Raw genomic sequence first — 56,489 nt, 5'->3', positions numbered from 1 at the left:
GGCGCGCGCGTCGGGGTCGGCCCGAGGAGGCGGGAGCGCCCGCGGCGGGCCGACGGCGACGGACGGGGCCGGGGACGGCGCGCGCGTCGGGTCCGAGGGCGGTGCGCACCCGGCGGGGCCGGCCCCTCCCGGTCAACGGGCGGGCCCGCGGGAACCGGGCGGGGCCAGGAGGTGGGCGAGCAGGCCCGCGGCGGGGGTGGCGGCGAGGCGTTCGAGGGTGACCGGGTCGCCGGCGCCGTCCGCGACCGGCAGGCGCCAGTTCGGGTACTGGTCCCAGGTGCCGGGCAGGTTCTGCGGACGCGGGTCGCCGACCAGGTCGGGCAGCCAGACGCCGACCAGCTCGGCCGGGGTCGCCCGCAGGAAGCGGTACAGCACGGACGCCGTCAGCGGCTCGCCCGGCCGGAGCAGGCCCAGCCCGGCCAGCTCGGCCCGCCAGTCGGCCAGCTCCGTCGCCGCCTCCTCCTGCTCCTCCCCCAGCGGCCTGGCCAGCAGGCCCAGCCGGTGCCGCAGCTCGACGTGCTCGCCGGAGAGCCTGGCCGCGGTGCTGGGCAGGTCGTGGGTGGTGAGGGTGGCCAGGCAGCCGGGCCGCCAGCGGTCCGGGGCGAGGATCGCGCCGTCGCCCTGCCAGTCCCGCTCGAACCAGAGGACGGAGGTGCCGAGCACCCCGCGGGCCGCCAGTTCCTCCCGCACGCCCGGCTCGACCGTGCCCAGGTCCTCGCCGATCACCGGCGTCCCGGCCCAGTGCGCCTCCAGCGCCAGGACCCCGAGCATCGCCTCGGCGTCGTAGCGCACGTACGCGCCCTCGGTCGGCTGGTGGCCCGCCGGCACCCACCAGAGCCGGAACAGGCCCATCACGTGGTCGATCCGCACCGCCCCGGCGTGCCGGGCGGTGGCCCGCAGCAGCTCCGCGTACGGGGCGTAGCCGGCCTCGGCGAGCGCGTCCGGGCGCCAGGGCGGCAGGCCCCAGTCCTGGCCGTGGGCGTTGAAGGCGTCCGGCGGGGCGCCGACCGAGATGCCGTCGGCCAGCACGTCCTGGAGGGCCCAGGCGTCGGCGCCGTCCGGGTGGACGCCGACGGCCAGGTCGTGGATCAGGCCGACCGCCATCCCGGCCTCGCGGGCCGCCCGCTGGGCGTGGGCGAGCTGCTGGTCGACCTGCCAGGCGAGCCAGCGGTGGAACTCGACCCGGTCCCCGAGGGCCTTCTCCGCCTGCTCGACCTGTGGGCCGTCCGGGTGACGCAGGCCCTTCGGCCAGTGGTGCCGGTCCGGGCCGTGCTCCTCGGCGAGGGCGTTCCACAGGGCGTACCGGCGCAGCCACTCGCCCTCCCGGCGCCGGTACGCCTCGTACGCGGCCTGCCGGCCGGGGCCGCGCGGCACCTCGTGCAGCAGTTCCAGGGCCTCGCGCTTGAGCTGCCAGACGGCGTCCCGGTCGATCAGGGCGTCGTGGCCGAGGACCTCCTCGCGCAGCCGGGCGGCGCGGCGGGTCAGCTCCTCGGCCCGGTCGCGCTGCCCGCCGGCGAGGTACCCGTACTCGGGGACGTCCTCGATCCGCAGGTGCACCGGGTCGGCGAAGCGGCGCGAGGACGGGCGGTACGGGGAGGGGTCCGAGGGGCTCGTGGGCACCCCCGCGTGCAGCGGGTTGATCTGCACGAAGCCCGCGCCGAGGCCGGTGCCCGCCCACCGGGCCAGCTCGCCCAGGTCGCCGAGGTCGCCCATGCCCCAGGAGCGCTCGGACAGCACCGAGTACAGCTGGGCCAGGAACCCCCAGCTGCGGCCCGGAAGCCGCGGCAGCCGCTCGGGGGCGACGATCAGCGCGGCCCGGGCCCCGCGCCCCTCGCTCTCCGCCGTGAGCACGTGCCGCCCCAGCGGCAGGTCCCCCGGCAGCCAGTGCGAGTGCCCCCTCGGCAGCTCCCAGCCGCCCCCGTCCTCCAGTTCGACCCGCAGCCGGGCGTCGGCCGGCACGTCCAGCGCGGTGCGCCGCCCCTGACGGACCACCACGCAGGGCGGCAGCAGCCGGGACCGCTGCCCGGCCCGGTGGCGCTCCAGCGCCTCCCGTGCCTCCTGCCGGGTCCCGGCCGCGACCCCCATCGCCGCCAGTACCGCGACCAGCGTCCGCGCCCCCACCGCCTGCCCGCCCGGCCCCGGGTGCCGGGTGTCCACCCCGTACGCCCGCGCCAGCGCCACCAGTTCGGCGGGCGGCGGCGGGGCATCCTGCGCCGGTACCTGCTCGGCTCCGTCACTGTCGTGGTAAGCGGCCACTCGCGGCTCCTGCGATGTCTCGGCAACGCCTGGTCGGGACGACCACAGTCCTACCCGGGTGACACCTCGATCACCCAGAGCGACACGACGGTGCCCGGTCGATCGGCCGCGGGCCGGCGCTCGGGCGGGCAGGGCCCGGGCGCGTCGGTGCGGAGCGCGCGGGCCTTCGGCTTCTGCCGGACCGGCGCGGCACAAGCGCGGGCCGTCGGCCCGGAGGGCGCCGCGGTGGACCGGTTCCGACCGGCGCCGACACCCCGTCCGGCCCCCTCCGGACGGTGGCGCCCGCCATGGCAGGGGCCGGCCTGACATGCGATCCAATCCGGCAAAACGGCCGTAGCGGTCGGTCACGTTGACACCGGGTTGGCCAGCTGGTGGGGTTGCGGAGATGTGGTCGTGGCCTGGCGAGGAGGCTCCTGTGCAAGCCCGTGTGTCCGTTGTGGCCGGGCGGCGGCTTCGGTCGCAGTTGGAGCAGAGTCCGGCGTTGCGGGAGGTGCTGCTGCACCCCGCGGCGATGGCGGCGCGGCGGGCCACCGCGCGGACGTGCCGTCAGCTGGCGCCGCGGACGGCGGACCGGCTGATCGCCGATCTCAAGGGGACGGAGCCGCTGATGGCGTCGGTGCGGGAGGAGCGCGCGGGGCGTGCCGCGGGGCGGCCGGGGCGGCGGACGCTGCAGATCGCGGCCGGGGTCGCGGCCGCGGCGGTGGTCGGCGGGCTGCTGGCCGGGGTGGTGCCCTCGGTGGCGTACGCGGCCGGCTCGGCGCCGGGTGTGGTGAGCACCGCGCCGCAGACGCCGCTGGGCAGCGTGACCGACCCGAAGGTGTTCCCGAGGCCGCAGGAGCAGACGGTGGCGGGCAAGCCCGTCACGGTGCCGTCCGCGGTGACGCTGGTGACCGCGGAGAAGGCGGACCTCGGCGCCGTGCGGGCCGTCCACGAGGTGCTGGAGGTCGCCGGCGCCGGCGAGGTGACGCCGCGGCCGGACGGCGGGACGCCGGCCGCAGGCGCGCTGGTGGTGTACGTCGGCGGGCCCGGCGAGGGCGCCGACGGCGAGACCGGCCGGGTGCTGCGCCGACTGGCGGTCGCGGCCGGCGGCACGGCGGAGGCCGCGCCCACCACCGCGGGCATGCCGGCCGGCGGGTACCTGCTGTCGATCGGTCAGCTGCCCGCCCAGGGCGGCGGGACGTACGGCGCCGTGGTGCTGGCCGGCGTGGACGCCACCGGCACCTTCTACGCCGCGCAGAGCCTGCGCCAGCTGCTCGCCGCCGTGCCGGCCGGGCAGGGGCAGGCGCCGGGCGCGGCCGGGCTCGGCCTGCCCGGAGTCACGCTGCGGGACTGGCCGTCCGGTGCGCCGGTGCGCGGCACCGCGGAGGCCTTCTACGGCACCCCGTGGACCGCGCAGCAGCGGCTGGAGCAGGTCGACTTCCTCGGCCGTTCCAAGCAGAACTTCTACCTCTACGCCCCCGGTGACGACCCGTACCGGCTCTCCCGCTGGCGCACCGCCTACCCGGCCGCCCAGGCGGAGGAGCTGCGCGAGCTGGGCTTCCGGGCGCGCGCCAACCACGTCACGCTCGGCTACGCGATCGACCCCGGGCAGTCCTTCTGCTTCAGCTCGGGCAAGGATGTCGACGCGCTGGTGAAGAAGCTGGACGGGCTGCGCGGGCTCGGCTTCACCGCCTTCCAGTTGCAGTTCCTGGACGTCAGCTACGACGAGTGGCACTGCGGCGACGACCGCGACGAGTACGGCACCGGGCCGGTCGCGGCCGCCAAGGCGCAGGCCGCGCTGGTGAGGAAGGTGCAGGACCGGCTGATCGCGAGGAACCCGGGCCTGGCGCCGCTGTCCGTCCTCCCCACCGAGTCCCACCAGCAGGGCGCCACCCCGTACCGCAAGGCGCTGGCGGCGGCGCTGCCGGAGGGCGTCCAGGTGGCCTGGAGCGGGGTCGGGGCGATCCCGGAGAGGATCACCGGCGCCCAGGCCTCGGACACCGCCGGGCTGTACGGGCGCCCGCTGCTCACCATGGACAACTACCCGGTCAACGACGCCAGCCCGGACCGGCTCTTCCTCGGCGCCTACACCGGGCGCGACCCCGAGGTGGCGACCCGCTCGGCGGCCCTGCTGACCGGCGCGATGCAGCAGCCGGTGGCCTCCCGGATCGCCCTCGCCACCGCCGGGGACTTCGCCTGGAACCCGGCCGGGTACAAGCCGGACGACTCCTGGCAGGCCGCCGTGCGCTCGCTGGCCGGGCCGACCGGCGCCGGCGCGACGCCCGCGGGGTCGGCCCTGTCCGCCGTCACCGCGCTGGCCGGGAACAGCACCTCCTCGCCGCTGTCCAAGCAGGAGTCGGGCTATCTGACGCCGCTGCTCGACCGGTTCTGGGCGGCCGCCGAGCCCACCTCGGGCGCCACCCCCGACCTCGCCAGGCTGATCGAGGCCGCCGCCCCGCTGCGGGGCGCCTTCGACGCGATGGCCACCGCCCGGCAGACCCTGGCCGGCACCCCGGCCACCGCCCAGCTGGCCGGCGAGGCCGCGCCCTGGCTGGGCCCGCTGCGCGACTACGGGCTGGCCGGCCGGGCCGCCCTCGACATGCTGCTGGCCCAGCACGGCGGCGACGGCACGGCGGCGTGGAAGGCCAGGGTCGAGCTCAACGGGCTGCGCGAGCAGCTGGCCCAGGCCCCGGCCACGGTCGGCGCCGGGGTGCTCGGCCCGTTCCTGGAGCGGGCCGTGCGCGCCGCCGACAACTGGTCGGGCGTGGCCGCCGGAGGGGTCACCCCGACCACCACCATGGGCACCGCGCAGGACCACCTGCCCGCGCTGATGGGCGACGGCGTGGCCGACACCTTCTACTGGAGCTCCGCTCCCCCGCAGCCCGGCGACGCGGTCGGCCTGGACCTCGGCGCGGGCCGCCCGGTCAGCGGCGTGACCGTGCTGATGGGCGGCTGGGGCGACGGCCCCGACGCCAGGACCGCCGTGGACGACTACATCCGCGACGGCGTGCTGGAGTACACCACCGGCGAGGGCGGCTGGAAGCAGCTCGCGACCGTGAAGAACCAGAAGACGGTCAGTGCCCAGCTCCCGCCGGGCACGGTGGTACGGGCGGTGCGGCTGCGGGCCACCGCCGCGCAGAAGACCGCCGTCGCGGTGCGCGAGTTCACCGTCACCGCGCCGGACGAGTCCCCGGCCAGCGTCAGCGGCGGTCCCGACGCGGCGCCCGGCTCCTCCTCCGCCGCCGTGCTGGACGGCAACCCGGACACCGCGTACCGGGCCGCCAAGGCGCCCACCGCGCTGGACGAGCCGCTCACCGTCGAACTCGGCGCGCCCCGTCCGCTGGACCGGCTCACCGTGCTGACCGACCCGAACGTGCGCGCCGGCGCCACCGTCGCGGTGCGCCGGGCCGACGGCACCTGGGCGGACATCGGCACCGTGCAGCCCGGCTACAACGAGCTGCCGGCCGGCGGACTGCCCGCCGACGCGTTCCGGCTGACCTGGAAGCCCGGCGGCGACCCACCGGTGGTCAACCAGGTGATCCCCTGGTACGCGGACGTTCCGGCGGCCAGGCTCAGCCTCTCCGACCCGGCCCTGGACGTGGTCACCGGCGCCACCGCGCCGGTGACGACCCAGGCCACCGTGGAGGCCGGCCGGCCCGAGGGCACCGCCGGCGAGCTGCGCACCGAGGTGCCGGCCACCGCCAAGGGCCTGACCGTGGCCCCGGCGGGACAGGTGAGCGTGCCGCGCGGCGGCCGGGTGGGTGTGCCGCTGCTGGTGAGCGCCACCGCGGAGACGCCGTCCGGGACGTACCAGGTGCCGGTGCAGTTCGTGGCCGGTACCACCACCGTCCGGCAGGTGCTCCAGGTGCACGTGGTGCCGCCCACCGGCGGTCCCGACCTGGCGGTCGGCGCGAAGGCCACCTCCTCGGGCGACGAGACGGCGGACTTCCCCGCCTCGGCGGTCGCCGACGGCGATCCGAAGACCCGCTGGTCCTCGCCGGCCAAGGACGACGCCTGGGTGCGGCTGGAGCTGCCGCAGGCGACCAGGCTGGGCGCGGCGGTGCTGCACTGGCAGGCCGCGCACGCCGCCTCGTACCGGATCCAGGTCTCGGCGGACGGGAACTCCTGGACGGACGCGGCGACCGTGGACAGCGGCAAGGGCGGCGACGAGACGGTGCGCTTCGACGCGCCCGGGGTCCGGTTCGTCCGGGTGCAGGGCGTGGCGCGGGCGACCAAGTACGGCTACTCGCTGTGGGGCGTCGAGCTGTACGCCGTGACCCCGCCGGTCCAGCCACCGGTCCAGCCGCAGCCGCCGGACGGCCGGCCCGCTCAGCCGGGCGGGGCGCCGGGCGCCCCCGCGGTGCCCCCGGCGACGGGCGGGGCCGCGGCCAAGCCGTAGCGGCCTCGGGCGGCCCGGGGAGGGACTGGCGCGTGGAACGCGGCGGGCCGCCGGCTCCCCGGTGCGGGGGGCGCGGCGGCCCATGAGGCGCGTACCGACGGTGTGACGGGCGGGCCCTTGTGGAGCGGTGGTCAGGCGGAGAGCGGTTCGGGCTGCTCGCCGCGGCGGACGGGGGCGGGGTGGGCGGCGTGCGCCCGGCCGAGCGGGACCGGGTGGACCGGCTGCTCGGTGCGGTCGTGGTGCTCGTACTCGCCCCACTGCGGGGCGCGCAGCTGGTCGCCGCCGCCGTAGGGTTCCAGGTAGGGCCGCCAGCGCGGGTCCTTGATCCCGGTGCCGATGATGCGCCAGGCCAGGCCGCTTGGCGGCGCGGGTGGTCGTTTCATCCGCCAGCCGAGTTCGGTGAGGTGGCGGTCGGCCTTGGTGTGGTTGCAGCGGCGACAGGCCGCGACCACGTTGTCCCACCGGTGCTGGCCGCCACGGCTGCGCGGGATGACGTGGTCGACGCTGGTGGCGGCGGCCCCGCAGTAGACGCAGCGGCCGTGGTCGCGGGCGAACAGCGCCCGGCGGGTGAGCGGGACGGGCCCGCAGAACGGGACCCGTACGAAGCGGGTCAGACGGACGACGGACGGCGCCGGAAGGGCGCTGGTGGCGCTGTGCAGAGTGACTTCCGAGTCCTCCAGGCTGACCGCCTTGTGGTTGAGGACCAGGATGAGTGCGCGGCGCATCGATACGACGCCGAGTGGCTCGTAGGACGCGTTGAGGACCAGGACATGCGGCACGGATGCCTCCTTGGACGCCTGCGGCGCGTGGCTCGCGCCGGGACGAGCGGTTGTATCGCGCCACTCGTGCGCGATCTCCCCAGTGTCGCCTTAGGCCTTTGTACGGCGCCACCACTCCTGTGTAACGGACCTGACGTGAACTCCGGGTGTGGTCTCTGTCATAACCGGTATGCCCGGGGAAGGTCGGGTTGCACCCGGGTGGCGGTGCGGGCCGCCCCGGTGGCCCTCCCGGGGGACCGATCGGCCGTCCGGAGCAGTGCCCCGACCGGCGGGGACGGCCCGGGAGGCCGGGAGCGGGGGGAGCGTACGGGGGCGTTGACGGGGCGTTCGGGACGCACTGTGCGCCCTCGGGCACGCTCAGGGGAGGTTCCGGCGCGTCGGGGCGGGCAGACGGCAGCGGATAGGCTGAGGCGCACGGTCCGCGGGCCGCTTGCCGGCGGTGCGGGCCCGACACACACCCTGCCAGGAAGGTCCGCACGTGTTCAGCTCCGGTGCCACCGGTCCGTCCGACGCGTCCTCGACGCTCGCCAACCCGACCCCGGCCCCAAGCCCCACCGCGCAGCTGCCCGACCTCGACCTGCGGATACCGACCAGCGCGCAGGAGGTCTCGGACACCACCCGGCAGGCCGCCAGCTGGTTCGACACCCACTGGCAGGGCTGGCTGGCCTCCGGGCTGCGGATCGTCTTCATCATCGTGCTGGCGCTGGTGCTGCGGGCCGTGGTGCGCAAGCTCATCACCCAGCTGATAGGGCGGATGGCGCGCACCTCCGAGCACCAGGAGGAGAGCCGGCTGGGCGGGCTGCTGGCCAACACCGGGGTGGTGAACACGGAGCGGCGCCAGCAGCGCTCGGAGGCGATCGGCTCGGTGCTGCGCAGCGTGGCCTCCTTCACCATCCTGGGCACGGCGGCGCTGATGGTGCTGTCCGCGCTGGGGGTGAACCTGGCGCCGCTGCTGGCGAGCGCCGGTGTGGCCGGTGTGGCGATCGGTTTCGGCGCCCGCAACCTGGTCACCGACTTCCTCTCCGGGGTCTTCATGATCATGGAGGACCAGTACGGCGTCGGCGACGAGATCGACACCGGGGTGGCCTCCGGCACGGTGCTGGAGGTCGGTCTGCGGGTGACCAAGCTGCGCGGCGCGAACGGCGAGATCTGGTACATCCGCAACGGTGAGGTGAAGCGGATCGCCAACATGAGCCAGGGCTGGGCGACCGCCTCGGTAGACGTGCAGGTCGGGTACAAGGAGGACCTGCTCCGGGTCGAGGAGCTGATCCTGGCGACGGCCGAGCTGATGGCCAAGGAGGCCCCGTACGACGAGCTGGTCTGGGCGCCGGTGTCGATCCTGGGCGTGGAGTCGGTCGCCCCCGACTCGGTGGTGCTGCGGGTCGAGGCCAGGACGGCCCCGGGCAAGGCGGCCTCCGTCTCCCGGGGGCTGCGCCAGCGGCTGAAGGCGGCCTTCGACCGGGCCGGGATCAAGGTCAAGGAGGAGGTCCCCGCGGTGGCGGCCGGGGCGACCGGGGTGGTGATCGCGCCCTCTCCGGTGCCGGCCGCCGAGCAGCTCGCCCCGGCCGCGTCGGCCGACCGGGTGGCCGAGCCGGTCCCGGCGCGGGCGTCGGAGGACTCGGCGAAGCCGTAGCCCCGCGCGGCACCTCCCACCGAGGAGCCCCTTCCGCGGACGAGAGCCCCGTTCCCACCACCGTGCGGATAACCGGTGGGGGCGGGGCTCCGTGCTGTCCGGTAACGCTTCGGCATCCTCCGCTCCACCGGCCATTGACACCCCGCTGACACGGCCCTTACGGTCCTTCCCAAGCGACTGGAAAGTTTCCTAACAGTTCATCACGGTTCGCCCGAGGGCCGCCCGCTCCCCGCACGGGGGCCACCTGCGGACTTTCCCGACCAGCCGAAAGAGGAGGATTCCGGGCATGACCAAGAGCACCGCCAAGGCCCCCCTCGCCGGCACCCCCAGCCTGCTGCGCGCCATCAACGACCGCGCCGCCCTCGAACTGCTGCTGGAGAACGGTCCGCTCTCGCGCACCCAGATCGGCACCCTCACCGGGCTGTCCAAGCCCACCGCCTCCCAGCTGCTGGCCCGGCTGGAGGCCGCCGGGCTGGTCGTGCCGGTCGGCACCACGGCCGGCGGACCCGGCCCCAACGCCCGGCTGTACCAGGTGAATCCGGCCGCCGGGTACGTCGCCGGGCTGGACGTCACCAACAGCGAGATCCGGGTCGCCGTCGCCGACATCACCGGCAGCACCCTGGCCGAGCACAGCGTGCCCACCAAGGGCCTGCCCGCCGCCGGGACGGTCCCCGCCGTCGCCGCCGCGGTGGCCGCCGCGGTCCGGGCCGCCGGAATCCCCGAAGGCTCCCTGCGCACCGCCGCGATCGGGCTCGGCGGCGCCCCCGACCCGGTCACCGGCAGGCTCCGTTACGCCTCCCACCTGCCCGGCTGGCACTCGCCGCGACTGGTCGAGGAGCTGACCGCGGCGATCGGCGCGCCGGTGTCGATCGAGAACGACGTGAACCTGGCCGCCGTCGCCGAGCGCTCCTCGGGCGCCGCGGCCGGCTTCGAGGACTTCGTCCTGCTCTGGGCCGGGGCGGGGGTCGGCGCGGCGATCGTGATCGCCGGGCGGCTGCACCGCGGCTTCACCGGCGGCGCCGGGGAGGTCGGCTACATGCCGCTGCCCGACTCGCCGGTCGAGTGGGACGCCCGCCGCCGCAAGTTCGGCGGGTTCCAGGCCCTGGTCGGCACCCCCGCCGTCCGGGCCCTGGCCAGGGAGCACGGGCTCGGCGCGGCCACCGCGCAGGAGTCCATCGCCAAGGCGCTGACCACCCCGGGCGCCGGCGACTCCTTCCTCACCGAGCTGGCCGGGCGGCTCGCCGTCGGGCTGGCCGTGATCGTCGCCGTCGTCGACCCCCAGCTGGTGGTCCTCTCCGGCGTGGTGCCGAGCGCCGGCGGCGAACGCCTGCGCGCGCTCGTCGAGGACGAACTGGCCCGGGTCTCCATCGCCAGACCGGAGGTCCGCAGCAGCGCCCTGCCGGGCTCACCGGTCCTGCTCGGCGCCCTGCAACGTGCCCTGTCCGACGCCCGCGAGGCGGTCTTCTCCACCCACTGACGCTCCCCCTGTCACCTCGTTCACCTGCACCCACCTCTCCCCAACCCCCGAACGCGGGATCCGAGGCAATGAGGCCTGCCCGCGCACCCCCAGGAGGATCCAGAAGTGCACGCCACCACCTCCCGCAGAGGCCGCCGCACCATCGCCGCCCTCGCCGGCAGCGCCGTCCTGGCCCTGCTCGCCTCCGCCTGCACCGGTTCCAGCGACTCGGGCGGCACCGACGACTCGGCCGGCGGCAAGGACGTCACCATCACCTTCTGGCACGGCTGGAGCCAGGAGAACGAGATCAAGGCGATCAACGCCAACATCGCCGCCTTCGAGAAGGCCCACCCCAACATCCACGTCAAGGCCGTGGACAGCCTCGCCGACGACAAGGTCAACCAGGCGCTGCGGGCCGGCGGCGACAACGCGCCGGACGTGGTCTCCTCCTTCACCACCAACAACGTCGGCATGTTCTGCTCGACCAAGGCCTTCGTCGACCTCAAGCCGATGCTCCAGAAGAGCGGCATCGACCCGGCCAAGACCTTCCCGGCCACGATGCTCGACTACACGCAGTTCCAGGGCAACCAGTGCTCGCTGCCGCTGCTCGGCGACGCCTACGGCCTGTACTACAACAAGAAGGCCTTCGCCGACGCCGGCATAGCCCACCCCCCGAAGACCTTCAGCGAGTTCGCCGAGGCCGCCGCCAAGCTCACCGTCGCCGACGGCGACTCGTACAAGCAGCTGGGCTTCATGCCGCTCTACCACGGCTACGAGTCCACCACCGAGCACTACCTCGGCCAGTACGGCCCCGGCTACTTCGGCTCCGACGGCAAGTCGGCCATCGCCACCGACCCGAAGGTCGCCGCGATGTTCAAGTGGCAGAAGGGCCTGGTCGACCAGCTCGGCGGCTTCGACAAGCTGGAGAAGTACCGCGCCACCTTCGGCGAGGAGTTCAGCGCCAAGAACCCCTTCCACACCGGCCAGCTCGCGATGATCCTCGACGGCGAGTGGCGCACCGCCTCCCTCGCCGACAACAAGCCCGACTTCGAGTGGGGCACCGCCGCCTTCCCCGTCCCGGACGACCAGGCCGACACCTACGGCCGCGGCTACCAGACCGGCACCATCGTCGGCATCGCCAGCAGCAGCAAGAAGCAGGCCGCCGCCTGGGAGTTCGTCAAGTACCTGACCACGGACACCGACGCGGTGGTCGGCTTCGCCAACGCGATCCACAACGTGCCGAGCACCCTCGCCGCGCTCGACTCGCCGAAGCTGGTCGCCGACGAGAACTTCAAGACCTTCCTGAACGTCGCCAAGAACGCGCACTCCGGCACCACCCCGCCGGCGGTCAACGGCGGCAGCTACATCACCACCCTGCAGAACCTCGGCTACGACTACGAGTCCGGCAAGCAGGCCGACCTCCAGGCGGGCCTGGCCGCCACGGCCAAGCAGATCGACACCGACATCGCCCAGGCCAAGTAGGCCGGGAACGGTCCACGGAGCTCCCATGTCACTCGCGTTCGGCACCCGCAAGGGAAAAGGCGACAAGGCCGACGCGGGACCGACCGGCCCGGCGGCGCCCGCCGCGCAGCAGTTGCTGCGCCGCAAGCGCCGCCGGGAGGCGGCCCGCACCCTCGCCTTCCTCTCCCCCTGGCTGGTCGGGTTCAGCGTCTTCTTCGTCTACCCGCTGGTCTCCACCGCCTACTTCTCCTTCACCACGTACAACGGCTTCGGCACGCCGACCTTCAGCGGCCTGAAGAACTGGGACTACGTCTTCAACCACCTGCCGACCTTCTGGCAGGGCCTGCGCAACACCCTGTGGCTGGTCATCGTCATGGTGAGCCTGCGGGTCGCCTTCGGCCTGGGCATCGGGATGCTCATCACCAAGGTCAAGACCGGGGCCGGCTTCTTCCGCACCGCCTTCTACCTGCCGTACCTGGCCCCGCCGGTGGCCGCCACCGTGGCCTTCGCCTTCCTGTTCAACCCCGGCACCGGCCCGGTCAACCACCTGCTCGGCGAGCTCGGCCTGCCGGAGCCCGGCTGGTTCGCCTCCGAGGACTGGTCCAAGCCCGCGCTCACCCTGCTCGCGATGTGGGGCATCGGCGACCTGATGGTCATCTTCATGGCCTCGCTGCTGGACGTCCCCAGGGAGCAGTACGAGGCGGCCCAGCTGGACGGGGCCGGCCCGTTCCAGCGGTTCCGGTACGTCACGCTGCCGAACATCTCGCCGATCATCATGTTCGCGGTGGTCACCGGGGTGATCCAGACCATGCAGTACTACACCCAGGCGATCGTCGCCGGGAAGGTCGCCAGCGGCATCGCGGGCGGCTCCGGGCAGCCGTTCGAGCCCGGCTACCCGGGCGGCTCCACCTGGACCCTGCCGCAGATGGTCTACAAGCTCGGCTTCCAGAGTTACAACTACGGCGCGGCCTGCGTCGTCGCCCTGGTGCTGTTCGTCATCTCGATGGCCGTCACCTCGATCCTGCTCCGCCGCCGCTCCGGCTTCATGGCGAGCGACGACTAGCGGCCCGGGAGGACCCGATCATGACCCTTGGCACCACGCTCACCAAGGGGCCGGCCACCGCCGTCCCCTCCCGGTCCGGCGGCCCCGCCGCCCGGGCCGCCCGGCGCCGCGCGTTCCTCCAGTGGGTGGCCGTGCACACGGTGGCCATCGCCGCCGCGCTGTTCTTCCTGCTGCCCTTCGTCTTCGTCTTCCTCACCTCGGTGATGTCGGACGGGCAGGCGCTCACCACCGACTACTGGCCGACCGACTGGAACTGGAGCAACTACGGCAAGGTCTGGGACACCCCCGGCTTCCTGACCTGGTGGCGCAACACCCTGCTGTACGCCCTGGCCGGCACCGCGCTGACCGTGGTCTCCAGCCTCCCGGTGGCCTACGCGCTCGCCAAGTTCCGCTTCCGCGGCCGCAACCTGGCGCTGATGGGGGTCATCGCGATGATGATGCTGCCCCCGCAGGTCACCGTCATCCCGATGTTCCTGTTCTGGTCCAAGCAGATGGGCATGGACGGCTCGCTCTGGCCGCTGATCATCCCGATGGCCTTCGGCGACGCGTTCTCCATCTTCCTGCTGCGCCAGTTCCTGATGACCATCCCCAAGGAGTACATCGAGGCCGCCAGGATCGACGGCTGCGGCGACCTGCGCACCCTGCTGCGGGTGGTCCTGCCGATGGCCAAGCCGGCCATCGCGGCGGTCGCGCTGTTCCAGTTCTTCTACTGCTGGAACGACTACTTCGGCCCGCAGATCTACGCCAGCAACAACCACGAGGCCTGGACCCTCAGTTACGGGCTGGAGTCCTTCAAGGCCGCCCACCACACCAACTGGAACCTCACCATGGCCGCCACCCTGCTGGTGATGGCGCCGGTGATCGTCCTCTTCTTCTTCGCTCAGAAGGCCTTCATCGAAGGCGTGACACTGACAGGGGTCAAGGGCTGATGTCCGCACTGAAGTTGGCAATCGTCGGCGGTGGCTCGACGTACACCCCGGAGCTGATCGACGGCTTCGCCCGGCTGCGGGACAGCCTGCCGATCGGCGAACTGGTGCTGATCGACCCGGCCGCCGAGCGCCTGGAGCTGATCGGCGGCCTCGCCCGGCGGATCTTCGCCAAGCAGGGCCACTCCGCCGTCGTCACGGTGACCACGGACCTGGTGGCGGGCGTCGCGGACGCCGACGCCGTGCTGCTCCAGCTGCGCGTCGGCGGGCAGGCGGCCCGCAACCAGGACGAGACCTGGCCGCTGGAGTGCGGCTGCGTCGGGCAGGAGACCACCGGAGCCGGCGGGCTCGCCAAGGCGCTGCGCACCGTCCCCGTGGTGCTGGACATCGCCGAACAGGTGCGCCGGACCAACCCGGACGCCTGGATCGTGGACTTCACCAACCCGGTCGGCATCGTCACCCGGGCCCTGCAGGACGCCGGCCACAAGGCCGTCGGACTGTGCAACGTCGCGATCGGCTTCCAGCGCAAGTTCGCCGCTCACCTGGACGTCGCCCCGGAGCTGGTCCGGCTCGACCACGTCGGGCTCAACCACCTGACCTGGGAGCGCGGGGTCACCCTGCTGGACGCCCCGGGGGCCACGACCGGGCGCGAGGTGCTCCCGGAGCTGCTGTCCTCGCACGGCAAGGAGATCGCCGACGACCTGCACCTGCCGCAGGCCGTCGTCCGGCGCCTCGGCGTGGTGCCCTCCTACTACCTGCGGTACTTCTACCAGCACGACGCGGTGGTGGCCGAGCTGAGGGAGCAGGGCTCCCGGGCCGCGCAGGTGGCCGAGATCGAGCGGCAGCTGCTGGAGCTGTACGCCGACCCGGCCCTGGACACCAAGCCCGAGCTGCTCGGCAAGCGCGGCGGCGCCTTCTACTCGGAGGCGGCCGTCCAGCTGATCGCGGCGCTGCTCGGGACCGGTGGCGGCACCTCCGTCCAGGTGGTGAACACCCGCAACGACGGCGTGCTGCCCTTCCTGCCGGACGACGCCGTCATCGAGGTCCCGGCGGAGGTGGACGCCCGGGGCGTGCGCCCGCTGCCGCAGCGGCCCGTCGAGCCGCTGTACTCGGGGCTGATCGCCGCCGTCACCTCGTACGAGCACCTCGCCCTCGACGCCGCCCTGCACGGCGGCCGCGACCGGGTCTTCGACGCCCTGCTCGCCCACCCGCTGGTCGGCCAGATAGAACTCGCCGACCAGCTCACGGACCGGCTGCTCGCCCACAACCGCGAGCACCTCGCCTGGGCCTGACCCGGCCCGTGGTGCCCGCCCGCCCGGTTCCTCCGGCCGCCGGGCGGGCACCGCGAGGAGACCGTCCACCCCCGGCCGGAGACCGTTCGGCCGGGCTCCCCGGCCGCGACCCCGGCCGGGCACCCGGCCGACGACCACGGCCCGGGCCACGTACGAGCCGCGGGGACCTGATGACCCACCAGCCCGAACCCCTCCTGCCAGGCGTCCTCGCCATCGACGCGGGAAACTCCAAGACCGACGTCGCCCTGATCGGCGCCGACGGCACCGTCCTCGGCACCGCCCGCGGCGGCGGCTTCGAACCCCAGAAGATCGGCGGCGCGGCGGCCGTGGCCGGCCTCGCCCCGCTGGTCGAGCAGGCCGCCGCCGAGGCCGGCCACCCGTCCTGGAACGGCGTGCTCACCAGCCACGTCAGCGCCTGCCTGGCCAATGCCGACCTGCCGGTCGAGGAGCTGGCGCTGCGCGAGGCGCTGGAGTCCCACCCGTGGGGGGTCAGCAACACCGTCGCCAACGACACCTTCGGCCTGCTGCGGGCCGGCACCGACGGCCCGCTCGGGGTCGCGGTGGTCTGCGGCGCCGGGATCAACTGCGTCGGCCTGCTGCCGGACGGCCGCACAGCCCGCTTCCCCGCCCTCGGCGAGCTCACCGGCGACTGGGGCGGCGGCTCGGGCCTCGCCGTCACCAGCATGTGGCACGCCGTCCGCGCGGAGGACGGGCGCGGCGGGCCGACCGGGCTCGCCCGGGCCATCGCCGAGCACTTCGGGCTGCCGAGCGCCGGCGCCGTCGCCGAGGCCGTCCACCTCGGGCACCTGCCGAGCGTGCGGCTGCACGAGATCGTCCGGGTGCTGTTCGCGGTCGCCGTCGAGGGCGACGAGGTGGCCCTGGAGCTGATCGACCGCCAGGCCGACGAGATCGTCCGGCTCGCGGTGGTGGCGCTCGGCCGCCTGGAGCTGCTGGACGCCCCGGCCCCGGTGGTGCTGGGCGGCGGCGTGCTCGCCTCCCGGCAGCCGCTGCTGCTGGACAACGTGACGGCCCGGCTCGCCGAGGCCGCGCCGCTGGCCGAGCCGCGCGTCGTCGTCGCGCCGCCGGTGCTCGGCGCGGCGCTGCTCGGGCTCGACCACCTCGCGGTGGGCACCCAGGCGCAGGACCGGCTGCGCGAGGCGTACGAGACGGACCGGCCGGTGGCCGCCTGACGCAGGCTCACCCCATGCTCTCCCCCGCCGGATCCGCACGTCCGGCGGGGAGGGAAGCGCGGTCGCGCACGCCTCCGGCGGGAACCGCACCACCGGCCCCGGTCGTGTCAAGCGGGTACCGACATCCGCCCCCGTCCGGGGAGACTTGTGCCATGGCCCCGTCCCGTGTCCTCCTCGCCGCCGCCCTGCTGGCCTGCGGCAGCGCAGCCGTCCTCGCAGGCTGTACGCCCGCCGACTCCGCTCCCACGGTGGCCGCCGCCTCCGCCGCCGCCCTGGCCGACGAGGGCGCGGACGACCTGCTGGACGAGGACGACGGCCTGTTCTACGAGGAGGAAGAGGAGGCCGGGCCCTACTCCCCCGGGGCCGGCCCGTCGGCCGTCACCCCGGCCGCCTCCGGGCCGTCCGCGGACCCTTCCGCCGATCCGTCTCCCGACCCGTCCGCGGACCAGCCGGCCGAGCCCTCTGCCCGGCCCTTCGCCGGGCCCGAGTGCGCCACCCCCACCGGGCTCCCCGGCCACGAGGTGCTCCTCGTCCTCTCCGCCGCCCCGGACGGACTCACCGCCCGGCCCGCCCGCTTCGGCTGCGGCCCGGCCGGCTACGAGCCCACCGGCGCCCCCGCCCGCTACGGCTTCGCGACGGCGGGCGTGGCGGCGACCCTGATCGACGAGCCGCACGGCGACCCGGTCAGGCCCGTCCCGCTCCACGAGCTGATCGCCCACCTCGACGACTGCCTGGCCGACCGCGAGCCGGCCGCCGCCCCGGACGGCTGCCACGGCAACGCCTACGACGTGGTGCTGGACTCCCACGGCCGGATCATGCGCATCGGCGAGGTCGCGGGGTCCTGACCGGGCCCGGCGCGGCGGCGGCGCACGCCCACCGGGCCTACGGCGCGACCAGCCCGAACTCGTAGGCCTGGATGACCAGGTGGACCCGGTCGCGGGCGTCGAGCTTGGTGAACAGCCGGGCGACGTGGGCCTTGGCGGTGGCCACGCTGATGGTCAGCTCCGCGGCGATCTCGGCGTTGGACAGACCCCGGCCGACCAGGGTGAGCACCTCGCGCTCGCGCCCGGTGACGGCCTCGGCGACGGGCCTGCGGGGCCGGGCCGTTCCCTGCGGCCGGGCGGCGAACTCGCCGATCAGCCGGCGGGTGACGCCGGGGGCCAGCAGGGCGTCCCCGGCGGCGACCACCCGGATGCCGTCCAGGATGGTCTCCAGGGCGAGGTCCTTGACCAGGAAGCCGCTCGCCCCGGCGCGCAGCGCGCCGTACACGTAGTCGTCGTCGTCGAAGGTGGTGAGGACGAGGACGTGGGTGGGCAGGCCGGGGTCGGCGGTGATCCGGCGGGTGGCCTCGATGCCGTCCGTGCCCGGCATCCGGATGTCCATCACGGCGACGTCGGGGCGCAGCCGGGTGACCAGGTCGACGGCCTCGGCGCCGTCGCCGGCCTCGCCGACCACCTCCAGGTCGGGGGCGTCGGCGATCAGCACGCGCAGGCCGGTGCGGATGAGCGGCTGGTCGTCGACCAGGACGACACGGGTCACGGTCCCACCTCCACGGGGGTCTGGACGGAGGCCCGGACAGGGGCCTGAACGGGGGCGTCCTCGGGAGCGCCGTCGGGCAGCGGCAGCCGGGCGGCGACGAGGAAGCCGCCTCCGGGGCGCGGCCCCGCACCGAACTCGCCGTGCAGCAGGGCGACCCGCTCGCGCATGCCGGCCAGGCCGTAGCCGGTGCCTGGGGTACCGGTGGTGCCGGTGGTGCCGGCCGCCGCCCCGGTGCCCCGGTCGGCCACGGTGAGGTCGAGCTCCCGCGGGCCGTAGACGACGGTGACGTGGCAGTCCCGGGTGCCGGAGTGCTTGACCACGTTGGTGACCGCCTCCTGGACGATCCGGTAGGCGGCCAGGTCCACCTCGGGCGGCAGCGGCCGGACCGCGCCGCGCCGGGTGAGCGCCACGTCGACCCCGGCGCCCGCCGCCCTCCGCACCAACCGGTCCAACTCGCCGAGCCCGGGCACCGCTTCGAGCGGCGCGGGCTCCCCCTCGCCCTGCCGCAGCGCGCCGAGCATCCGGCGCAGCCCGGCCAGGGTCTCCCTGCTGGTGGCCTCGATGGCCTCCAGGGCGCCCCTGGTCTCGGCGGGCTGGGTGTCCATGACCCGGCTGCCCATGCCGGCCTGGATCGCGATGATGCCGATGTTGTGGGCCACCATGTCGTGCAGCTCGCGGGCGATCCGCAGCCGTTCGGCGGTGACGGCCTGTTCGGCGGCCCGGCCGCGCAGCGCCTCGGTGTGGGCGCGGCTCTGGTGCACGGTGTTGCCGACCAGCCAGGCGATCAGCACGGTCGCGGCGAGGCCCGTGTAGGCGAGCGGGTTGACGGGGTAGCCGTTGACGACGCCGTGGAGGAACAGCCCGACGAGGGTGGCGAGCGGCAGCGCCAGGGCGCTCAGCGAGACGCGGCGGGAGCGGGTGGCCGCGCAGTAGCCGACCACCCCGTCGGCGATCAGGAACTGGAGCGGCGCGGTCTCCGGGACCCGCACCGTCCCGAGCGCGAAGACGCCGCCCGCGAGCGCCACCGCGACGGCGGCCAGCGGCAGCCGGACCAGCAGCGCCGCGACCAGGGTGGTGACCACCGCGGTGACCGTCAGCGGCATGTCCTCCAGGTTGCCCTGGTAGGAGAGCAGGTGGCGCAGCTCGTCCTCGCGGGTGAGGAAGCGGAAGGCGACCAGCGCCGTCCAGAGCGCCCCCACCCACACGCCCGCGGGCAGGCGCCTGAGCAGCGGCGGGCGGGGTTCGGTGATCATGGCGCGATGGTAGCGGCGGGCCTCCGGGCGGCACATCGGCCCGGGGGCGTAATCCCGGGGGCCAGTGCGGCGGCCCGTGGTTGTGGCCCGCCGCCCGATGCCGGGGACCGGCTCCGGCCGGCACCGTTGGCCCCGTGATCGAGATCGAGCGACTGACCAAGCGGTACGGCGCCACCACGGCCGTCGACCGGCTGACCTTCACCGTCCGGCCCGGCGCCGTGACCGGCTTCCTGGGCCCCAACGGCGCCGGGAAGTCCACCACGCTGCGGATGATCCTGGGCCTGGACACCCCCACCGGGGGCACCGTCACGGTGGCCGGGGTGCCCTTCGCGAGCCGGCCGCGCGGTCTGCGGCACGTCGGCGCCCTGCTGGACGCGGGCGACGTGCACGGCGGGCGCACCGGCCGGGCGCACCTGGCGGCGCTGGCCCGCGGCAACCGCATCCCGCTCGGGCGGGTGGACGAGGTGCTGGCGGAGGTCGGCCTCGGTGGGGCCGCCGGACGCCGGATCGGCGGCTACTCGCTGGGCATGCGGCAGCGGCTGGGCATCGCGGGCGCGCTGCTCGGCGACCCGCCGGTGCTGCTGTTCGACGAGCCGCTGAACGGGCTGGACCCGGAGGGCGTGCGCTGGCTGCGCGGGCTGTTCCGGCGGCTCGCCGACGAGGGGCGCACGGTGTTCGTCTCCAGCCACATGATGGCCGAGATGGAGCACACCGCCGACCACCTGGTGGTGATCGGGCGCGGCCGGCTGATCGCCGACGAGAGCCTGACCGAGTTCTCGGCCCGCAACGCGGTCTCCTCGGTGGCCGTACGGGCTCCCGAACTCCCCGCACTGGCCGAGGTCCTGCGCGCCGAGGGGGCCGACGTGCGGCCTGCCGGGCCGCGGTCCGGAATCGTCACCGGGCTCGCGGCCGAGCGGGTCGGCGAACTCGCGCTGCGGCACGGCCTGGTGCTGCACGAGCTGACCACCCGGACGTCGTCGCTGGAGTCGGCGTTCATGTCCCTGACCGCCGGCAGTGTCGAGTACCAGGCTGGAGAGGCCCGTTGAGCACCACGACCCCCGGATCCGCCGAGCCCGCGCCCCGGTTCCTCGACCTGCTCGCCGCCGAGTGGATCAAACTGCGCTCGCTGCGCTCCACCTACTGGGTGCTGGCGCTGGCCTCGCTGGTGGCGATCGCCGTCAACGTGAACGCCGTCCACACCGACCTGACGTACATCGACCACCCGCCGGCCCGGATGCCCGGCCAACCCCCGTACACGTACGACCCGTTGTTCCACGGGCTCGGCAGCATCGCGGGCGACCTGATGGCGGTCGCGGCCGGCAGCCTCGGGGCGATCACCGTGTTCGGCGAGTACACCACCGGCCTGATCCGCACCACCTTCGCCGCCGTGCCGGACCGGCGGGGCGTGATCGCGGCCAAGGTGGTGCTGATCGGCGGGATCACCGCGCTCGCCGGGCTGGTGGTCTCGGCGGGCTCCTTCCTCGCCGTCAACGCGATGCTGGCCTCCCGGCACGTCGGGCTCTCCCTCGCCGACGAGGGCTGCCTGCGGGCCGTGCTCGGCTACGCGGCGATCGTGCCGGTCTGCGCGCTGGTCGGAATGGCGCTGGGCGCGCTGCTGCGCCACGCCACCGCCTCGATCGTGTCGCTGGTGCTGCTGCTGTTCGTCCTGCCGATGATGTTCGGCGGGGACCGCTACCGCTGGCTCAAGGAGATCGGCACCCACCTGCCGACGGCCACCGTGCAGCGGCTCACCATCAACCCCGCCTCCACGACCACCATGGGGAAGTACGCGCCGAGCGTGCTGGACTCGTGGATCACCATGGGGGTGTGGGGCGTGGCCGCGGTGGTGGTGACGGTGGCCGTGGTGCGGCGGCGGGACGTCTGATCCACCGCCTCGGCCTCCGTCTCCTCGGGTCGGTCTCCTCGGCTCCGCCGCCCCCCTCAGCCCAGGCCGAGGCGCCGCGCGGTCGCGGCGGGCGGCAGGTACGGGCGCTCGGGCGGCAGCAGCCGCTGGGCCTTCGCCGCCTGCCCGCCGCGGACCAGCGCGGCGATCCGGTGCACCCGCGGGGTGAGGTCGGTGAGCCCGGTGACCCACTCCTCGGCGTAGCCGCGGATCAGCGACCGGCCGATGCCCACCTGGATGCTGTAGTGGTTCAGCGCCGCCCCGCGCAGCGACCGCTCCGGGTCCCACTGCACGTGGACCTCGGCGCTGGCCGGCTCGTCCGGGTGCGCGGTGGTCAGGACGGCGCGGGCGAGCGCCTCCTCCCAGCCCTCGCGGGTGATCCGGACCGCCAGGACCCTGGTCTGGCCGGGCTTGCTCGCCCAGTTGCTGCGGTGCATCAGCCAGCGGAACGAGGGCTTGATCCAGGTCATCCGGTGGAAGCCGAACGGCGCCGTGAACCGGCCCGCCGCCAGGGCCGCGTCGGCGACGGCCGGCGGGTAGGCCTGGTAGAGCACGATCGTCCGGTCGTCGTGGTCGGCGCGGATCTCGCGCAGTGCGGTCATCTCGCGGCACCCCCCTTCGACCGGGCACGCTGCCAGGGCGGGGCCGCAGGGTGCAACGGGATAAACCGGTACGGCGGTTTCCAGGCGCCGGGCCCCGGGGCAGGAGCCGGGCGCCGGTCAGGCCACGGCCGCCTTGGCGCGGAAGGCACCGAGGGTGGCCACCGGGACGCCGCAGCCGGGGAGGAAGGAGGCCGCGCCGCCGTGGTGGGTGCGGACCCGGTCCAGGAAGACCGACATGGCCTCGGCCGGGGCCTCCAGGAGGGGCGCGGGGATGGTGAGGCTGCGCCCCCGGGAGTCGGTGACGCGGGAGGTGGTGTGGTCGTTGAGCGCGGTGCGGTGGCGCTCGGCGAGGCCGGCGAAGATCTGCGGGAGGGCGTCGGTGGTGCGGGCGTAGTCCGCCACGATGCGGTCGGCGGGGGCGCCGAGGAGGTCGAGCAGCAGGGCGGTCAGCAGGCCGGTGCGGTCCTTGCCGGCGGCGCAGTGCAGCAGGACGGCGCCGGGGCGGACGGTGGCCTCGACGGCGGCGGCCAGCGCCTCGGGCGCGGACTCGGCCAGCAGCACGTAGAAGTCGCCGAGGTCGGCGGCGGTGGCCATGGTGCTCATCCGCGCGGTGAGGGCGTCGGTGGCGGGGTTCACCGGGGCCGCGACGACGGCTATCCCGGCGGCCTCGGCGGCGGCCCAGTCGTCGGGGTCGGTCTCGCGCGGGTCGCGCAGGTCCACGATGGTGCGGATGTCGCAGCCGCGCAGCTGGCGGACGGTGGCCTCGTCGGCGGCCGGGAACGGCTGGGCGGAGCGGTACAGCACCCCGGGGCGGACCCGGCGGCCCTCGGGGTCGCCGAGGGCGGCGGCGTCGCGGAAGTTGACCAGGGACATGCGGAGGCCTTTCGGTGGAGCCGCACCCGGGACGGGGCAGGGACGTCCGGAGGGGCGGAGACATCTAGATGTCCAGATGTCTAACCCGTCGCGGGGCCGCCGGGCAAGCCTCGGCCGGTGCATCCCTCCATCCCACCCCCGTCGGCGGGCCACGGCGACTCGGACGGTGCGGGCGGGACGGGCGGCACGTGACCGGGACGGGCGGCACGTGACCGGGACGGGCGGCACGTGACCGGGACGGGCGGCACGTGACCCGGGCGGACCGGCCGGGCTTCGTAGGATCGGGCCCGTGGCGACCAATTCCGCGAACCCCCCGAGCACTCCGGTGTACCGCCGCCTGGCCCGCCGACTCCAGGAGCGCGTCGACGACGGCACCTACCCCGCCGGCGCCCGGCTGCCGAGCGAGCCCGAGCTGAGCGCCGAGTTCGGCGTGAACCGGCTGACCGTACGGCAGGCGGTGGCGGAGCTGGAGCGGGCGGCCGTGGTGGAGATCCGCCGCGGCGTGGGCACCTTCGTCCGCCCGCCCGCCGTCCGGGTGTCGATCGCCGTGGACCCGCGCAGCCAGCGCATCGACCTCGGCAGCGTGTACGGCGCGCTGCCGAACGAGGAGCGCACCGACGGCGAGTACGTGGTCGCCGCCCCGCCCGTCACCGGCTCGGCACAGGACGCGGAGGCGGCCCGCCGGCTGGGCCGCACGCCGGCGGAGCTGTCCCGGGTGGACTCGGTGATCCGGCTGGGCGGGCGGGCCCGGGCGGTGTGCAGCTACTGGGTGCCGTTCGGCCCGCTGCCGGCGGAGCTGGTCCGGCCCGGCCGCCCCGGCAACCTGGTGCCGGACCTGGCGCGGGCCGCCGGGGTGGAGCTGGAGTACGACTGGCGGGCCTTCGGCGCCGTCGGCGCGGACCTCGCGGACGCCGAGCTGCTGGGCGTCCCGCCGGGCACCGCGCTGCTGGTGCGCGAGGGGGTCAGCTGCACCCCGGACGGCGCGCCCGCGCTGTACGTGCGGCGGCGGATCGACGGCAGCAGCGCGCGCTTCGTCCTGCACTTCCGCGACCGGTAGCCACAGCGGTCACAGCGGCCCCGGCCGGACCGGCCCTGATAGGTTCGGCGCCGGATCAGCAGGCCGCACGGGGGTTGGCAGGACACGGTGACCGAGGAGATCGACGACATACCCACCGAGCTGGCCGAGGCCTACCTCGCCCTGCTCGCCGACGTCTCCCGCACCGGACGGCTGCTGCGCCGCGAGGAGCTGGAGCGCCTGCGCAGGCTCGGCGAACTCTGCGCGGAGGCCGGGTACGGGCTGCGCGAGGTGGTGTCGCACTGCCTGGCCGCGGCCCGGCGGGCCTGGCAGACCCTGCCGGGGACGACCGCCGCGACCAGCGTCACCGAGCTGCGCCGGACGGGCGACGCGGTGCTGGCCGCCACCGACGCCGCCCTGGCCGCGCTGGGCGAGGGTCACGAGCGGGCACAGCGTCTGGCGGTCCGTCAGGAGGAGGCGGCCAGGCGGGAGTTCATCGACGACCTGCTGTTCGGCCGCGGCGACCTCGGGAAGCTCGTCGAGCGCGCCGACCGGTTCGGGCTCCGGCTGGCGGGCGCGTACACGGTGGCGGTCGCGGTGGGCGACGAGCCGTTCGCGGACGTGCATCCGCTGGTGCACCGGGTGGAGCGGGAGCTGGCCGGGCGGTTCGGCGAGCGGGACGTGCTGCTGGCCAGCAAGGACGGCCGGCTGGTGTGCATCGCGCCGGACTCCGAGCGGGCCGTGCTGGAGGCCTTCGCCGAGCTGACGCTGCGCCCCGGCCCCGGCTACCTCCCGGTGCGCCGGGTGGCCACCGGCCGTCGGCACTCGGGGCCGAGCGGGGTGCCGCGCAGCTACGAGGAGGCGCTGGACGCGCTGGACTACGCGCACCGGCTGAACCTGTCGGCCCAGCAGCTGAAGGCCGAGGAACTGCTGGTCTTCCCGGTGCTGATGCGCGACCGGGCGGCCATGGCCGACCTGGTGCGCACCGTGCTCGGCCCGCTGACCGAGGCGCGCGGCGGCGCCCGTCCGCTGCTGGACACCATCGCGGTGCAGGCGGAGGCCGCGTACGTGAACGCGGAGGCGGCGCGCCGGCTGGGGCTGAGCGTGCGCACCCTGAGCTACCGGCTGGAGCGGATCAAGGCGCTCACCGGGTACGACCCTGCGGACGCGCTCCAGCGCTTCACCCTGGAGACGGCGGCCATGGGGGCCCGGCTGCTGAACTGGCCGGAACAGCCGCTCTAGCTCCGGCTGCGGCCCGGCGGAGCCGGCGGTGGCCGGAACGCCCCTCTGGCGCGGCCGCCCGGAACCCGCTACGGCACCCGGCCGTGACCGGCCGCCGGCCGAACCGTCCGTCCACGACCGGCCGTTGCCGGATCCTGTACGGCCCGGCCGCCGGCCGAAACCTCCGGGACCGTCCGGCGACCCGCCTGTTGCCCGGTTGTTGCAGTGTCACCCGGGCCGCACGTAGCAGGGTGTCAAAGGGGCGTAAAGATTGCCGGATCCTGGCAATGTGCGAGGCGCGCCCCGGCTGCCATGATCTTCCCGACGCCGAAGTGCGGCGCCGGAGGAGGGGCGGGGGGAAACGTGGCCGGAACGGGGGGTTTCTTCACGGCCGCGCTGGCCTTTCCGACGGCGCTGTTCAGCTTCGCGCTGGTGGTGGTGGTCGGCTACTGGCTGCTGATGCTGCTCGGGGGCCTGGTGCCCGGCGCCGTGCACGGGGGGCACGACGGCGGGCACCACCTGGACGCCGGGCACGCGGGGCACCACCCGGGTGCCGGACATGGGGGACACGTCGGACTCCCGGGAGACGCCGGACACGCGGGGCACGGTGCCGGGGGGCACGGTGCCGACGCGGGGTCGGACCGGCACGGAGCCGGCCACCACACGAACGTGCTGGACGCGCTGGGGCTGGGCGGGGTGCCCGTGACGGTGGCGGTGTCGCTGCTGGTCGCGATCGCCTGGTTCGTCAGCCTGGCCGGCACCGTCCTCACCTCGGGGGCACCGGCGCGCGGCGGCGTGTTCGCCGTCGCGCTGGTCGCCTCCTGGGCGGGCACCCGGGTGCTCGTCCGGCCGCTGTCGCGGCTGTTCCCGCAGGCCCGGCCGGCCACCCGGGGGGACTTCGTCGGCCGGGTCTGCGTGATCCGCACCGGCCGGGTGACGGCCGGCTTCGGACAGGCCGAGGTCACCGCGGAGGACGGGTCCACCGCGATCGTCCAGGTCCGCACGGCGGAGCCCGAACCGGGCCTGACGGCCGGACGGACCGCCCTGATCTTCGACTACGACCCCGAGGGCGAGCACTTCCTGGTGGCGCCCTTCGACCCGCCGTCCGGTCTCACCTGATCCCGGCCCGTCGCCGATCCACCTCACCTCACCTCACCTTCACCGCAATTCCCTTCGCACTGTCTCGCCATCTCGTCAAAGGACTCCGTGATGGACACCATCGCCGTGGGTTTCGGCGTGCTCGTCGCCGTCGTGCTGCTCATCGTGCTCGCCCTGCTCCTGTTCGTGGGCCGCCTGTTCCAGAAGGTCGAGCAGGGCAAGGCACTGATCGTCTCCCGGACGAAGAAGGTGGACGTGACCTTCACCGGCGCGATCGTCCTCCCCGTCCTCCACAAGGCCGAGTTGATGGACATCACCGCGAAGACGGTGGAGATCCACCGGGCCGGCCGGGACGGTCTGATCTGCCGGGACAACATCCGCGCGGACATCCGGATCTCGTTCTTCGTCCGGGTCAACAAGACCGTCGAGGACGTCATCAAGGTCGCGCAGTCGATCGGCACCGCCAGGGCCAGCGACCCGCAGGCGATCCAGGAGTTCTTCGCCGTCAAGTTCGCCGAGGCGCTCAAGACCGTCGGCAAGCAGCTGGACTTCACCGACCTGTACACCCACCGGCACGAGTTCCGGGACCAGATCATCGCGGTCATCGGCACCGACCTCAACGGCTACACCCTTGAGGACGCGGCCATCGACCACCTGGAACAGACCCCGATGAGCCAGCTGGACTCCGACAACATCCTGGACGCCCAGGGCATCCGCAAGATCACCGAGCTGACCGCGATCGAGCACGTGCGCACCAACGAGTACCAGCGCACCGAGGAGAAGGAGATCACCCGGCAGAACGTGGACGCCCGGGAGGCCGTCCTGGAGCTGGAGCGCCGGCAGGCCGACGCGGAGATCCGCCAGCGCCGCGAGATCGAGACCCTGCGGGCCAAGGAGGACGCGGTGATCGCCCGGGTGCAGGAGGAGGAGCGGCTCAACGCCCAGACCGCCTTCCTGCGCACCGAGGAACTGCTCGGGGTGCAGCGGGAGAACCAGGCCCGCGAGGTCGCGGTGGCGCAGAAGAACCGCGAGCGGGTGATCGCGGTGGAGAACGAGCGGATCGAGAAGGACCGCCTGCTGGAGGTCGTCGGCCGCGAGCGGGAGACCGAACTCGCCACCATCGCCAAGGCGAAGGAGGTCGAGTCCGCCAAGCGCGAGGTCGCCGACGTGGTCCGCGAGCGGGTCGCGGTGGACCGCACCGTCGCCGAGCAGGAGGAGGCCGTCAAGACCCTGCGCGCCGTCGAGGAGGCCGAGCGCGTCCGCAAGGCCGTCGTCATCCAGGCCGAGGCCGAGGCGCAGGAGCGGCTCGTCAAGGACATCAAGGCCGCCGAGGCCGCCGAGCAGGCCGCCGCGTTCCGGGCCCGCGAGGCGCTGGTGCTGGCCGAGGCCAGGCAGCAGGCCGCCGAGCTGGACGCGGTCGCCAAGATCCGGATGGCCGAGGGCGTCCGGGCGGAGGCCGCGGCCGAGGGCCTGGCCCGGGTCCAGGTCCGCGAGCAGGAGGCCGCGGCGGTGGAGAAGGTCGGCCGCGCCGAGGCGCTGGTGCAGGCCGAGAAGGCCAAGGCCACCGCGCTGGAGATCGGCGGCAAGCTGAAGGCCGAGGCCGAGGGCCTGACCGAGAAGGCCGCGGCGATGGCCAAGCTGGACGAGGCCTCGCGCGGGCACGAGGAGTACCGCCTGCGGCTGGCCGCCGAGAAGGACGTCCGGCTGGCCGGGCTGGACACCCAGCGGCAGATCGCCGAGTCCCAGGCGGCGCTGGTCGCGGCCGGGCTGGAGAAGGCGAAGATCGACATCGTCGGCGGGGACTCGGTGTTCTTCGAGAAGCTGGTGCAGGCGGTGTCGGCCGGCAAGAGCCTGGACGCCTTCGTCGGCCACTCGCAGACCGCGCAGACCCTGGCCGGGCCCTGGCTGGACGGCCGGGCCGACTTCACCGAGGACCTCACCAAGGTGCTCTCGTCGGTCTCCACGGCGGACGTGCAGAATCTGACCGTGTCCGCGCTGCTGATGAAGCTGATCGGCTCGGGGGCCGCGGACCAGACCGGCCCGCTGCGCCAACTGCTCGACTCGGCACGGCAGCTGGGCATCGCGGAGACCCCGATCGGGGCGCTGGCCAACGGCCACGCCGCGGTCAACGGCTCCAAGTAGCGCCAGGCTCCCGCAACGACCCGCCGAACACCCGAGGAAGCAACCGTGACCGTGGACGCCCTCGACGCCAGGCCCGACGCCGGCACCTACGAGGTCCTGCGCGACCGGCTCGCCCGAGCCGCCGCCGAACTCGCCGACCGGGCGCAGGCGTTGAACGCCCGCCGGGTCGCCGAGTTCGGCGGCGGGGAGCTGCGGCTGGCCGGCACCGGGCGGCTCACCACCGCCCGGGCCTGCCTGCCGCAGGACCTCACCGCCGTCGGCGGGATGCTGCTGCTCGGCACCCGTACGGCCGGACCGACCGACGACGCCGAGGACTTCACCGACGTCCTCGGCCTGCACCACCCCGACCTCTCCCCCGCCCCCGCCGAGGGCACCCTGCTGGACGACCCCCGGCTGCGCCAGGACCTCGGCGACCTGCGGCGCTACTTCCGCGACGCCCGGCTGGAACGGCTGCGCCCGGTGGACGGCAGGCTGCTCGCCGTCTTCCGCACCGGCCCGGCCGCCGCCGACGTCCGGGTGCTGCGCTGGCGCCTGGACGACGACGCCCCGGCCGGCTACCTGGACGGGCGCGGCGAACGCGACCACACCCCCGCCGACGGCCGGCAGCTGCCCTGGACCGCGCTCACCAGGGACGACCAGCTGCCCGCCGGCCCCGGACGGCCGCCCCGCGCCGGCCTGGCCGGCGAACTGCTGATCGGCGTCGACGGCGGCCGGCTGACCATCGCCGCCCCGGACGGCCGGGAGCTGCACCGCGAACCGCTCGCCGAGGCCCTCCAGACCCTCGCCGACGCCCGGATCGCCCACACCCGGATCGGCCCCCTGCTGCTGGTGCGCGTGCGCCCGTACCAGGAGGAGACCGAACGACACCTGGTGGTCCACCTGCCCACCGGCGCGGTCACCCGGATCGACGCGCTCGGCCAGGCCTGCCTGCGGCTGCCCGCCGACCAGGGCGTCGCCTTCCCCGGCGGCTGCGTCCTGGTGGACGGCACCGTGCGCACCTTCGACCAGCCGGTCGACGGCCTGGTGTACGAGCGCACCGTCCTGTCGCCCAACGGCGAGGACGTGCTCTACGAGTTCCGCTCCCCCGCCGACGGCCGCGCCCTGCTCCAGCCGTACAACAGCGTCCGCCAGGAGGCCGCCGCCCCGCTGCCCTGCCAGGGCTACGCGCTGCTCCCGGACGGCACCCTGATCGCGCTGCGCCCGGCCGAGGACGGACCCACCCGGCTGCACCCCGTCCAGCTCTGGCGGACCCCGTTCACCAGCGAGCGCTTCGCCGCCGAACAGCCGCCCGGCAGCGGGCCGCTGGCCCGGATCGGCAACGCCGACCTGGTCCGCGGCCTGGCCGACTGCCTGGCCCTGGCCCGGCTGGCCGCGGCCGGCGCCGACACCCCGGCCGGCCACCAGGCCGTCCTCGCCGCCTGCACCCGCACCGCCGACCGGCACCACTGGCTCGGCCAGAGCGGCCTCGGCGACCTCGCCGCACCGCTCGCCGGGATCCGCGACACCACCCGGCAGGTCGTCGCCGAGTACGAGGCCGTCGCCCAGCTCACCGCGCACGCCGCCCGGCGGACCGACGAGGCCGCCGAACACGTCGAGAGCCTGCTGCGCACCGCCCGCGGCGAGACCCTGGCCGACGCCGCCGAGTGGGTCGACCGGCTGGCCGGGCTGCGCCGCGCCCAGGGCCGCGTCGAGGCGCTGCGCGACCTGCCGCGCGCCGACCCGGAGCGGATCGACGCGCTCGCCGCCCACCTCGCCGAGGGCCTGGCCGAGGCCGCCGACCGGGCCGTCGGGCAGCTCGCCGAGCCGGCCGCCTTCGAACCGCACCGGCAGCGGGCCGGCGAACTGGCCGAACACTGCGCCGGCATCGCCACCGCCGCCGAGGCCGAGCCGCTGGGCCTCGAACTCGGCGCCCAGAGCGAGGCGTTGCAGACCGTCTCGGAGCTGGTCGGCACCCTCGACCTGGCCGACGCCACCACCCGCACCGCGATCCTCGACCGGCTCGCCGACGTGCTCGGACTGCTCAACCGGGCCAGGACCGCCCTGACCGTGCGCCGCCGGGAGCTGCGCACCCACGAGGCCGCCGCCGAGTTCGCCGCCGAGACCGCCCTGCTCGGCCAGGCCACCACCGCCGCGCTCGCCGCCGCCGACACCCCCGAGGCCTGCGACGAGCAGCTCGGCCGGCTGCTGCTGCGGATCGAGCAGCTGGAGACCCGCTTCGCCGACGCCGACTCGGCCCTCGGCGAGCAGCTCACCGCCCGGCGCACCGAGATCCACGACGCGCTCACCGCCCGCCGCCAGCACCTGCTGGAGGAGCGGGCCCGGCGCGCCGACCGGCTGGCCGCCTCCGCCGACCGCATCCTCGACACCCTGCACCGGCGGCTGGCCGCGCTGGACACCGCCGCCGAGATCGACGCCGCCCTGGCCGCCGACCCGACCGCCGTCAAACTCCGCGACCTGGCCGGGCAGTTGACCGGGCTCGGCGACCGGGTCAGGGCCGAGGAGCTGACCGGCCGGCTGCGCGCCGCCCGCTCCCGCGCCCACCGGGCCCTGCGCGACCGCGCCGAACTCGCCGGCGACGGCCCCGGCACCCTGCGGCTGGGCCGGCACCTGTTCGCCGTCACCACCCAGCGGCCCGAACTCGCCCTGGTCCCCTGGCGCGGGCGCCCCGCCTTCACCCTCACCGGCACCGACTACCGCTCCCCCGTCACCGACCCGGCCTTCGCGGCGACCGAGCGCTACTGGGACCGCCCGCTGCCCTCGGAGACCCCCCGGCTGTACCGCGCCGAGTACCTCGCCGCGAGCCTGCTGCCGGCCGCCGAACCGGGGGCGCTGTCCGGTTCGCTCTCCGGCGACGCCGAGCTGCTGGAGTACGTCCGGCGGGCGGCCGAGCAGCGGCCGGACGAGGGCTACCAGCGCGGCGTGCACGACCACGACGCGGCGCTGCTGCTCCGCGCCCTGCTCGAACTAGGCGCCGGGGCCGGCCTGTTGCGCCACCCGGCGGGTGCCAGGGCGGCCGCGCAGCTGTACTGGGCGCACGGCGCCGACGAGCGCCGGCGGCTGCTCTGGCACACCAGGGCCCGCTCGCTCGGCCTCGCCTGGGACGCCTTCGGCGGCGCCCCCGCGCAGGGAGCGCTGGACGCCCTGGCCGCCGAACTCTCGGCCGCCGTGGCGGACTTCGTCCCCGGCACGGACCCGGCGGGCCCCTACCTGGTGGCCGAACTGGCCGCCGCCGCGCCGAGCTTCGCCCACTCGGCGGGCGCCGCCGCGCTGCTCGACAAGTTCCGCGCCGCCCCCGAGTCGGCCGGCCTCACCGAGGCCCTGGCGGCGCTGCCCGAGGAGCCGGAGCTGCTGCCCGTACGGCGCCGGCTCGCCGCCGCCTGGCTGGAGTCGGGAGCCGCCGACGCCGACCCGGGGGACCTCGCCGAGGCCGCCGCCGTACTGCTCTGCCCGTCCCTGCCGCGCCGGCCGGCCGAGGGGGCCGTGGGCGCCAGGATCACCGGGCTGCTCGGCGACCACCCCAGGGTCACCGGCGGCGCGCTCGACCTGCGGCTGGACGAACTGCTCGCCCGGGTCCGCGAGTTCGAGCAGGTCGAGATGCCCGGCTACCGGGCCTACCAGCGGCTGCGCGGCGAACTGCTGGCCGCCGAGCACGCCCGGCTGCGGCTCGACCAGCACCGGCCCGCCCCGCTCAACGGCTTCGTCCGCAACCGGCTGATCGACCAGGTGTACCTGCCGCTGGTCGGCGACAACCTCGCCAAGCAGCTCGGCACGGCACAGTCGTCGGGTCCGGTCGACCGCAGCGGTCTGCTGCTGCTGGTCTCCCCGCCCGGCTACGGCAAGACCACCCTGGTCGAGTACCTCGCCGAGCGGCTCGGCCTGCTGCTGGTCTCGGTCAGCGGCCCCGCGCTCGGCCACCGGGTCACCTCGCTGGACCCGGCCGAGGCCCCCGACGCCACCTCCAGGCGCGAGGTCGAGAAGCTCAACTTCGCCCTGCACGCGGGCGACAACGTGCTGCTCTACCTGGACGACGTCCAGCACACCTCGCCCGAGTTCCTCCAGCGCTTCATCCCGCTGTGCGACGCCCAGCGCCGGATCGACGGCGTCTGGGACGGCGAGGCCCGCGAGTGGGACCTGCGCGGCAAGCGCTTCGCCGTCGTGATGGCCGCCAACCCGTACACCGAGTCCGGCCGCCTCTTCCGGCTGCCCGACATGCTCGCCAACCGCGCCGACGTGTGGAACCTCGGCGACGCCGTCGCCGGCCGCGAGGACCTCTTCGCGCTCAGCTTCGTCGAGAACGCCCTGCCCGCCACCCCCCACCTGGCCCCGCTGGCCACCGCCGAGCGCGCCGACCTCGACACCCTGCTCGCCCGCGCCGGCGGCCTGCCCGGCGGCACCCTGGCCGGCGCCTGGCCCGCCGCCGAGGTCGAGCGGATGACCGCCGTCCTCTCCGGCCTGCTCCACCTGCGCTCCACCGTCCTGGCCGTCAACCGCGCCTACCTGGCCTCGGCCGCCCAGGACGACCGCACCCGCACCGAGCCCCCCTTCCTGCTCCAGGGCTCCTACCGCAACATGGCCAAGCTCGCCCAGCGCCTCGACCCCGCGCTCACCCGCCCCGAACTCGACGCCCTCCTCACCGACCACTACCGCGCCGAGGCCCAGCCCCTGGGCGCCGACGCCGAGGCCCAGCTCCTCAAGCTCGCCGAGCTCCGGGGCACCCTCACGGACGGCCAGGCGGCCCGCTGGGCGGAGGTGAAGCGCTCCTGGCGGGGTGAGTGATCAGGCCCCGCCGAGCACGGCGTCCACGAGTTCCAGCCAGAGGCCCAGCGTGGGCGCGGTCGGCTTGAAGGTGCGGTCCGAGCCGTGCAGCCGGACGTAGCCGCCGACCAGCAGGTCCGCGACCCGCTCGGTCTCGGCCGGGAGCGTGCCGTTGATGAGCTTCGTCCAGTTCGGCGACGTCCTGCTCCCGTCGTGCAGCGTCTCCAGCGGCAGCGCCCGGCAGGCCGTCCAGGTGACCAGCTCGGGCGCGTACTCCAGCAGCTTCCGGTGGCCCCTGCCGTTCCGCTTGAGCAGCCGGGCGATCACCCGCTGGGTCTCCCGTCGGGCCTCCACCGCGCGCTGGATGCCGATGGCGTGCAGGCCCTCGTGCACCAGACCGCGGTAGGCCGGACCGGCGATGTCCGACCAGTCGGGCTCCCAGTGCAGGCTCCGCGCGCTGAGGACGACCGGTGGCCCGAAGATCCCGGCGTCCTCCGGCCGTTCACGGAGCGCCTCGGCGAAGGACCGGTTCACCGGACTGTCCGGCAGGTAGCCCCGGCGTGCCCCGAGCACCTCGGCCGCGTCCGGCCGGTCGGCCAGCACGGCCAGCTCGTTCGCCGCGATCAGCGCGGACCAGTGGTCGCCGATCCGTACGGCGTGACGTGCCCTGAGGATGTGGCGGTCGAGGGCCGGCGGGGTGTCCGCGGCCCACGAGACTCCACGCCAGGGGCCGAGCGGCAGATGGTTGTCGTCCATGGCCGGTTCAACGCCGCGCGGGCGGTCAGGTTGCGGCGCGCGGCCGTCCCGGTCGGCTGAAAGTCGTCGCCACCGGTCCGATGACCGGATGACCCGGCGATTCCTTCCATCGGGCAATCCGCGGGCGTCGGCGATAGGAGGCGCCGGTGCGTGGGTAGCCCGGTGGCATGGGTGTTGAGGGGCTCGACCTGACCGGGTTGCGCAGGGTGTACGGGCAGTTCGGAAGCCGGTGGTTCTACACCCGGGTGGCGCGCAACGCGCGGCACTGGGGGTGGACGGAGCCCGGCCAGTCCAAGTGGCGGCTGTGGCGGGCGCAGCGGCAGTTGCAGGACGTGCTGGGGCGCAAGCTGGCGCTGTCCGCGGGGGCGCGGGTGCTGGACGCCGGGTGCGGGGCGGGGGTGGTGGCGCGGGCGATGGCGGTGCGGTTCGGGCTGCGGGTGACCGGGGTCGACGTCCTGGACTTCCACCTCGCCGAGGCGAAACGGCTGAGCGCCAGGGCCCGGATGGGTGAGCGGACGGTCTTCCGGTGGGGGGACTACCACCGGCTCCCCTTCGGCGACGGCGAGTTCGACGGCGTGTACTCGATGGAGACGCTCGTCCACTCCCCCGACCCGTCCCGGGCCCTGGCCGAGTTCCACCGGGTGCTGCGCCCGGGCGGGCGGCTGGTGCTGCTCGGACCGATCAGCGTCGGCCCGCTGGACGAACTGGAGCCGCGGGCACGGGCGTTGATCGAGTCCTTCCTGGAGGCGATGACGATGACCGGCGCCGTGATCTACCACGCCGGCAACCTCCCGCGGCTGCTCGGCGAGGCCGGGTTCGAGGTGGAGGAGGCGTTGGACGCGACGCCGTACTACACACCCACCTTCGAGGCGGTGCACGCGTACTTCCGGCTGCCGTGGGAGGTGGTGCGACGCTTCGGCGATCCGGCCAAATGGATCAACCTCCGTTCCACGGTGGAGATGTACGGGGTGCGCGAGCACGTCGCCTGGTACGTTCACACGGCTGTCAAGCCATCGAGGTGAACTCCGCATGGACGAGCGCTCCGCCCCGTTGCCGTACCCCAGTGGCTGGTTCTGCGTCGGCCGGGTGCGGGACCTGCCGCCGGGGCGGGTGCGCACCGCCCGGCTGATGGGCGAGGACGTGGTGCTGTACCGGACCCGCCGGGGCGCGGTGCGCGCGGTCGGGCCGCACTGCCCGCACCTGGGCGCGCACCTCGGGGCGGGCGGGACGGTCCGCGGCGAGGAGCTGGTCTGCCCGTTCCACGGCTTCGCCTTCGGCCCGGACGGCTCGTGCACCGGCTCGCCGGACGGCGTCCGGTTCCGGGCCTCGCTGGCCCGGCGGCACCTGTGCGAGCGGGACGGCGCCCTGTTCGTCTGGTGCGGGCCGTCCGGTGGTCCGGACACCGGCGCACCCACCTGGGAGCTGCCGCCGGCGGTCGGGGTGCGGCCGCTGGCCTGGTGGAGCGGCGAGGTGCTCTCCCACCCCCAGGAGGTGATGGAGAACAGCGTCGACTTCCGGCACGTGCGGGTACTGCACGGCCTGGACACCCGGGAGACCGCCCCGCCCGAGCCGGACGGCCCGCTGCTCACGGTCCACCAGCGCACCACGACCCGGTTCCCCGCTCTGGGCGCGGTGAGCCTGGAGCAGCCGGTGACCCTGGCCGGGCTCGGGATGATGCGGGTGCCGGTCGAACTTCCGCAGCTGGGCGGCACCTTGTGGGTGTGGACGCTGCCGACGCCGGTCGCGCCGTGGCGGACCAGGGTGCGCTTCGCGGTGACCGCCACGGTGCCGGTGCCGGGGGTCGGCTCGGCGCGGGCCGTCGACCGGGCGGCCTCCTGGGCGGCGTTGCGGACCGCGGTGCGGATCATCAAGCAGGACCGCCCGGTCCTGGCCCACAAGCGGTACCTGACGCAGCCCCGGCTCGTTCCCGGGGAGCGCTCGATCGGGCTGTTCCGGCGCTGGGCGCGGCAGTTCTATCCCGGGCTCCACGACGAACCGGCGTCGGGCTTCCACGGCGAACCGGCCACCGGGTTCCACTCCGAGCCCTGGCCGGAGCCGGACTCCGCCGGCTGAGTCACGACCGGCGCGGCGGGCGTGCCCGGCGTGCCCGGCGGCCCCCGGGTGGGCTCGGGCCGCGCGTCAACCCCCGGCGGGAGTGGTCCGGTGCGCGGGAAGTCGGCCCACCCGACCTCCCGCGCACGTCTCGTACGGGTGTCCAGGACCGGACGGCGGACCACCCGGCAACCGCCACCCTCGGCGCCCCGCTACCGCCGGCGCCCGGCCGCCAGCAGCTCGGACACGGTGGCGAGCTTCACCCGCGGCCGCCCCTCGGCCTCGCCCCGCTCGCGCTCGGCCCGGTCCACCGCGCGCAGCTCCCGCAGCCCGACCGCGTCCGGGCGCCGGCGCCGCACCAGCCGTTCGAAGTCCCTGCGGCCCGCCTCCGGGACGGGCAGCGCGCGGGCGGCCGCGTCGTCCAGCAGCGCGCCCACGGTCTCCCGCGCGCAGGCCCGGTTGGCCCCGATCCCTCCGGCGGGACCGCGCTTGGCCCACCCCACCACGTACGTCCCCGGCAGCGGCCGGCCGGTCGCAGGGTCGACGACCCGCCCCTCCCGGTGGGCGACCGTGCCGGTCCGCTCGTCGAACGGCAGCCCGGGCAGCGGCACGCCGCGGTGCCCGATGGAGCGCACCACGAGACCGGCCCGCAGCACGTCCGTCGTCCCGGTGCCCTCGGCCCGGCCGTCCGCCGCCAGGGTGGTCCGCTCGACGGTCAGCGCCTCGACCCGCCCGTCCCCGGACAGCCCGGCCGGCGCCGACAGGAAGCGCAGCACGATCCGCCGCCCGGGCCCGGGCGCCGCGGACCCGTCGTACGGCACCAACGGCAGCCCGGCCAGCAGCCCGGCGCCCGGCCCGCTCCGCGCCCCCGGCCCGGACTCCGCCGCCTCGATCGCCGCCCGCACCCGCGGGTGGTCCTCCACCACCACCTCGACGCCCGGCAGCTGCCGCAGCGCCAGGAACTCCGCCCTGGTCCACGCCGCCTGCTCCGGCCCGCGCCGGGCGAGCAGCACGACCTCCCTGACCCGGCTGCGGCGCAGCGCGGCCAGCGCGTGGTCGGCGATGTCGGTGGCGGCGAGCCGGTCCGGGTCGGTGAGCAGGATGCGGGCGATGTCCACCGCGACGTTGCCGTTGCCGACCACCGCCACCCGCTCCGCCGACAGTTCCACCGCGTCGGCGGGCACCGTCGGGTCGGCGTTGTACCAGCCGACGAAGGCGGTCGCGGGCAGGCTGCCGGGCAGGTCCTCGCCGGGGATGCCGAGCCGGCGGTCGGCCGCCGCGCCGACCGCGTACACCACCGCGTGGTGGTGCGCGGCGAGCTCCCGGTGGGTGAGGTCCGTGCCGATCTCCACGTTGAGGTGCATCCGCAGCCGCGGGTCGTGGAAGACGCTCGCGAAGCTCTCCACGATCCGCTTGGTGGACTGGTGGTCGGGCGCGACCCCGTGCCGCAGCAGGCCGCCGGTGACCGGCAGCCGGTCGATCATGGTGATCTCGGCGCTGGTGCCGCGCAGCAGTTCCTGCGCGGTGTACCCGGCGGACGGCCCGGTGCCGACGACGGCGATCCGCAGCGTGCCGAGTTCGCCGGGCAGGCTGCGCGGGAAGCTGGGCGCGCCCCAGGCGTGGTCGCTGGGGTGGTCGCGGAACCAGTCGCGGTTGAGGTCGCCGAACACGGTGTCGGGACCGCGCAGCCGGTCGACCGGGAACACCGCGTCCACCGGGCAGGCGTCCGCGCAGGCGCCGCAGTCGATGCACGCCTGCGGGTCGATGTACAGCATGTCGGTGGTGCCGAACTCCGGCTCGTCCGGGGTCGGGTGGATGCAGTTGACCGGGCAGACGGACACGCAGGAGGCGTCGTTGCAGCAGGTCTGGGTGATCGCGTAGGCCATGGCCGGGTGGGGTCCTCGCTGCGCGTGGGGGGATGGGACGGCGGGTTCCGGCGCTCCGTCAGAGCATGTGCACCCGGCGGTAGACGGCGGCCGAGCGGCCGGTGAGCAGCCCGGTCTCGGCGAGGAAGGCCATCAGGTGCCGGGAGCTGGTGCGCATCATCGCCTTGCGGTGCTCGTTGGCCCTGGCCTCGGCGAGCGCCCGCGGCACGTCGAGCCCGGCGGCCTTGTACACGCCCGGGTGGACCATGCTGCTGACGATGACGTACGCGCCGAGGGCGATGCCGGTGGCCGAGGCGCGCCGGCGGACCGGGCTCGCGTGGCGCATCCGCTCGCGGATCTCCTGCCGGGCGAACTTCATGTGCCGGGACTCCTCGACCACGTGGATCCGGGAGGTGCCGCGGACGATCTCCAGCACGTTCTCGCCGCGCATCCAGTCGCGCTGCATGACGTCGAGCACCTCTTCGGCCACCAGGATGCCGCCGTAGGCGAGTTCGCCCTTGGCGAGGGACTTGTAGGCGCGTCCGGCCTGGGCGATCACCTTGTTCGGCCGGTAGGCGGGGACGCCCATCTTCGCGCAGGCGCGGGCGAACATGATCGAGTGCCGGCACTCGTCGGCGATCTCGGTGAGGGCGAACTGGAACTCGGCGGTGGCGGGGTTCCTGAGGTACTGGTCGCGCAGCACCATCTGCTGGAGGATCATCTCGAACCAGATGCCGGTGTTCATGATCGAGCAGACCTCGTGCCGGGTGAGCGTGACCCGCTGCCGCTCGGTCATCCCGTCCCACAGCCGGGTGCCGTAGAGGGTGCTCCACTCCGGGTTGAGGCCGTAGTGGTCGTCCGGGAGCGGGGCGTCCCAGTCGATCTCGGCCGAGGGGTCGTAGGAGAGGGCGGCGGCCGACTCCAGCAACCGCTTCGAGACGTCGTCGTCGGCTTCGGTGTGACCGTGCCCCGTCCGCCGGGTGAGCGCCATGGCTGCCTCCAGGTTCCTGCTCCCGCGGGTTCCCGCCCACCCGCTTATTAGACGGACAGTACAATAAGAGCCGGTCGCCGAGAACCCCCTGCGCGACAGCGACCCGGCGTGCGGCCGTACGGCGCGCGCCCCCTGCGGGTCCCCCGGACCGGCCTACCGCTCCGCCCGTCCCTCCGTCTCCGCCCGCGCCACCGTCCGCCCCCGCTCCGCCTGCCGCGCCCGCGCCGTCAGATGACGGCGCTCCGGGGCACTGGCCGTACGGGCCGCGGCCTCCCGGTACGCCCGGGCGGCGGCCGCCGGATCGCTGCCGAGCCGGTCGAGCAGGTGGGCCCGGACGGCGAGCAGCCGGTGATGACGGGCCAGGCGCCGGTCCGCGGCCAGCTCCTCGACGAGCGCGAGCCCGGCCGGGGGCCCGTGCACCATCGCGACCGCGACCGCCCGGTTGAGGGCGACCACCGGGTTCGCGTCGAAGCGCAGCAGCAGGTCGTACAGCGCCAGGACCTGCGGCCAGTCGGTCTCCCGCGCCGTCGCCGCCTCACTGTGCACGGCGGCGATCGCGGCCTGCACCTGGTACGGCCCCACCCGCCCGCGCGGCAGCACCGAGGCGATCAACTCCAGCCCCTCGTCCAGCAGTTCCCGGTCCCAGCGGCCACGGTCCTGCTCCTCCAGCGGCACCAGCGCGCCGTGCGCCCCGGTACGGGCCGGCCGGCGGGCGTCGGTGAGCAGCATCAGCGCGAGCAGCCCCGCCGTCTCGGCGTCCCCGGGGGTGAGCCGCCGCAGCAGCCTGGTCAGCCGGATCGCCTCCACGGACAGCCGCGGCGCGGTCAGCTCCTCCCCGCCGCTCGTCGTGTAGCCCTCGTTGAAGACCAGGTACAGCACGTGCCGGACCTCGGCGGCCCGCGCGGCGCCGCTCTCCCCCTCCGGCGGCGACAACCGTCCGCCGGCCGCCGTCCGCAGTGTCTGCTTGGCCCGGCTGATCCGCTGCGCCATCGTCGCCTCCGGCACCAGGAACGCGGCGGCGATCTGCGCGGTGGTCAGGCCGCCGACCGCGCGCAGCGTCAGCGCGATCCGGGTCGGCACGGACAGCGCCGGATGGCAGCAGAGGAACAGCAGCGCGAGCGAGTCGTCCGCCGCCGGGTCGGGCTCGTCGGGCGCCGGCGCGAGCAGCGCCGACTGCGGCGTGGCGAGCGCCAGCGCCTCCTCCCGGCGGCGGCGCGCCGACTCGCCGCGCACCTGGTCCACCAGCCGCCGGTCCGCGACCGTCACCAGCCAGCCGCGCGGGTTGGCCGGGACACCGTCCCGCGGCCACTGGGTGGCGGCGGCCAGCAGCGCCTCCTGCACCGCGTCCTCGCACGCGTCGAACGCCCCGCCGTGCCGCCGCACCAGCACACCGAGGACCTGCGGCGCCAGTTCGCGCAGCAGGCCCTCGACGGCGCCGGCCGTGGAGCTCACCCGCCCACCGGGAGGTCGCTCGCGGTGGACTCGTGCAGGACCGGCCACAGCTCCACCGGCTCCCGGTCGGCGAACGGCATGTCCGCCGCGATCTGCTGGGCCCGCTCCAGGCTCTCGCAGTCCAGCAGGTAGAAGCTGGCCAGGTACTCCTTGGTCTCCAGGTACGGCCCGTCGGTGACGACCGGCACGCCCTGCGCCCGCCGGACCAGCTGCGCGGCCGCCGCGTCCGCCAGGCCGTACGCGCCGACCAGCTCCCCGCTCTCCCGGTACCTGGTGTTGAACGCCTCCTGCCGGGCGATCGCCTCCGGCCAGGCCTCGGCCGGGAAGGAGTCCCACTTGGCCTGGTTCCCGTAGATCATCGCGACGTACTTCATCCCGGTTGCTCCCTCGTCCCGCGCGCCCCGTCAGCGCGCTGTCACCTCTCAGTCGGAGCGGCGGAACCCGGCTTCGACACCGGCCGGGATCTTTTTCCGGAGGAATTCCTCCGCGCCCGCGCCCGCGCCCGCGCCCGCGCTCAGCCGTTCCGGCCCGCTCCGCCCCCGCCCCGACCTCGCTCAGCCGCCGCGCCGGTCCTCCGTGTCGAAGGCCGCCAGCGCCCGTGCCCCCGGCTCCAGGGCCTGGCGCAGTGCGGCCAGGACGGAAGCCTCCAAGCCGCCCAGCGCCTCGGCGAGTTCCTCCGCCACGTCCTGGGCGATCTCGGCCGCCACCGTCTCCGCCGGGGTGCGGGGCCCGAGCTTGCTGACCGCCGCCGCGGCCCGGGCGGGGGTGAGCAGGGCCGAGGCCTGGACGAGGAGCCAGGCCGGGACTCCGGCCGAGCCCTCCGGCGGGGGGAGGTACGGGCGGGCGCCGTCGTAGCGGTCGTCCTCGGCGAAGGCCTGCTGCTTCACCTTGACGAGCGGGCGGGCCGTGACCGACTCGTGCCACTCGCCGGCCGGCTTGAGGACGTAGCCCTCCGCGAGGTTGTCCGGCAGCTCGGGCAGGCCGAACAGGGCCGGCACCCGGCTGGGGTAGCGCACCGGCAGGTCGTGCAGGGAGTTCAGGGGGCCGTGTCCGAGCAGGGGCACGCAGGTGAGCCCGGCGGCCCGGGCGGCGGTGCGCAGCGCGCGGTCGGCGGTCCACCAGCGGCCTTCGGGCGTCTCGACGGTGGCGTCGAACGGCAGCCAGCGCAGGACGGGGGCGTACCAGACGCCGGTCTGGACCGGGTCGACCCCGGGGACGGCGGGCACCTCGGGGTGCGGGTAGCGGCCGCCGGCCAGTTCGCCGTAGACGGTCACCACCGCCGAGGGGCCCCGGGTTCCGCGCAGCGCGGCGGCGAGCCTGGCCGCCGCGACGGACAGTCCCGGCCAGATCCGGCTGACCCCGAAGAAGCCGTCCAGCCCTTCGTCGTCCAGCAGTTCACGCCGTTTCGCGGCCCGTACCGCGCCGCCCTCGCAGACCACCGCGAAGTGCGCCCCGTGCACCTTCTCCGCCGCCGTCCACTCGCGGCTGCCGGGCCCGCCGGAGCGGCCGCGGGCGGGGATCTTGGGGTAGGGCCGCAGCTCGGACCCGTCGAATACCGTCTCGAATACCGCTTCGGACACCGTCTCGGACACGAACGGAATCCTCGCCGCCCGGCCCGCCGCCTGGCAACAGGGATTCCCGGCGGCGGGCCGGGGCGCGCCCCGCAGCGGGCGGAGGTCCAGCGGGCGGAGATTCAGCGGGCAGCGTCGGTGTCGGCGGCCGGCCGGGAGGCCCGGCGGGCCGGCGGCACCGAGGCGCGCAGCCGTCGGATCGTCCGCAGCACCTCGTCCCGGTGCTTGGCCGACTTCACCCAGGCGGGCAGCCGCGCCACCAGGGTCATGCCGGGGACGGCGCCGCGCTCCCGCAGTCCGGCCGCGACGTAGTCCTCCAGCAGGTCCAGGTGCGCGGGGTTGTACGCCCACAGCCGCCGGCCGCCGCAGCACTCGGCGTCCAGCCAGAGCGGCAGCTCGAAGTACGGGTCGACCGGCCCGCCGAACGTCCGCGGGGCCGGGAACCCGTCCACGGCGTACCCGCAGCCGCAGCGCAGCAGCCGACGGGTGTGCTCCCGGCCGCCGGTCCACCGGTGCTCGCACCGGTCGCCCAGCCGCGCGAGGACGAGGGCGCGGCCCCCGCACCGCGGACAGCGGACGAGCACCTCGTCGGCGAACTCGTGCAGCCTGACCCCGGGGTCGGTGAAACGGCGCTCCATCGTGCCCTCCATCGTGCCCCCGTCCTGCCTTCCCGCCGCCGACGGTCCTGAGCGCCGATCATCTCATCGGTGCGCCGGCACCCCCGTGGGGTCGGCAGCGCGGCACCGGCCGGCGGCACCGCACCGGTCAGCAGCGCGCCCAGAGCCCGGCCAGGTGCGCGTGCAGGACCTCCTCGGCCTCCGCCGGGCTGCGGTGCCCGACCAGCACGTGCGCGGTGAGCCCGTCCGCGAGGGCGAGCAGCGTACGGGCCTCGGTCCGCGCCACCACCGGCCCGCCCGCGGCCTCCCCGCCGATCACCGAGCCGCCGACGACCTCCCCGCCGGCGGCCTCCGTGACCAGCCGCACCATCAGCTCCTCCAGCGCCGCGTAGCTGCTCCGCAGGGTCGCCGCCAGCGCCGGGTTGACGGCGGCCCCGGCGACGAAGGCGAGCCAGATCCTGGCCTCGGCCCGGTGTTCCTCGCGCAGCAGCGCCATCTCGCCCGCCACCAGCCCGAGTTGGCCGGCCGCCGACTGCGCGGGGCCGGCCAGCAGCCGGTTTCGCACCCGCTCGGTGACCCGCTCGCCGACGTGCCCGAGGGCGAACAGGAGCATCTCCTCCTTGGTGCGGAAGCAGCGCTGGACGGCCCCCATCGAGACCTCCGCCCGGGCGGCGACGTCCCGCAGGGTGACGCCCTCCAGCCCGTGTTCGTCCACCAGCAGGCAGACGGCCTCGGCGATCCACCGGCGCCGGCCCTCGTGGTCCACCTGCTTGGGCATCTGCGGCCTCCTCGGTACGCCCCCCGATATTCCGATGCAAGCGTATCGGATTCCGGGCTATCGTTCGTTTTCCGATGCGACCGCATCGGAAACGAGCCGAGGAGACCCTCATGCCCCTGTGGAGCAGGCCCGCCACCGAACTCGCCGCCGCCGTGCGCACCGGCGAGGTGTCGGCCCTGGACGTGATGGACAGCCACCTGGCCCGGATCGCCGAGGTCAACCCCCACCTGAACGCCGTCACCCGGCTCCTCGCCGACCGCGCCCGCGCGGCCGCCCTGGACACCGACCGCCGCCGGGCCGCGGGCGAGCCGCTGGGCCCGCTCGCGGGCGTGCCGTTCACCGTCAAGGAGTGCACCCCGATCGCCGGCGTGCCCACCACCTTCGGCACCCCGCGCTTCCGCGACCACGTCGCCACCGACGACGCCGTCCCGGTGGCCCGGCTGCGCGCGGCCGGGGCGATCCCAGTCGGCCACAGCAACCTGCCGACGCTGATCCTCGCCGGGATGCACACCCGCAGCGAGCTGTACGGCGACACCCGCAACCCCTGGAACGCGCAGCGCACCCCCGGCGGCAGCAGCGGCGGGGACGGCGTCGCGGTCGCCGCCGGGATGGCCCCGCTCGGGCTCGGCAACGACTCCGGCGGCTCGGTCCGCATCCCCGCCTCCTTCTGCGGGGTCGCCGCCCTCAGTCCGACCACCGGCCGCTTCCCCGCCGACCAGCGCCTGATCGGCCCGGACGACCCGGGCCCGGCCTCCCAGGTCCTGGTCACCGACGGCCCGTTGGCCCGTACGGTCGCCGACCTGCGGCTCGCCTACGAGATCCTGGCGGGCACCGACCCGCGCGACCCGCGCGCGGTGCCCGTCCCGCTGTACGGCGAGCCGCCCACCGCCCCGGTCAGGGTGGCCGTCGTCGCCGACCCGGGCGGCCGCGGCGTCCACCCGACCGTCCGCCACGCCGTCGAGACGGCCGCCGAGGCACTGCGCGACGCCGGGTACGACGTCCGGGAGGTCCCCGACGTCCCGCGCATGGAGGAGGCCCTCGACACCTACTACCGCCTCACCAACACCGAGTTCGCGCCGAGCTGGCCCGCCGTCCGGCAGCTGCTGGGCGAGGGCGGCGACCGCTTCATCGAGCTGACGATGCGCATCGCCCCGCCCGCGGACGCCGCCGGACTGATCCGGCTGATGAGCGCCTGGATGGGCATCCGCCGCTCGTGGGCGGAGTTCCTGGAGGCCTACCCGCTGCTGCTGGGGCCGGTGTTCACCGAGCCGCCGGTCGAACCCGGCCTGGAGTCCAGGGACCAGGCGGGCCGGGACCGGGTCGCCGGCGCCATGCGGCTCTGTTCGGTGACCAGTTTCGTGGGCGTCCCGGCCGTCGCCGTGCCCACCGGCCTCGACGCGGGCGGCCTGCCCACCGGCGTCCAGCTCGTCGGCCGGGCGTTCCGGGAGGATCTGTGCCTGGCCGCCGCCCAGGCCGTCGAGGACCGCCTCGGCACCCTCACCCCGGTCGACCCGCGGCCGTAGGCCCTACGTGCCCGGCAGCCCCGGCACCACCAGCCCGCTCTCGTAGGCGATCACCACCGCATGGGTCCGGTTCTGCGCGCCGAGCTTGTTCAGCACGTTCCCGACGTGCGTCTTGACGGTCTCCTGGCTCACCGCGAGCGCCTGCGCGATCTCCGGGTTGGACAGCCCGGTGGCCATCAGCCGCAGCACCCCCTCCTCCCGCCCGGTCAGCGCCGCCCGGGGCAGCGCCTCGGCGGAGTCCAGCGGCCGGGCCGCGACCATCCGGCGCAGCGCGGCGGGGAACAGCACCGCCTCCCCGGCCGCCGCCACCCGCACCGCCTCGGCGATCTGCGGGACGGGCCGCCGCTTCAGGACGAAGCCGCTGGCGCCGGCGCTCAGCGCGGCGGTGACGTAGCCGTCGTTCTCGAAGGTGGTGATCACCACGACCTTGGGCGGGTCGGCGTCCCGCTCCAGCAGTTCGCGGGTCGCCTCGATCCCGTTGCGGCGCGGCATCCGCACGTCCATCAGCACCACGTCCGGCCGCAGCAGGCGGGCCTGCTCGACGGCCTCGACGCCGTCGGCGGCCCGCCCGACCACCGTGATGCCCGGCTGGGCACCCAGCAGGGTGCCCAGCCCGCTGCGGGTGACCGGGTCGTCGTCGGCGATCAGGAGGGTGACCTCGGGCGGCGCGCCCCCGTCGGGGCCGGGACCGGGGCCCGCGTCGGGACCGGGGCCGCTCACGCCGACCACCGCATCGGCAGCCGGACGGCCAGCCGCCACTGCCCCTCGCCGTACGGGCCGGCCTCGAACTCGCCGTGCAGCAGCCGCACCCGCTCGGCCAGGCCGGGCAGCCCGTGGCCGGAGGTCGGGAACCCACTCGACCCCGGCCCGGCCCCGCCGCCCGCCACGCTGTTGACCACGCTCAGCTCCAGCGCCTCCGGCCCCGCCGCCACCCACAGCCCGATCGGCCCGCCCCCGCCGTGCCGCAGCGCGTTGGTCAGGCCCTCCTGGACGATCCGGTAGGCGGCCCGGGAGAGCGTGCCCTGCACCTGCGCCAGGTCCCCGGTGGTCCGCGGCTCCACGACCGCGCCCGCGTGCCGCAGCCGGTCGACCAGCTCGGGCAGGTCGGTGAGGGTGCGGGTCGGCGCGGTGCCCGACTGCTCCTCGCGCAGCGCGCCGAGCACGTAGTCGAGGTCCTCCAGCGCGGCCCGGGTGGACTCCTCGATGCTGCGCATGGCGGCCCGGGCCGCCGCCGGATCGTCGGCCAGCACCTCGCCGGCGACGGCCGCCTGGATGGTGGCGGCGGTCAGGGTGTGCCCGATCGAGTCGTGCAACTCGTGGGCCAGCCGGTTGCGTTCGGCCAGCAGCCGCTCCCGCTCGGCGGCCATCGCGAGCCGCTCGGCCGGGGAGGGCCCGAGCAGCCGGGGCGCCAGCCACCGCAGCGCCCCCGACACCCCCGCGAACAGCACCGCCGCCAGCACCAGGCTGAGCGCCGCCACCACCCAGGCCCAGACGCCCGTCACCTCCGTGCCCCAGCCGAAGAGGCTGATCCGCGCCTCACCGGCCGCCCAGCGTCCCGGCAGTAGTGCCACTCCCATCACCAGCAGCGTGCTGCCGCCGATCAGCACCGTCCAGCCCAGCGCCACGTGCGCCACCACGAACACCGGTGTCCGCCACCGCTCCGTCGCGGCCCCCTTCACCGGGTCGGGCACCGCGACGCCCAGCAGCCGCCGTGCCCCCGTCACCAGCACCCGGCGCACCACCCGCGGCAGCCCGGCCACCGCGAGCAGCAGCGCCCACAGCGGCAGCGCCACCCAGACCGCGTCCGGCCGGCCCGACACTCCCAGCGTCATCCCGAGCGCCACCATCGCCACCGGCAGTGCCGCCAGCGCCCCGAGCGCCGCGAACAGCACACCCGTGTACGTCGAGCCGCGCAACAGCGGCCGCAGTCCCTTGATCATGTCCGTCAGTATCACCGGCCTTCCGACCAGCGGTCCTCCCCCGATCGAGGGAGGACCGCCGACGGCGCCCACCCCTCCGGAGGGCCACCGACGGGCCCCGCTGGAGGCACGTCGCGGGCCGCCTCGAACTCGGCCGGATCGCGACCACTCGTTCGCATGAATCCGGGTGGAAGCCATCGCCGGGGCCGCCGGGATTCCAGACCATCGGCATTGATGACGACCAATCAAAAACTCTTCCGGCAAGGCCTGTTGGCGACCACGTCGACCGTCACGGTGCTGGCCACGACGACCGCGCAGGCCACCCAGGCCGCCCAGGCCGCGCCCGGCCGGCGGGACGAAGGACCGCACCGCTACAAGGTGTCCGTCCGGGCGGCGCACGGGGCCTGGACACTACCCTCCGGCCTGACCTCCTTCACCGTGTACGCCCGGGGCTCCGGCGGCACCGGAGGCCCGGCGTCCGCGGCCCGGTAGCGAAGCCCGCGCACCGGGGAGCACCGGACGGCACCCACCCACTCCCCCTCGGCGCGGCCCGGTCACCGCGGCGGCTTCACCCCGGCTGCTTCACTGCGGTGGCTTCACTGCGGTGGCTTCACCGCACCGGCGAGGGCGTCGCGCAGCACGGTGCGGGAGTGCTGTCGGCCGTGGGTCTGCTCCGCCCGAACGACCTTGCGACGTGATCACCCGATCGGCCATTTCCGCAGGTCGGCGCGGTGTTTCTGACTGGTCGTTGGGTCTGTTCGGATGGCGGTGGCGCTTGCGGGGGGTGGTGGCCCGTGGCTGTCTGGTTCAGGCGGCACCGACCGAGCGCCGCCGCTCCTGACCTCACACTCCACGGAGGAGACTCTCATGCGTGCTCTCAAGCGTGTCCTGGCCGTCGGCGCCCTTACCGTCCCGCTCGTGATCGGCTGCGCCGGCCTGGCCTCGGCTACCGAGGGCCTGGACGCGTCCTTCGGCCAGGGCTTCTTCGTCGCCAACCAGAACGGCGCCGGCGCGGCGGCCGTCGAGTCCTCCGTCAGCCCCGAGGGTGTCTCGCACGCCGACTTCTTCGTCTGGGCCGACGACTCCGGCGTCGTCGGTGGGTTCACCGGCTCGGGCGCCACCTGGCACAACGAGTGACGGACCCCGCACCACCGGCGGCCTGAGGCCCCGGAGCGGGGCCGCCGCCATCCGGTTCCCGGGATGACGAAACGGCCGGTCGACCACAAGGTCGACCGGCCGTTTTCCTGAAGACACCCGCGGGTCGCGGGGAAGGGCAGCACATGACGCGGGAACGCAGGCCTTCGGCGCTGGCGCGGCAGGCGTGGACGGCGAACCGGCCGCTGGCCGGTACGGCCGTGCTGATGGGCGTCATGCTCGCCATCGCCCTGGTGGGCCTGGTCGCCGACTCCCGGTCGATCACCGGGCAGCCCGCCTGGGCGAAACCGGCCCGCTTCGCGCTCTCGATCAGCATCTACACGCTCACCCTGCTGTGGCTGCTCACCTTCGTCCGCGGCCACGATCGTTTCGTCCGGCTCGTCTCCCGGGTGACCGCCGTCTCCCTGACCGTCGAGATGGCCCTGATCGCCGCCGCGGCGGCGGCCGGAACCACCAGTCACTTCAACTTCGGTACGGCGACGGCGACGGCGGTGTGGATGACGATGGCCGCCTTCATCGTCGCCACCTGGACGATGGCCCTGGCGACCGTCGTCCTGGTGCTGCGCCAGCGGCTGCAACCACCGGTGTTCGCCTGGGGGCTCCGCCTGGGCCTGGCGGTGTGTGCCCTGGGCATGGCCGTCGCGTTCCTGATGACGACGCCCACCCCCCGGCAGCGCGCCGCCGCCGCGCAGGGCCACGGTCTGCCGGTCATCGGCGCGCACACCGTCGGGCTCGCCGACGGCGGTACGGGGCTTCCGGTCACCGACTGGAGCACGCTCGGCGGCGATCTGCGGGTGCCCCACTTCGTCGGGCTCCACGCGTTCCAGGTGCTGCCGCTGGTCGGCTTCCTGCTCGTCACCAGGCCGCGCGGGCTGTCCGAGCGCCACCGGGTCGCCCTGGTGTGGACCGCCGCACTGGCCTACCTGGGCCTGGTGCTCCTGCTGACCTGGCAGGCGCTGCGCTCCCAGCCGGTCACCGCCGCCGACGTGGTCACCGTGGCCTCGGTGCTCGCCCTCGCGGCCGCCGCCGGAACGGCCGTCCTCGCGGTCCTCCGCCACGCCCGCCGCACGGAGCGCGGCTGAGGACCGCTCACCCCTCTCCGGCAGGCCGGGCGGACTGGACGGGGTAGGGGAAACGGGCGGTACCGCGGCCCGGTTCGAGGACGACGTGGAGGCCTCCGTAGGCGGGCGACTCGTAGAAGCACCAGGTGACGTGGCTGTGGTTGGCCGCGCTCTCGATCGGCGGCTCGATCAGGAGCCGCGGCAGCCTGATGTGCGCGAGCAGACCCCGGAAGTCCTGTTCGGTGAACGCGCACACCGAGTGGCCCCCGGGCCGGCCGAGCTGCCTGGGCACGGCGGGTGCGCGGGCTCCGGGGATCACGGCCGCACCCGCGATCGCCGCCGCGGTCATGGAGACCGCTGTCCGCCTCGGCACGGACCACTTCACGCGGGCCCCCCTTCCGGTTCCTCGGCGAGGAGCGGCCTCGCCGTTCGGGAGGGGGATCCCACCGCCGGGGGGAGGGATAAACGGCGACGGGGAAAGTCGTAAGTACACACACCGGGGCGCACCACCACCGGTGTCCCGAACGACAGGACGGCCGGGTGGCCGGGTCCGCGCCGTCTCGGGCCCCGCCGCGAGCGGATCGGCGGGATGGCGTCGGCCGCGTGGTCGTCGATACGGCCGACCCGTCGGGATGTGGCCTTGTTCGGCCGGAACGTGAGGGCCCTCTTGTCGGCCGGGGCGCGTGGTCGACATGATCACGGACGGCCTACTCGCCGCCACCCGAGGACACCGACATGAACCCGTTCCGCGCTCTCGCCCTGCCCGCCGCCGCGCTGCTGATCGGCGCCGGCACCGTGCTCGCCGCCGCTCCGGCCGCGACCGCCGCCGATTCGATCATCTGCCCGCCCGAGAACAGCGGCGGTATCGAGACCTTCACCGCCCACGCCGGCCTCGTCACACTCGGCCCCCTCCGCGCGACGGCCACGGTCCGCGCCGCCGACCCGGCCCCCGACGCCACCTCCACCCTCACCGCCACCGCCACCGCCACCGCCACCTGCACCGCCGTGACCAGCCTGCTCATCACCTGCTGAACCGCCGCCCTGAGCGCGAGCACGCCCGCGAACGGGGCGAACGACAAAACGGCCGGTCGATCCGAAGATCGACCGGCCGTTCGCTGTGCGCGAGGGGGGAGTTGAACCCCCACGCCCTTTCGGGCACTGGAACCTGAATCCAGCGCGTCTGCCTATTCCGCCACCCGCGCATCTGGGTGATGGGTTAAGCATAGACCATCTGGAGGGGTGGTTCCGACCACCTCCCGGCGACGGCCGGAGGCCCCTCTCCCGGGAACGGCCCTGGTCACCCCGGAGGCGCCGCCGGCACCGGGAGCGCTACGCCGGGAGGTCTCCCGTGCGGACGGCCGTGACGAAGGCTTCCCACGCGGCGGCCGGGAAAACGAGGGCCGGGCCCAGTGGATCCTTGGAGTCACGCACCGGGACGAGGCCGGGGAAACCGGGGGCTACCTCGATGCAGTCCCCGCCGTCATCCCCGCTGTAGCTGCTCTTCCGCCAGGTGGCTGCGGCGAGCTTGACGCAGCAGCCGCCGTCGTTTCCGCTGTAGCTGCTCTTGCGCCAGATCAACACAGCCAACCCCTCTGGGAGTTCTAGGCCGGGAGGTCGCCCTCACGGACGGCCGCGACGAAGGATTCCCACGCGGCGGCCGGGAAAACGAGGGCCGGGCCCAGCGGATCCTTGGAGTCACGCACCGGAACGAGGCCGGGGAAACCGGGGGCTACCTCGATGCAGTCGCCGCCGTTGTTGCCGCTGTAGCTGCTCTTCCGCCAAGCGACTACGGCGTGCTCGTTGCTCATCATCTGTGTAACCCTCCAGGGCATCGACAATCAGCCGACGCGATTCGCTCTCTGACAGGCATTCACCACGGAGCCGATCGAAGCGATGGTGATGCTTGGCCACACTGACGGAATCATCACTGAGATGACCTCGCTCAAGGCTCTCCGAGTAGACCAAACGCTGCCCATCCGGCAGCTCCAGCAACACCATAGCCGTGTTGATGAAGGCCTGCCGACTTGAGAACAGGGCCACCTGAACAACGACGTTCGGGAGCCGAGACACCCGCAGCAGGTGCTCCATCTGGCTCCTCATCACACCGGGTCCGCCAATGACCGTGCGGATGGCACTCTCGTCGAGAATGACCACCAACAACGGCCCATCGGACGCCAGAAATCGAGTCTGCCGACTGAGTCGAGCCCTGGTCAGCTCCTCGATCTCCTCCGGCTTGCCGGCCGCATCGCCAGTGGCGAAGAGCGCTCGCGCGTACTGCTGGCACTGCAAAAGGCCGTGCACCACGCCGTCCTGGTATACCCGAACCCCAATGGAGATGGCCTCCAGGTCAACGTGATCCCGGAACCAATCCGGGTGCTCGATCGAGGCGTTCCAGTCCACCCGGCCGTACAACCGCCTCAGCAGGCCACCCGCATTCAGGATCCCTTCGAGCTCCTCGACCTCCAAGACCGACGGCTTCCGCCGCCCGGTCTCCATCCGCGAGATCACCGTGCGGTCGAGGTGCATCAGCTTGCCCAGGTCTTCCTGGGTGTAGCCCGCCGACTCCCGCGCGTAGCGGAGCTCTTCGCCGAACATGATCGCGGAGCTGGCCGTCGGTCCCCGCTTGATCTTCCGCTGTGTCATTGATGCTCCCACTCGTGCGCCACGTGCCCAACACGTGGATCTGGGCGTCACCGTACCTCCGCAGGCCGATCATTGTTACCGGAACGCAGTCACCCGCATGCACAGAGTGAACTGCGCGCCCCATTCGCACGCCCCCTCCGCCCCCTGAGGTGCACCCCCATGCCCACTGCCCGTCGCCCCCGTATGTTCGTCGCGCGCCTCGACTCCGAGACCGAATCCACGCCCCTGGCGCGGTACTTGCTGCGGGCCTACCTCTCCGGTCTCCCCGCCGGCGACCGCTACGCCGACACCGCCGAACTCCTCCTCGGCGAGTTGTTCGCCAACGCCGTCCAGCACTCCGACGCCCCCGACGACCGCCACATCGAGATCCGCTTCACCCTCACCCCCGACCGCCTCCTGCGCCTCGAAGTCCACGACGCCGGCGCCGGCCACCCCACCCTCCACATCGCCGCCCCGGACGACGAGCGCGGCCGCGGACTGTTCCTCGTCAACGAACTCGCCCACCGCTGGGGCTGCGAGACCCGTCCCGGCGGCATCGGCAAGTTCGCCTGGGCCCTGTGCGCCCCCACCCTCGTCACCATCTGAGAGCCCCCATTGAACCTCGCCACCCTCGCCCGCCACGCCATGTCCCGCGGCACCACCCCGGCCGCCACCTACGCGCTCCTCGCCAAGCGCTCCGGCAAGCCCCTGCCCTCGGCCCGAGCGGTCTGCCTCGCCCTGGCCATCCCGCTCGCCGAGACCACCCGCCGCCTCGCCGAGTGCCACGACGCCCTGCTCGCCGACCCCCGCCCGAACTCCGAAGCCGACACCGGCGAAGTCCTCGAAGCCCTCGGCGTCTTCGACATCCCCAAGAGTCTCACGGACACCGAACTCGCCGTCGTGGAACACTTCCTGACCGCCATCGACGCCATGGGCGGCATCCGCGCCGGCCACCAGCACGGCCTCCAGCGCTGGTTCACCACCGGCAACCTCACCACCGCCTACCTCTCCCTCGCCGCCGCCCGCCCCATGCCCCGCACCGGCAACCCCGCCCAGTACTGGACCACCCTCGTCACAGCCGGCGAACTCCTCACCACCACCCCCCGCCCCGACCGCCGCATCACCTACGCCCTCACCCACTGCCGCACCCAAGCCGCCCGGACCACCACCGGCGGCTGAGGCCCGACTGCCGCGTGACGCACGCGGGTTCCGCGGCCCTCCCGGCCCCGGCGGCCCGGACGCGTCACGCGGACCGGCCTGTTCGCACCCGCCCGCCGCAGCTGATCCCTCCTCGGTTCGGTCTTGTTCCGAAGATCGTTCTGCTGGAGGCTGAGGCCATGCAGAACCTGCCGACCTTCGTCTTCGTCCACGGGGCCTTCGCGAACTCGTTCTCGTTCGCGCCGCTACAGGCCGAACTCGCCCTGCTCGGGCACCGCTCCGTCGCGGTCGACCTTCCGGGGCACGGATTCGAGGCGACCTTCCCCGCGCCCTACCAGGCTCCCCAGAACCTCGAAGCGCTCGCCGCGGAGCCGGGGAGCATCAAGGGGGTCACGCTCGCCGACAACGCCGCCCGCGTGATCGAGGTCCTCGAACGGGCCAAGCGGAACGGGCCCACCGTCCTCGTCGCCCACAGCAGGGGCGGCATCACGGCCACCGCCGTCGCCAACGCCCGGCCCGAGCTGGTCGACCGGATCGTCTACGTCTCCGCCTGGTGCCCCGTCGATCTGGACGTGAGCGGCTACTACGCCCAGCCGGAGATGGCGACCGTCGACCCCGCCGCCTTCGCCGCCGCGCTCGCCGGGAACCCGGCCGAACTCGGCCTGCTCCGGGTCAACTTCCGCACCGCCGACCCGACGGCGCTCGCCGCGTTCCGGCAGGCGTTCGCCGCCGACCTCACCGATGACGAGTTCCGGACCTTCCTGAACACCTTCCAGCCCGACGAGAACCTCGACGCCGGCACGTCCGCGGACCGGGCGCGGGCCACGACCTGGGGCCGGATTCCCCGGACCTACGTGCGTCTGGCCGCCGACACCAGCATTCCGCCCGCCATGCAGGACCGCATGATCCGCGAGGCCGACGCGCTCACCCCCGACAACCCCTTCGACGTCCGGACCCTCGAAGGCGGCCACCTGCGCTGGCTCGTCCACCCGGCGCCGGCGGCCCGGGTCCTGGGGGAACTCGCCGCGCTCCTGCCCACCGGATCCTGACCGACGCCGGCCGAGCGGAAGGCGACCGGGCGGAAGGCGGCCGGGCGGAAGGCGGCCGGGCGGAGGACGGCCGAGCCACCACCGGCACCGGCCCGCGCCGTGGCGGCAGGCCCCGCCGCGCCCGCCGGCCGGCGCTCAGGGCGCGAGCAGGTGCCCGAAGGTCTCCCGGCCGACGCGCTCGGCCTCGGACCGGCCGACCGTACGGCCGGGGACGTCCGGGTGCCTGCTCGTCCAGGCCCCGGCGTTCGCCGCACCGGTGAAGAAGTTCAGCGCGTCACAGCAGGCCGCCGCCGCGGGACCGCCTCCGGGACGCTGCCCGACGAAGACCACGGCGTCCACCGGGTCCCAGCGCAGGACGCCGTCGGCCGAGGTGACCGTGACGGCGTCGCCGCTCACCGGGTCGATGGAGGAGATCACCGCGTCCTGGCCGAGCATCGCCGGGATGCCCAGGGCGTCGATGGCGCACATCGACCACACCTCCACCCCGCTGCCGAGGCGGACCCTGTGCCGGGTGGGGACGGCGGAGAAGGGACAGGCGGCGAGGCGGCAGGACAGGCTGGGCACCGCCCCGGGCGGCGGGAACGGGTCGGTGCCGTCGATCAGGATCGTCGGCGAACCGCACATCCCCAGCCGGGTGGCCTCGGCCTCGTCGGCCACCTCGACCAGCTCCGCTTCGGCTTTCCGGCCGTCCAGCGCGGCGGTGGCCAGCTCCAGCGCGGGCCTTTTCCGGAATCGGATCCGCCGTTTCTGTGCCGGACTGTCGGTCCGTCAACTCTCGGCCACGCGCCACTCATCGCTGTCTGATTAACCGTCATTGACACTTCCTTGACCATCACTTTACTGTCGTTTTGGCGGCGACGACCAGCGCCGCCGGAATACCGACACATCTCGGAGGTCCGAATGGAACAGCTCGTCAAGAAGATGATCCAGGAAGACGCGTGGAAGGGCTGGGTCGCCGCCAACTCCGGAGGCACCGCCAAGGACGGCTGCATCAGCGTGGCCAAGGACGGGTGCATCAGCATCGCGAAGTCCGGCTGTATCTCCTGACGCACCGCCCGGCACCCGGACCACCTGCCCGGCCCGGTCGTCCGGGCCGTCGGGCTCCGGCGGTCCGGGTGCCGGGCGCCGACTGGAGGACACAGTGAACGGTCAGCCGACCCCCGACGTGATCGACCGGATCAGGGACATCCCGCTCTACCGCACCGCGATCGAGCGGGGGCATTTCCCCATTCTGGAGAAACCCGAGATCGCCCGGGGATTTCCCGACAACTGGACGACACCGCGCCTCGCCGCGGCGCTCGCCACCGGTGAGGCGGAGTTCGTGCTCTCCACCGGCACGAACCACGCCCGCATGCAGATCATCCGGCCGCCCTACTTCCTGCTGAACTCCTACTACCGGCTGTGGAGCGAACACCCCGACATCGCCGCCACCTGGGCGGAGGGCTGTCCGAGGGTCTCGCTCACCACCGTGCTGGCCACCGAGCACGTCGCCCGCGTCAACGCCCGCAAACGCGGCGAGGAGCCGTCCGGCACCCCCTCCCCGGCCGACCGCCGGCTGGACGAGCGCACCTTCTACCTCAACCTGACCCTGGACCCAGGCCACTGGCAGCGCGCGGACGTCGAGCGCATGCTCACGGAGATCCGTGACGCGGCCCGGGCCCACCCCGGGGGCCGCTACCACCTGGACTGCTCCTCCTCCCACCTGGCGCACCTGGTGCGCAAGGCCGTGGCCTGGGGCCTGTGGGAGCACCTCCCCCGGCCGGCCAGCATCGTCCACGCCTACGAGCACACCCCGGCGAACGTGGCCCGGTACCTGCGCGAACACTTCGACTGCCCGATCGTCGACCTCTTCGGCAGCACCGAGCTGGGCTACCTCTACTCCAGCGACCGCGGCGGCGGCTACCGGCCGCACCTGGAGGACATGAGCGTCGAACTCGTCCCCGTCGCCCCGGGCAGCACCATCCACAGCCTCATCGTCACCAGCGTGCGCAACCCGTACATGCCGCTGGTCCGTTACCGCTCGGGGGACTGCGTGCGCACCGCGGACGGCGGCACCGACCCGGCCCGGATCACCCGCTTCTGCGGCCGCGAGAAGGAGTTGCTCCCCACTCCCCGCGGCCCCGTCGCCCAGGGCGACCTCGACGACGCCGTCAGCGCCGTCACCCCCCGCGTCTTCCTCCACCGCCTGCACCTCGGGGACGGGCACGAGGACGGAGCCGTCCTGCGCTGCACCACCTTCGACGGGGCCCCGCTCCGGGCGGCCGAGACCGACGCCCTGGCCCACGCGGTCCGCGAGCTCACCGGACGGCGCTGCCGCGTCGAGCACCACGCCCAGCTGCCGATCGGCCCCTCCGGCAAGTACCCGTGGCTCGCCGCGCCCCCGTCCTCGCCCGCCACCCCGACCGCCAACGCCACCGTCGCCCCGGCCCCGCCCTCGGGTCCGGCGGCCGGGACCACCCACGGAGACCCCCGATGACCGCCCAGCCCCGGCCCGGAACGCCGTCGCAGCCCGCGCCCCGCGTCCCGGCCGGACAGCTCAGGGCCCTGCTCGACGACGACCTCCACGCCGAGGTGGTGGCCCACACGGCCGCCCGCACCGCCACCACCCCCGCCGAGGCCGAACGCCAGGTCACCGAGTGCCTGCGCTACCTCTACCTCGTCTCGCGCCACCGCGAGGAGCTCGCCGGCCTCTTCCTCCCCGTCGAACAGCACATCGACGAGGTCTGGCACTACCTCATCCTCCAGACCCGCGAGTACCGCGCCCTCTGCGAGGAACGCCTGCCCGGCCGGTACTTCATCCACCACCGCGGCATCCCCTACGAGTCCTACCAGGAGCAGCCCGGCCGGGCGCGCGCCGCAGAGGAGGCACTGCGCTGGATCCCGCTCTACTGCCGCGAGTTCGGCCCCTTCGACGAGGGCGCCCTCGCCCACTGGACCATCGTCCGCTACCTCCACGAGCAGCTGGACATGCCGCTGGCGGAGATCTCGGCGCTGCGCCCCCTGGCGACCGGATGACACCTCCCGCCCGGGCCGCCACCGAGCCCCGCCGGACCCCCGAACCGCCCGAACCTCCCGAGCAGCGGCG

At 74.7% G+C, this 56,489-nt stretch carries 49 protein-coding genes, 1 tRNA gene and 2 pseudogenes (1 of these 52 running past the window's edge); 30 read left to right on the top strand and 22 right to left on the bottom strand.

From position 1 onward, the window contains the following. Positions 1 to 132: 132 nt before the first annotated feature. Entirely contained in the window at positions 133 to 2,256 is a 2,124-nt protein-coding gene (malQ, locus tag ACZ7C5_RS29365) for a 4-alpha-glucanotransferase (protein ID WP_470323788.1), read from the bottom strand. A 490-nt stretch (positions 2,257 to 2,746) separates the two neighbouring features. Here malQ and ACZ7C5_RS29360 point away from each other — a divergent pair, with 490 nt between their 5' ends. Beyond that, entirely contained in the window at positions 2,747 to 6,634 is a 3,888-nt protein-coding gene (locus ACZ7C5_RS29360; protein WP_470323811.1) for a beta-N-acetylglucosaminidase domain-containing protein, read from the top strand. 275 nt (positions 6,635 to 6,909) lie between these two features. Here the strand turns inward: ACZ7C5_RS29360 and ACZ7C5_RS29355 are convergent. After that, positions 6,910 to 7,413 (bottom strand): annotated as a pseudogene (locus ACZ7C5_RS29355) (HNH endonuclease); the annotation flags it as partial. A 478-nt stretch (positions 7,414 to 7,891) separates the two neighbouring features. Here ACZ7C5_RS29355 and ACZ7C5_RS29350 point away from each other — a divergent pair. The 8 genes from ACZ7C5_RS29350 to ACZ7C5_RS29315 all read left to right on the top strand — a co-directional run bounded on the left by ACZ7C5_RS29350 (position 7,892) and on the right by ACZ7C5_RS29315 (position 17,279). Continuing rightward, positions 7,892 to 9,046: a mechanosensitive ion channel family protein gene (locus ACZ7C5_RS29350; protein ID WP_401089881.1), complete on the top strand. Its 1,155-nt coding sequence runs from the start codon at positions 7,892 to 7,894 to the stop codon at positions 9,044 to 9,046. Between the two features lie 286 nt (positions 9,047 to 9,332). Further along, on the top strand, positions 9,333 to 10,523 hold the full coding sequence (locus tag ACZ7C5_RS29345; protein WP_401089879.1) for an ROK family transcriptional regulator: 1,191 nt from the start codon (positions 9,333 to 9,335) through the stop codon (positions 10,521 to 10,523). Between the two features lie 105 nt (positions 10,524 to 10,628). Continuing rightward, on the top strand, positions 10,629 to 11,984 hold the full coding sequence (locus ACZ7C5_RS29340; RefSeq protein ID WP_401089877.1) for an ABC transporter substrate-binding protein: 1,356 nt from the start codon (positions 10,629 to 10,631) through the stop codon (positions 11,982 to 11,984). 25 nt (positions 11,985 to 12,009) lie between these two features. Beyond that, complete coding sequence (locus ACZ7C5_RS29335) at positions 12,010 to 13,026, top strand: carbohydrate ABC transporter permease (protein WP_401089876.1); 1,017 nt, start codon at positions 12,010 to 12,012, stop codon at positions 13,024 to 13,026. A 20-nt stretch (positions 13,027 to 13,046) separates the two neighbouring features. Next, on the top strand, positions 13,047 to 13,955 hold the full coding sequence (locus ACZ7C5_RS29330; protein ID WP_401089874.1) for a carbohydrate ABC transporter permease: 909 nt from the start codon (positions 13,047 to 13,049) through the stop codon (positions 13,953 to 13,955). A gap of 8 nt (positions 13,956 to 13,963) precedes the next feature. Beyond that, positions 13,964 to 15,244, top strand: coding sequence for a 6-phospho-beta-glucosidase (locus ACZ7C5_RS29325; RefSeq protein WP_401090014.1), 1,281 nt, complete (start codon positions 13,964 to 13,966; stop codon positions 15,242 to 15,244). Between the two features lie 170 nt (positions 15,245 to 15,414). After that, on the top strand, positions 15,415 to 16,434 hold the full coding sequence (locus ACZ7C5_RS29320; RefSeq protein ID WP_401089873.1) for an N-acetylglucosamine kinase: 1,020 nt from the start codon (positions 15,415 to 15,417) through the stop codon (positions 16,432 to 16,434). 152 nt (positions 16,435 to 16,586) lie between these two features. Next, positions 16,587 to 17,279, top strand: a complete 693-nt coding sequence (locus ACZ7C5_RS29315) for a hypothetical protein (RefSeq protein ID WP_401089871.1) — start codon at positions 16,587 to 16,589, stop codon at positions 17,277 to 17,279. Positions 17,280 to 17,316: 37 nt separating this feature from the next. Here ACZ7C5_RS29315 and ACZ7C5_RS29310 read toward each other — a convergent pair whose 3' ends face one another. Together ACZ7C5_RS29310 and ACZ7C5_RS29305 are read right to left on the bottom strand one after the other, a co-directional pair. Further along, positions 17,317 to 17,973: a response regulator gene (locus tag ACZ7C5_RS29310; protein WP_401089869.1), complete on the bottom strand. Its 657-nt coding sequence runs from the start codon at positions 17,971 to 17,973 to the stop codon at positions 17,317 to 17,319. Then, positions 17,970 to 19,226 carry a sensor histidine kinase gene (locus ACZ7C5_RS29305; RefSeq protein ID WP_470323787.1) on the bottom strand — a complete coding sequence of 419 codons (1,257 nt, stop codon included), beginning with the start codon at positions 19,224 to 19,226 and terminating at the stop codon, positions 17,970 to 17,972. The genes ACZ7C5_RS29310 and ACZ7C5_RS29305 overlap by 4 nt, the downstream gene beginning before the upstream one ends. Positions 19,227 to 19,360: 134 nt before the next feature. Here ACZ7C5_RS29305 and ACZ7C5_RS29300 point away from each other — a divergent pair, with 134 nt between their 5' ends. After that, positions 19,361 to 20,272 (top strand): ABC transporter ATP-binding protein, encoded by a 912-nt coding sequence (locus tag ACZ7C5_RS29300; protein ID WP_401089865.1) that lies wholly within the window; start codon positions 19,361 to 19,363, stop codon positions 20,270 to 20,272. After that, entirely contained in the window at positions 20,269 to 21,111 is an 843-nt protein-coding gene (locus ACZ7C5_RS29295; protein WP_401089863.1) for an ABC transporter permease, read from the top strand. The genes ACZ7C5_RS29300 and ACZ7C5_RS29295 overlap by 4 nt, the downstream gene beginning before the upstream one ends. Before the next feature lie 56 nt (positions 21,112 to 21,167). Here ACZ7C5_RS29295 and ACZ7C5_RS29290 read toward each other — a convergent pair whose 3' ends face one another. Further along, positions 21,168 to 21,731 carry a DUF4291 domain-containing protein gene (locus ACZ7C5_RS29290; protein WP_401089862.1) on the bottom strand — a complete coding sequence of 188 codons (564 nt, stop codon included), beginning with the start codon at positions 21,729 to 21,731 and terminating at the stop codon, positions 21,168 to 21,170. A gap of 117 nt (positions 21,732 to 21,848) precedes the next feature. After that, positions 21,849 to 22,604, bottom strand: coding sequence for a tyrosine-protein phosphatase (locus tag ACZ7C5_RS29285; RefSeq protein WP_401089860.1), 756 nt, complete (start codon positions 22,602 to 22,604; stop codon positions 21,849 to 21,851). 289 nt (positions 22,605 to 22,893) lie between these two features. Here ACZ7C5_RS29285 and ACZ7C5_RS29280 point away from each other — a divergent pair, with 289 nt between their 5' ends. From ACZ7C5_RS29280 to ACZ7C5_RS29260, 5 genes are all read left to right on the top strand, one after another. Continuing rightward, complete coding sequence (locus tag ACZ7C5_RS29280) at positions 22,894 to 23,661, top strand: GntR family transcriptional regulator (protein WP_470323786.1); 768 nt, start codon at positions 22,894 to 22,896, stop codon at positions 23,659 to 23,661. 87 nt (positions 23,662 to 23,748) lie between these two features. After that, the gene (locus ACZ7C5_RS29275; protein WP_401089855.1) at positions 23,749 to 24,861 is read left to right on the top strand and encodes a PucR family transcriptional regulator; all 1,113 of its coding nucleotides are present in this window, start codon (positions 23,749 to 23,751) and stop codon (positions 24,859 to 24,861) included. Between the two features lie 342 nt (positions 24,862 to 25,203). Next, positions 25,204 to 25,959, top strand: coding sequence for a hypothetical protein (locus tag ACZ7C5_RS29270; protein ID WP_470323785.1), 756 nt, complete (start codon positions 25,204 to 25,206; stop codon positions 25,957 to 25,959). 90 nt (positions 25,960 to 26,049) lie between these two features. After that, complete coding sequence (locus tag ACZ7C5_RS29265) at positions 26,050 to 28,080, top strand: flotillin family protein (RefSeq protein WP_401089852.1); 2,031 nt, start codon at positions 26,050 to 26,052, stop codon at positions 28,078 to 28,080. A gap of 45 nt (positions 28,081 to 28,125) precedes the next feature. Further along, the gene (locus tag ACZ7C5_RS29260) at positions 28,126 to 32,856 is read left to right on the top strand and encodes a DNA repair ATPase (RefSeq protein WP_470323784.1); all 4,731 of its coding nucleotides are present in this window, start codon (positions 28,126 to 28,128) and stop codon (positions 32,854 to 32,856) included. On the opposite strand, the gene ACZ7C5_RS29255 is transcribed toward ACZ7C5_RS29260, so the two are convergent. Continuing rightward, the gene (locus tag ACZ7C5_RS29255; RefSeq protein WP_470323783.1) at positions 32,857 to 33,591 is read right to left on the bottom strand and encodes a hypothetical protein; all 735 of its coding nucleotides are present in this window, start codon (positions 33,589 to 33,591) and stop codon (positions 32,857 to 32,859) included. It lies immediately after the preceding gene. 167 nt (positions 33,592 to 33,758) lie between these two features. Between ACZ7C5_RS29255 and ACZ7C5_RS29250 the strand changes: the two genes are divergently transcribed. Both ACZ7C5_RS29250 and ACZ7C5_RS29245 read left to right on the top strand, forming a co-directional pair. Continuing rightward, a complete protein-coding gene (locus tag ACZ7C5_RS29250) occupies positions 33,759 to 34,613 on the top strand; it encodes a class I SAM-dependent methyltransferase (RefSeq protein WP_470323782.1) in 855 nt (284 codons plus the stop codon). A gap of 7 nt (positions 34,614 to 34,620) precedes the next feature. Then, entirely contained in the window at positions 34,621 to 35,664 is a 1,044-nt protein-coding gene (locus tag ACZ7C5_RS29245) for an aromatic ring-hydroxylating oxygenase subunit alpha (protein WP_470323781.1), read from the top strand. Between the two features lie 191 nt (positions 35,665 to 35,855). On the opposite strand, the gene ACZ7C5_RS29240 is transcribed toward ACZ7C5_RS29245, so the two are convergent. The 7 genes from ACZ7C5_RS29240 to ACZ7C5_RS29210 form a co-directional block, all read right to left on the bottom strand. After that, complete coding sequence (locus tag ACZ7C5_RS29240) at positions 35,856 to 37,529, bottom strand: 4Fe-4S binding protein (protein WP_470323780.1); 1,674 nt, start codon at positions 37,527 to 37,529, stop codon at positions 35,856 to 35,858. Between the two features lie 58 nt (positions 37,530 to 37,587). Next, positions 37,588 to 38,499 (bottom strand): AurF N-oxygenase family protein, encoded by a 912-nt coding sequence (locus ACZ7C5_RS29235; protein WP_470323779.1) that lies wholly within the window; start codon positions 38,497 to 38,499, stop codon positions 37,588 to 37,590. Positions 38,500 to 38,652: 153 nt separating this feature from the next. Further along, complete coding sequence (locus tag ACZ7C5_RS29230; protein ID WP_470323778.1) at positions 38,653 to 39,951, bottom strand: RNA polymerase sigma factor; 1,299 nt, start codon at positions 39,949 to 39,951, stop codon at positions 38,653 to 38,655. After that, positions 39,948 to 40,325 (bottom strand): YciI family protein, encoded by a 378-nt coding sequence (locus ACZ7C5_RS29225; protein ID WP_401089838.1) that lies wholly within the window; start codon positions 40,323 to 40,325, stop codon positions 39,948 to 39,950. The genes ACZ7C5_RS29230 and ACZ7C5_RS29225 overlap by 4 nt, the downstream gene beginning before the upstream one ends. A gap of 180 nt (positions 40,326 to 40,505) precedes the next feature. Next, entirely contained in the window at positions 40,506 to 41,543 is a 1,038-nt protein-coding gene (locus ACZ7C5_RS29220; RefSeq protein ID WP_401089836.1) for an RNA ligase family protein, read from the bottom strand. A gap of 101 nt (positions 41,544 to 41,644) precedes the next feature. Continuing rightward, the gene (locus tag ACZ7C5_RS29215) at positions 41,645 to 42,160 is read right to left on the bottom strand and encodes a hypothetical protein (protein ID WP_470323777.1); all 516 of its coding nucleotides are present in this window, start codon (positions 42,158 to 42,160) and stop codon (positions 41,645 to 41,647) included. Between the two features lie 127 nt (positions 42,161 to 42,287). Continuing rightward, on the bottom strand, positions 42,288 to 42,917 hold the full coding sequence (locus tag ACZ7C5_RS29210) for a TetR/AcrR family transcriptional regulator (RefSeq protein WP_401089832.1): 630 nt from the start codon (positions 42,915 to 42,917) through the stop codon (positions 42,288 to 42,290). A 110-nt stretch (positions 42,918 to 43,027) separates the two neighbouring features. On the opposite strand from ACZ7C5_RS29210, the gene ACZ7C5_RS29205 reads away from it, so the two are divergent. After that, positions 43,028 to 44,440 carry an amidase gene (locus ACZ7C5_RS29205; protein WP_401089830.1) on the top strand — a complete coding sequence of 471 codons (1,413 nt, stop codon included), beginning with the start codon at positions 43,028 to 43,030 and terminating at the stop codon, positions 44,438 to 44,440. A 3-nt stretch (positions 44,441 to 44,443) separates the two neighbouring features. Here ACZ7C5_RS29205 and ACZ7C5_RS29200 read toward each other — a convergent pair whose 3' ends face one another. Both ACZ7C5_RS29200 and ACZ7C5_RS29195 read right to left on the bottom strand, forming a co-directional pair. Beyond that, a complete protein-coding gene (locus ACZ7C5_RS29200; RefSeq protein ID WP_401089829.1) occupies positions 44,444 to 45,160 on the bottom strand; it encodes a response regulator transcription factor in 717 nt (238 codons plus the stop codon). Continuing rightward, positions 45,157 to 46,380 (bottom strand): sensor histidine kinase, encoded by a 1,224-nt coding sequence (locus tag ACZ7C5_RS29195; RefSeq protein ID WP_470323776.1) that lies wholly within the window; start codon positions 46,378 to 46,380, stop codon positions 45,157 to 45,159. The genes ACZ7C5_RS29200 and ACZ7C5_RS29195 overlap by 4 nt, the downstream gene beginning before the upstream one ends. A gap of 213 nt (positions 46,381 to 46,593) precedes the next feature. On the opposite strand from ACZ7C5_RS29195, the gene ACZ7C5_RS29190 reads away from it, so the two are divergent. From ACZ7C5_RS29190 to ACZ7C5_RS29180, 3 genes are all read left to right on the top strand, one after another. Then, positions 46,594 to 46,851 carry a hypothetical protein gene (locus ACZ7C5_RS29190; protein ID WP_401089825.1) on the top strand — a complete coding sequence of 86 codons (258 nt, stop codon included), beginning with the start codon at positions 46,594 to 46,596 and terminating at the stop codon, positions 46,849 to 46,851. 375 nt (positions 46,852 to 47,226) lie between these two features. Next, on the top strand, positions 47,227 to 47,496 hold the full coding sequence (locus ACZ7C5_RS29185) for a hypothetical protein (RefSeq protein WP_401089823.1): 270 nt from the start codon (positions 47,227 to 47,229) through the stop codon (positions 47,494 to 47,496). Positions 47,497 to 47,639: 143 nt separating this feature from the next. Next, positions 47,640 to 48,596: a hypothetical protein gene (locus ACZ7C5_RS29180; RefSeq protein WP_470323775.1), complete on the top strand. Its 957-nt coding sequence runs from the start codon at positions 47,640 to 47,642 to the stop codon at positions 48,594 to 48,596. 7 nt (positions 48,597 to 48,603) lie between these two features. Here the strand turns inward: ACZ7C5_RS29180 and ACZ7C5_RS29175 are convergent, their stop codons facing one another. Next, the gene (locus ACZ7C5_RS29175; RefSeq protein WP_470323774.1) at positions 48,604 to 48,948 is read right to left on the bottom strand and encodes a peptidase inhibitor family I36 protein; all 345 of its coding nucleotides are present in this window, start codon (positions 48,946 to 48,948) and stop codon (positions 48,604 to 48,606) included. A 362-nt stretch (positions 48,949 to 49,310) separates the two neighbouring features. Between ACZ7C5_RS29175 and ACZ7C5_RS29170 the strand changes: the two genes are divergently transcribed. Next, positions 49,311 to 49,607, top strand: a complete 297-nt coding sequence (locus ACZ7C5_RS29170; protein ID WP_470323773.1) for a hypothetical protein — start codon at positions 49,311 to 49,313, stop codon at positions 49,605 to 49,607. 86 nt (positions 49,608 to 49,693) lie between these two features. Here the strand turns inward: ACZ7C5_RS29170 and ACZ7C5_RS29165 are convergent. The 4 genes and pseudogenes from ACZ7C5_RS29165 to ACZ7C5_RS29150 all read right to left on the bottom strand — a co-directional run. After that, positions 49,694 to 49,777, bottom strand: a tRNA-Leu gene (locus ACZ7C5_RS29165). A 127-nt stretch (positions 49,778 to 49,904) separates the two neighbouring features. Then, positions 49,905 to 50,162, bottom strand: a complete 258-nt coding sequence (locus ACZ7C5_RS29160) for a DUF397 domain-containing protein (RefSeq protein WP_470323772.1) — start codon at positions 50,160 to 50,162, stop codon at positions 49,905 to 49,907. Between the two features lie 14 nt (positions 50,163 to 50,176). Continuing rightward, a complete protein-coding gene (locus ACZ7C5_RS29155) occupies positions 50,177 to 50,407 on the bottom strand; it encodes a DUF397 domain-containing protein (protein ID WP_401089813.1) in 231 nt (76 codons plus the stop codon). Positions 50,408 to 50,423: 16 nt separating this feature from the next. Continuing rightward, positions 50,424 to 51,170, bottom strand: a pseudogene (locus ACZ7C5_RS29150) (helix-turn-helix domain-containing protein); the annotation flags it as partial. A gap of 207 nt (positions 51,171 to 51,377) precedes the next feature. Here ACZ7C5_RS29150 and ACZ7C5_RS29145 point away from each other — a divergent pair. The 3 genes from ACZ7C5_RS29145 to ACZ7C5_RS29135 all read left to right on the top strand — a co-directional run bounded on the left by ACZ7C5_RS29145 (position 51,378) and on the right by ACZ7C5_RS29135 (position 53,404). After that, a complete protein-coding gene (locus ACZ7C5_RS29145; protein WP_470323771.1) occupies positions 51,378 to 51,803 on the top strand; it encodes an ATP-binding protein in 426 nt (141 codons plus the stop codon). A 9-nt stretch (positions 51,804 to 51,812) separates the two neighbouring features. Further along, on the top strand, positions 51,813 to 52,376 hold the full coding sequence (locus ACZ7C5_RS29140) for a hypothetical protein (RefSeq protein WP_401089810.1): 564 nt from the start codon (positions 51,813 to 51,815) through the stop codon (positions 52,374 to 52,376). 158 nt (positions 52,377 to 52,534) lie between these two features. Further along, positions 52,535 to 53,404, top strand: coding sequence for an alpha/beta hydrolase (locus tag ACZ7C5_RS29135; RefSeq protein WP_401089808.1), 870 nt, complete (start codon positions 52,535 to 52,537; stop codon positions 53,402 to 53,404). Positions 53,405 to 53,539: 135 nt separating this feature from the next. Here ACZ7C5_RS29135 and ACZ7C5_RS29130 read toward each other — a convergent pair whose 3' ends face one another. Then, positions 53,540 to 54,061 (bottom strand): alkylmercury lyase family protein, encoded by a 522-nt coding sequence (locus tag ACZ7C5_RS29130; protein WP_470323770.1) that lies wholly within the window; start codon positions 54,059 to 54,061, stop codon positions 53,540 to 53,542. A 243-nt stretch (positions 54,062 to 54,304) separates the two neighbouring features. On the opposite strand from ACZ7C5_RS29130, the gene ACZ7C5_RS29125 reads away from it, so the two are divergent. The 4 genes from ACZ7C5_RS29125 to ACZ7C5_RS29110 form a co-directional block, all read left to right on the top strand. Beyond that, a complete protein-coding gene (locus ACZ7C5_RS29125) occupies positions 54,305 to 54,451 on the top strand; it encodes a hypothetical protein (protein ID WP_401089804.1) in 147 nt (48 codons plus the stop codon). A 94-nt stretch (positions 54,452 to 54,545) separates the two neighbouring features. Continuing rightward, on the top strand, positions 54,546 to 55,880 hold the full coding sequence (locus ACZ7C5_RS29120) for a phenylacetate--CoA ligase family protein (protein ID WP_470323769.1): 1,335 nt from the start codon (positions 54,546 to 54,548) through the stop codon (positions 55,878 to 55,880). Beyond that, complete coding sequence (locus ACZ7C5_RS29115; protein ID WP_401089800.1) at positions 55,877 to 56,419, top strand: glycine-rich domain-containing protein; 543 nt, start codon at positions 55,877 to 55,879, stop codon at positions 56,417 to 56,419. The genes ACZ7C5_RS29120 and ACZ7C5_RS29115 overlap by 4 nt, the downstream gene beginning before the upstream one ends. Continuing rightward, positions 56,416 to 56,489, top strand: partial view of an MFS transporter gene (locus ACZ7C5_RS29110; protein ID WP_401089798.1) — the 5' portion only. Its footprint extends 1,282 nt past the window's final position; only the first 74 of its 1,356 coding nucleotides appear in the window; its start codon is at positions 56,416 to 56,418; its stop codon lies off the right edge, out of view. The genes ACZ7C5_RS29115 and ACZ7C5_RS29110 overlap by 4 nt, the downstream gene beginning before the upstream one ends.

This window comes from Kitasatospora sp. NPDC036993, from assembly GCF_055607525.1.
The sequence above is the reverse complement of the archived record's forward strand: the minus strand, read 5'-3'. Positions and strand labels throughout refer to the sequence as shown.

What these genes read in the sequence shown, in the direction of transcription:
- ACZ7C5_RS29345 (WP_401089879.1), top strand. Translation starts at nt 9,333, where the DNA reads ATGACCAAGAGCACCGCCAAGGCCCCCCTCGCCGGCACCCCCAGCCTG.
- ACZ7C5_RS29335 (WP_401089876.1), top strand. Translation starts at nt 12,010, where the DNA reads ATGTCACTCGCGTTCGGCACCCGCAAGGGAAAAGGCGACAAGGCCGAC.
- ACZ7C5_RS29330 (WP_401089874.1), top strand. Translation starts at nt 13,047, where the DNA reads ATGACCCTTGGCACCACGCTCACCAAGGGGCCGGCCACCGCCGTCCCC.
- ACZ7C5_RS29320 (WP_401089873.1), top strand. Translation starts at nt 15,415, where the DNA reads ATGACCCACCAGCCCGAACCCCTCCTGCCAGGCGTCCTCGCCATCGAC.
- ACZ7C5_RS29315 (WP_401089871.1), top strand. Translation starts at nt 16,587, where the DNA reads ATGGCCCCGTCCCGTGTCCTCCTCGCCGCCGCCCTGCTGGCCTGCGGC.
- ACZ7C5_RS29305 (WP_470323787.1), bottom strand. Translation starts at nt 19,226, where the DNA reads ATGATCACCGAACCCCGCCCGCCGCTGCTCAGGCGCCTGCCCGCGGGC.
- ACZ7C5_RS29290 (WP_401089862.1), bottom strand. Translation starts at nt 21,731, where the DNA reads ATGACCGCACTGCGCGAGATCCGCGCCGACCACGACGACCGGACGATC.
- ACZ7C5_RS29285 (WP_401089860.1), bottom strand. Translation starts at nt 22,604, where the DNA reads ATGTCCCTGGTCAACTTCCGCGACGCCGCCGCCCTCGGCGACCCCGAG.
- ACZ7C5_RS29265 (WP_401089852.1), top strand. Translation starts at nt 26,050, where the DNA reads ATGGACACCATCGCCGTGGGTTTCGGCGTGCTCGTCGCCGTCGTGCTG.
- ACZ7C5_RS29255 (WP_470323783.1), bottom strand. Translation starts at nt 33,591, where the DNA reads ATGGACGACAACCATCTGCCGCTCGGCCCCTGGCGTGGAGTCTCGTGG.
- ACZ7C5_RS29250 (WP_470323782.1), top strand. Translation starts at nt 33,759, where the DNA reads ATGGGTGTTGAGGGGCTCGACCTGACCGGGTTGCGCAGGGTGTACGGG.
- ACZ7C5_RS29245 (WP_470323781.1), top strand. Translation starts at nt 34,621, where the DNA reads ATGGACGAGCGCTCCGCCCCGTTGCCGTACCCCAGTGGCTGGTTCTGC.
- ACZ7C5_RS29240 (WP_470323780.1), bottom strand. Translation starts at nt 37,529, where the DNA reads ATGGCCTACGCGATCACCCAGACCTGCTGCAACGACGCCTCCTGCGTG.
- ACZ7C5_RS29235 (WP_470323779.1), bottom strand. Translation starts at nt 38,499, where the DNA reads ATGGCGCTCACCCGGCGGACGGGGCACGGTCACACCGAAGCCGACGAC.
- ACZ7C5_RS29225 (WP_401089838.1), bottom strand. Translation starts at nt 40,325, where the DNA reads ATGAAGTACGTCGCGATGATCTACGGGAACCAGGCCAAGTGGGACTCC.
- ACZ7C5_RS29215 (WP_470323777.1), bottom strand. Translation starts at nt 42,160, where the DNA reads ATGGAGCGCCGTTTCACCGACCCCGGGGTCAGGCTGCACGAGTTCGCC.
- ACZ7C5_RS29210 (WP_401089832.1), bottom strand. Translation starts at nt 42,917, where the DNA reads ATGCCCAAGCAGGTGGACCACGAGGGCCGGCGCCGGTGGATCGCCGAG.
- ACZ7C5_RS29205 (WP_401089830.1), top strand. Translation starts at nt 43,028, where the DNA reads ATGCCCCTGTGGAGCAGGCCCGCCACCGAACTCGCCGCCGCCGTGCGC.
- ACZ7C5_RS29195 (WP_470323776.1), bottom strand. Translation starts at nt 46,380, where the DNA reads ATGATCAAGGGACTGCGGCCGCTGTTGCGCGGCTCGACGTACACGGGT.
- ACZ7C5_RS29190 (WP_401089825.1), top strand. Translation starts at nt 46,594, where the DNA reads ATGACGACCAATCAAAAACTCTTCCGGCAAGGCCTGTTGGCGACCACG.
- ACZ7C5_RS29185 (WP_401089823.1), top strand. Translation starts at nt 47,227, where the DNA reads ATGCGTGCTCTCAAGCGTGTCCTGGCCGTCGGCGCCCTTACCGTCCCG.
- ACZ7C5_RS29180 (WP_470323775.1), top strand. Translation starts at nt 47,640, where the DNA reads ATGACGCGGGAACGCAGGCCTTCGGCGCTGGCGCGGCAGGCGTGGACG.
- ACZ7C5_RS29170 (WP_470323773.1), top strand. Translation starts at nt 49,311, where the DNA reads ATGAACCCGTTCCGCGCTCTCGCCCTGCCCGCCGCCGCGCTGCTGATC.
- ACZ7C5_RS29155 (WP_401089813.1), bottom strand. Translation starts at nt 50,407, where the DNA reads ATGCCCTGGAGGGTTACACAGATGATGAGCAACGAGCACGCCGTAGTC.
- ACZ7C5_RS29145 (WP_470323771.1), top strand. Translation starts at nt 51,378, where the DNA reads ATGCCCACTGCCCGTCGCCCCCGTATGTTCGTCGCGCGCCTCGACTCC.
- ACZ7C5_RS29135 (WP_401089808.1), top strand. Translation starts at nt 52,535, where the DNA reads ATGCAGAACCTGCCGACCTTCGTCTTCGTCCACGGGGCCTTCGCGAAC.
- ACZ7C5_RS29125 (WP_401089804.1), top strand. Translation starts at nt 54,305, where the DNA reads ATGGAACAGCTCGTCAAGAAGATGATCCAGGAAGACGCGTGGAAGGGC.
- ACZ7C5_RS29115 (WP_401089800.1), top strand. Translation starts at nt 55,877, where the DNA reads ATGACCGCCCAGCCCCGGCCCGGAACGCCGTCGCAGCCCGCGCCCCGC.